This window comes from Brevundimonas sp. GW821-FHT09G01 (assembly GCF_059416065.1).
In genome coordinates, this window is sequence record NZ_JBWKOL010000004.1 from 112,705 (window position 1) to 168,097 (window position 55,393).

Genomic DNA, 55,393 nt, shown 5'->3' on the forward strand with positions numbered 1-55,393 from the left:
GGTTGCGGCGCGCTACGGCTCGGGGCCGCAGCATGTGGTGGGGCCGGAGCTCTATCCCTGGTGGATGTTCGGCGTGCGCGCCGGCCTGATCGCCATCGTGGCGATCACCGCGATCGGGGCGCTGGTGCGCATCCTGATCGGCGACGAGGAAGTCGGCCGGGCCATCGGCCAGGCGTTCCACAGCATCTTCAACGGCGCGATCATGCTGATAGGTTTCGCCACCCTCGGCGGCTTCATCATCGAGCGGCAGAAGGAGAAGCCCAGCTTCCTGCGCGAATGGCGGGTCAAGGACCTGGGCCTGTTCGAGTTCGGCGGCGGGCTGAACGCCGAGGCCGTCTCGCGCGGCCTGAGCGAGGGCGACTGGACGCTGAAGACGCCGCGCAAGGGTCGTCGTGCCTCCCCGATGGCGCGGGCCGTGGGCAGCGCGGTGGGCTGGAGCGTGGTCCTGCTGTGGTGGATCGGCTGGCTGCCGCTGACGCACACGACGCCCGAGACCCTGGGCGCGGTGGTGGGCGGCGTCGACTACGGCCGGATGCTGAGCCAGATCCATACGCTGCTGTACTGGCCGGTGATCGCCTTCGGGCTGGCGCGCGTCGTCTTCGACGTGATGCGGGTGGCGCGGCCTGACGGGGTGCGGTTCACGGCCCTGGGCGACATCGGCTTCGGCCTGGCGGAAGGCGCGCTGTTCGGCTGGCTGTGGCTGTACTCGCCCCTGTCGAAGGTGGTGTTCGTCCCGACCGTCGAGGCCTTCATGTCGCGGGTCACCAACACCATTCAGGAAGGCTGGTGGCCGCTGTCGACCGTCCTGATGCTGTGCATCGCCTTCGGCTTCGCCAGCGCGGTGGTGAAGGTGGCCCGCTCGGCCTTCCGTCTTGTCACCGGCTACGACGAGCGGCTGCCGAAGGTCTGAGCGGCGCCCGGATAGACTGGGGTGGAAAGTGATTAGTGGTTAGTGACTAGTGGTTCGATGTCGCGGGCGGGGGCTCACAATGACCCAGCACCGGCGTCGCAGCCGCCATCCACTAATCACTAGCCACTCACCACTGGCTGGGCTCCTTGGCGGCCGACTGTGCACCCGCCGCCCACACCCATGTCCGAAAACCGCGAGCGTTTGCGGAGCGGCGGGCCTATCTTCCCGGTCATGGAAAACGCGAGCGAGCTTGATCAGGAGGCCTGCTACCGCGCCGTGCTGACGCGCGACGCGCGGTTCGACGGGCGGTTCTTCGGCTGTGTGAAGACCACGGGCATCTACTGCCGCCCGGTCTGTCCGGCGCGGACCCCGAAACGCGAGAACATGATCTTCGTGGTCACGGCGGCGGCGGCCGAGGAGGCGGGTTTCCGCGCCTGCCTGCGCTGCCGGCCCGAGACGGCGCCGGACATGGGCGCCTGGCGCGGGACCTCCAATACGGTGAGCCGGGCGCTGGCGCTGATCGAGGCGGGCGCCCTGGACGAAGGCGACGTAGACGGACTGGCCGGCCGGCTGGGGGTCGGCGAGCGGCACCTGCGCCGCCTCTTCCGCCAGCATCTGGGCGCGGCGCCGGTCAGCGTGGCGCAGACCCGCCGGGTGCTGCTGGCCAAGGCGCTGATCCACCAGACGGACCTGTCGATGGCGCAGGTGGCGCTGGCCTCCGGCTTCGGCAGCGTGCGGCGCTTCAACGAGACCTTTCAGGCCCTGTATGAGCGGCCGCCCTCGGCGCTGCGGCGCCGCGGCGAGCGGGCGCACGAGGGCGGGGTGGTGCTGAGCCTGCCCTACCGCCCGCCCTATGACTGGGACGCGATGCTGGCGGCGCTGGCCGGGCGGGGCGACACGGTCGAGGGCCGCAGATGGTCGCGCGTCCTGACCCGTGAGATCGACGGCGCCGAGGGTTCGGTCTCGGTCGAGCCGGGCGCGGCGGGCCGGGTCTCGGTCTGTGTCGAGACGGCCGAGCTGAAGGCGATGCCGGGCGTGCTGGCGCGGGTGCGGCGGGTGTTCGACCTGTCGGCGGATCCGGACGCCATCGCCCGTGACCTGTCCGCTGACGCCCTGCTGCAGCCGCTGGTCGCGGCGCGGCCGGGGTTGCGGCTGCCCGGTCTGTGGATGGACGAGGGCGCCGATCCGCCGAATGACCGACTGGAAGACGAACGCCTGACCGCGCGCGCCGAACGATGGCGACCGTGGCGGGCCTATGGAGCGCTGCACCTGGCGGTGGCCGGGATCAGCGGCGCGGATGTGACGGAGAACGACGATGCGAAACGTGCAGCCTGAAACCCTGACGCTGGACCGGGTGGCGACGCCTGTCGGCGACGTTCTGCTGGTCACCGGGCCCGAGGGCGCGGTGCGGGCGTTGGACTTCGCCGGATACGAGGACCGGATGCACCGCCTGCTGGGACGGCACAGTCCCAACGCGGCCCTGGCCGAGGGCCGGGCGCCGGAGAGCGTGAGACGGGCGGTCGAGGCCTATTTCAGCGGGGATGTGCAGGCGCTGGACGCCCTGCCGGTGAAGACCGGCGGCACCGACTTCCAGAAGGCGGTCTGGGCGGCGTTGCGCTCCATCCCGGCGGGCGAAACGCGCAGCTACGGCCAGCTGGCGGCGGCGATCGGGTCTCCGAAGGCGGTGCGGGCGGCGGGGCTGGCCAACGGCCAGAATCCGATCGCCGTGATCGTGCCGTGCCACCGGGTGATCGGCGCGAACGGGACCCTGACCGGCTATGCGGGCGGGCTTGAGCGCAAGCGCTGGCTGCTGGCCCATGAGGGGGTCAGGACCGCTTGACGAGACCCTGAGTCTGCGTGTCACTGCGCGCGGGCTGTTTGGGGTTTTTAAGATGAAGACGGAACTTTGTTTGGGTCTGGCCATGATGGCCGGGCTGGGATTTGCGTCGGCCGCGGTCGCGCAGGACGATGACTGGGAATTCCAGGAAGATCCGGCGCGGCATTTGACGGCCGCGGTCGTACGTTTTGACGGTGGGGCGGCGGTCGTCGTCCAGTGTCGCGACAACGCACTGACGGCGGTGTTGGCCGGCATGCCTGCGGGGGCGGGCAATGTGGCGTTGCAGGCGACGCGCGCGGACGGCCGTTCGGACGTGCAGACCTGGGTCTCGGCCGGCGCGGCCGGCGCATTGCGCAGCACCGAGGCGCATCGAGACTCCCGCTTCCTGAGGGGCGGCGGCGCCTTCGCCATCCGCACCGCAGAAGGCGTGACGCCGGCGTTCAGCGGCTCGTTCGACCTGCCGGCGCAATCGGCCAATCTGGACAAGGTTCTGACCGCCTGCGGCTGGCCGCTGACGGATGATCGGGACGCGCTGGCACGGGCGACGGGCGAGGTCAGCCTCGTCAATCCGAACCGGGCGCCGCCGCGCCGGTCGCGGTCGGTGCAGAACTGGGAGCAGCCGCGACGGCCGGAGCCGGAAGCCGCCCCGGCCGGGCCGCCCCGCGTCTCGCCGGCCGAGCGGCAGATCAGCTGTATCGTGCGCAACCGACGTGCGGAGGATTGCCGCCTGGATCATCCGGCGGCGGCGTCCACGCCCGCCGAGGCCATGCTGAGCCGCGTCGAGGGCGAACGTCTGTACGGTGACGACGTCGAGGCGGCGGAAGGCAAGGTCTTCTTCATGTTCGACAGTCCGTTGGTGGTTGTCACCCGTGAGGTCCTCATCGGCCCTGGAGGCTAGTCCGCGCACGGTCATTTCCAGCAGGCCGGGGCTTGCAATCCCCGGCCATCGGCCTAGATTGTCCCTGCTTATGCTAAAAGTGAGCATAAGTCGGCGGCGGGCCGATGAGCCGGGCCGCCGTTCTTAGGAACTCTGATTTGCTCATTTGGAGCAAAAGGGTGGATGGGATGGCGGACGGCATGTTCGGGCTGTCGAAGGACCTGGAGCGCGAGACCGCGCCGGTGTGGGCCAAGATCAAGGATCATGTGACGCCGCTGGAATGGCCGGCGCAGGCGGCGCTGATCCACGAGATCAACCAGCTGAAGCGCGAGCGCGACGCGGTGATCCTGGCGCACAACTACATGACGCCCGAGATCTTCCACGGTGTCGGCGACTATGTCGGCGACAGCCTGGGGCTGGCCAAGGAGGCCGCCCGGTCGAAGGCGAAGGTGATCGTCCAGGCGGGCGTGCACTTCATGGCCGAGACCTCGAAGATCCTCAGCCCGGAAAAGACGGTGCTCATCCCCGACCTGCGCGCGGGCTGCAGTCTGGCCGCCTCGATCACGGGTGCGGACGTGCGCCTGATCAAGCAGCGTTACCCGGGCCTGCCGGTGGTCACCTATGTGAACACGACCGCGGACGTGAAGGCCGAGACCGATATCTGCTGCACCAGCGCCAACGCCGTGCAGGTGGTGGAGTGGGCGGCGAAGGAATGGGGCGTCGACCGCGTCATCCTGATCCCCGACGAATACCTGGCGCGCAACGTGGCGGCCCAGACCACGGTGGGGATCATCGCCTGGAAGGGCCGCTGCGAGGTGCATGAGCGCTTCACCGCCCAGGACATCTCCGACATGCGGGCCGCCTATCCGGGCGCCGAGATCCTGGCGCACCCGGAATGCCCGGAGGACGTTCTGGCCGCGTCGGACTTCGCCGGATCGACCGCGGCGATGGTCGACTATGTCGAGGCGCGCCGTCCGAAACAGGTGGTGCTGATCACCGAATGCAGCATGGCGTCGAACGTCGCGGGCGACGTGCCGGGCGTGCAATTCATCGGTCCGTGCAATCTGTGCCCGCACATGAAGCGGATTACGCTGGAAAACATTCGCGACTGCCTGTTGAAGATGCAGTTCGAGGTGACGGTGCCGGAAGAGATGATCGAGCGGGCGCGGCTGGCCGTGCAGCGTATGGTCGATCTGCCGCCGCCCGCCATCCCGGCGCGCTATGACCTGATCAAGGCGCGGCATCATGTGGCAGTGGAGTTGATCTGACGTGGTTCGAGTTTGGCGCATGCCGTTTGGCTATCTCATCCTGATCTGGCGCGATCGGAACCGGTGGATCGCCTTCAAGCCGGTCAGCGATCTGCGCCGCGTCTATGAAATCCTGGCGCGCCGCGGCGTGCCCAAGAACCTGTCGCGCGCCGCCCTGGCGAAGGCCAATCCCGCCGAGGCGCGCGCCTACAACCTGGACTGAGATCCATGCACTATGTTCCGCCCGTCCGCGTCGTCGCCGGCGTCGACCGGAAGACCCTGCGGCTTCTCGCCGTACTGGCCTTGTGGCTGAGGGCGGAAAAGGCCACGTCGCAGGGATGAGCGACATCGACACCCCCCGCCGTCCCGGTCCCTGGGACCCCCGCCCCGAAGACGGCCGGGCGCCCGTCACTCCGGCCGTCGATCCCGCGCGCGGGGCCGAGGCGCCGCTGGACAAGGGCCAGCATCCGGTCTGGGCCTTGATCTCGACCCTGCTGCTCGGCGGGCTGATCTACTACTGGTCCGGGAGTGTTGTGATCGTGGCGGCCGTGCTGTTCGGCCTGCTGGTCCACGAGTACGGGCATGTGCTGGCGATGAACCGCCTCGGCATGGGGCCCGCGCGCATCTACATCGTGCCCTTCCTCGGCGGGCTGGCCAAGGGTCAGCGGCTGCCGGTCAGCGAATGGCACGGGGTGCTGGTGTCGCTGGCGGGACCGGCGTTCGGCCTGCTGGCGGCCATCCCCTTCTATGGCCTGTATCTGTGGAGCGGGCAGGTGGTCTGGCTGCAGGGGGTGTTCGCCATCGCCTTCATCAACCTGATCAATCTGGCCCCCGCGCCGCCGCTGGATGGTTCCAAGGCGCTGGGTCCGGTGCTGGCCCGCATCCACCCCATGCTGGAGAAGGTCGCCCTGCTGGCCGTCGGCGCGGTGGCCGTCCTGTGGGGCGTGTCGAACGGCAGCTGGCTGTTTGCGGGCTTCCTGGCGCTGGCGCTGTTCAGCCACCTGCGTCGGGGCGCCTGGAGGCCTGAAGGGCGTCGCCTGAGCTGGGGCGAGGCCGCCAAATCCACCGGCCTGTTCGTGCTGACCACCGTCGCATGCGTCGGCGTGGGCGTGGCCGCCCTGGCGCCCGGCGTGGAGACGCTGACCGAAAGCCTGACCCACGGCGCCCGCGTATTCGAGTTCGGCCGTTGAACCGCATCCGTCATGACGGGCCGCTGATCATCGGCGGCGGGCTGGCGGGCCTGTCTGCCGCGCTGGAGGCCGGGCCGCGCCCGACGCTGGTGGTGACGCCGGCGCCTCTGCTGCAGGCCTGCTCCTCGGCCTGGGCCCAGGGCGGGGTCGCGGCGGCCCTGTCGGCGGAAGACCAGCCCGCGCTGCACGCCGCCGACACCGCCTCGGCGGGGGCGGGGCTGGTCGATCCGGAGGCGGTTCGCGCCCTGACGGATGATGGAAGACAGACGGTCGAATGGCTGGCCGCGCTGGGCGCGCCTTTCGACCGGGACGCCGACGGCGGTTTCGCGGTCAGCCTGGAGGCCGCGCACTCGAAGGCCCGGGTGGCCCGGGTCGGCGGCGACGGCGCGGGACGGGCCATCCTGTCGGCGCTGGTCGCCTCTGTGCGCGCCGCGCCGCATATCGAGGTGTGGGAGAACGGACGGCTGCGCGCCCTGGTGCAGGACGCCACGGGCCGCGTGCGCGGGGCCGTGATCGAGCGCGACGGGCGCCTCGTCGAGGTGCTGGCTCCGGCGGTGGTGCTGGCGACCGGCGGGGCCGGCGGCCTCTACGCCCGCACCACCACTCCGGCGGCCCTGCTGGGCGAAGGCATGGCGCTGGCCTGGCTGGCGGGCGCCGAGATTCTCGATCCCGAGTTCGTGCAGTTCCACCCGACCGCGATCGACGTGGGCGTGGATCCCATGCCCCTGGCCACCGAGGCCCTGCGCGGCGAGGGCGCCCGGCTGATCGACGCCCACGGCGACTTCCTGCTGGGCGATGCGCCCGACGCAGACCTGAAGGCCCGCGATATCGTCGCCCGCGCCGTGCATCAGGCTCGGGCCGAGGGGCGCGGCGCCTATCTGGACGCCCGCGCGGCGGTGGGGGCGCATTTCCCCAACGAGTTTCCGGCCGTCTTCGCCGCCTGCATGCATGCGGGGCTGGACCCGCGTGAGACGCCGATCCCGGTCGCGCCGGGCGCCCACTACCACATGGGCGGGATCGCCGCCGGACTGGACGGGCGCACCAGCCTGCCTGGCCTGTTCGCCGTGGGCGAATGCGCGGCGACGGGCGTGCACGGGGCCAACCGGCTGGCCTCCAACTCCCTGCTTGAGGCCGCCGCCTTCGGACGCCGCACGGGCCGGGCCGCCCGCGCGGAAGCGGGCGGAGAGGGAAGGGTCGTGAAAGCCGTCGTCGCGCCCGACCTGGCGCCTGAAGCCCTGACGGCTCTGCGTGTGGCCATGAGCGACAATGTCGGCGTGGTGCGCGACGCCGCCGGGCTGACGCGGGCCCTGGCCCTGATGGAGCGACTGGAGCAGGAGGCGCGCGGCGCCCTGCCGGTCATCGCCGCCCGCCTGATCGCCGGGGCCGCGCTGGAGCGGCGCGAGAGCCGCGGCGGCCACTACCGGTCCGACTATCCCGACACGGACGCCGATGCGCGCCATACCCGCCTGAGCCGCGCGCCTGTCGTGGCCCCCGCCGCCGTTCTGGCCGCCGAGTGAATCTCATGATCCCGACCCTGCCTGACCTGCTGATCGAGCCCGTGGTGCGACTGGCCCTGGCTGAGGATCTGGGCCGGGCGGGCGACGTGACGGCGAAGGCCTGCATTCCCGAAGACGCGCGGATGCGGGCGGTCTTCGCGGCGCGCAAGCCCGGGGTACTGGCCGGACTCGACTGCGTGCGGCTGGCCGTGCTGGCCATGGACCCCAAGGCGTCGGTCGAGCTGAAACTACGCGACGGCGAGGCCTTCGAGGCCGGCGCGGTGTTGGCCGAGGTCGAGGCCGACGCCCGCGCCTTTCTGTCGGCCGAGCGGACGGCGCTGAATCTGCTGGGGCGGCTGTGCGGCATCGCCACCCTGACGCACGCCTATGTCGAGGCCGTCTCCGGAACCAAGGCGCGCATCGCCGACACCCGCAAGACGACGCCGGGCCTGCGCGCGCTGGAGAAGCACGCCGTGCTGTGCGGCGGCGGGCTGAACCATCGCTTCGGACTGGATGACGCGATCCTGATCAAGGACAACCACGTGGCCGTCTGCGGCGGGGTCGGCGAGGCCGTGCGGCGGGCCAAGGCGGCGGCGGGCCATCTGATGAAGGTGGAGGTCGAGGTCGACGGGCTGGACCAGCTGGACGAAGCCTTGGCTGAACGCCCTGACGTGATCATGCTGGACAACTTCACACTGCCCATGCTGCGCGAGGCCGTGACGCGGACGGCCGGGCGGGTGACGCTGGAGGCCTCGGGCGGGGTCAATCTGGAGACCGTGCGCGCCATCGCCGAGACCGGCGTGGACGTGATTTCGGTTGGCGCCCTGACCCACTCCGCGCCGTCGCTGGATATTGGTCTGGACGCGGTTTGAGGCCGTCCGGCGAACCTCGCTACGGAACGACCCGGGCGCAGGACGGTTTTCTTCCCGATACGGAAGGAGACTTCAGATGACCCACGCCCCCAGAATTCCCAAGGAACAGCGGAGTTTCGCCGACCGGGGCGGAAAGCCGCTGGACGACGCCAAACAGGCCGACCGTCGCGACCTCGAGACCGGCGCCCAGTCGGGCCAGCCGGGCGATGCGGATGTGAATCTCGATGAGCAGGGCCGGTTCGGCAACCTGCGTCAGAACCTGACCACCCACTGGAAGGTGCAGGAGCGCTGAGGATCAGGCGGCGGGCGTGGCCGGGGCTTCAGGCGCCGGGGCGGCGGTGACCGCCGGAGCGGCCGGCGCAGGCGTTTCGGCCTGCGGCGCGGCGCGGCCTTCCTGGGCGATCAGCAGGTTGTAGGCGACGGCGCCCACGTCACGCGCCGGGCCGGTCGGATCAAGGCTGGCCTGGATCAGCTGCGGCGCGGCGTCGGCGGCGGTCGAGCGGCGGGCGGCGTAGGAGAAGGCGCCGCTGGCGCCCGAACGGCCGCCGAAGCGGTAGAACAGGTGGTCACCGACCTGCGTCACGCGGATCAGGGAATTGCGCCACTGCGGCGCGACGCCGGTGGTGTGGAAATGGGTGGCGTTGCCGACGCTGCCGAACACCGAGCCGGACAGGGCGGCGGAGGCGATGGCGCGGGCCTGGTCCCAGGCGCCCCGGTTGACGCGGCCGCGCATCGAGCCGTCGCAGGTGAAGCTGAACTGGCAGCCGGTCTGGCGGCCCGCGCCCTGGAAGACGACGCCGCAAACGGTCTTCGGGAAGGCGGGGTGGCGGACGCGGTTCAGAACCACCTGAGCCACGGCGCGCATGCCGTCGCGGCCTTCGCCGCGGGCTTCGTAATAGGCGGCCTGGGTTAGGCAATCGAGATCGCGCGAGGCTTCAAGGGCGCCGCCGAGGCGGAAGGGCTGGGCCGCGATGGGGGCCGAGAGATTGACCTGACGCAGGCCGTCGGCGCGCAGCGGGGCGTTCCCGCGCAGCTGTTCCAGACGGGCGGTCAGCAGTTCGGCCTGGCGGTCGCGCTGGGTCGGGCCGGCGACGGTATAGGGGTCGTGACGGCGCGCGATGGTCAGCGCGCTTTCGTCCAGGCCGCCGGCCGCTGCGGCGAGGGCTTCCTCGGTGAAGCCAGCGGAGGTCGCGCCGTCGATACGTTCAGCCTGGGCCTGCACAGTCGAAGCCTTGGCCGCCGCGCCGCCAAGATAGGCGCCGCCCACAGCCAATCCCACCAGAGCGCCGAACATCGCCGCCGCCGTACCGGGCCGGATGCGGGCCACGTGTTCAGCAGTCGGGTTCGCGCGCGTCTGAGACGGTTTCGACAAAGGCTCGGTCCTGTTCGGCAGGGCGCAGTGCCGCCCCCGGGTAGTCTCGCCGCCGGGCGATGCGAGGATCGCGGACCGGCTGCAGCAGTTTCGATGTTCGGCGAATGAGCGGAAATCGAAGGACGCGCCTTAAGCCAGCCGTTTGTGGCGCCAATGTGGTTGATTCGCAAGAATTGGGTGCGGCGCAACATCGCGTGATGTCCGCAGTGAAGTCTGCCGGTTAAAGGGGGTTAACTCAGAATACATGGGTCCAGTTAATGTGGCTTCTACTGTATTTGTCTTCGCTATCTCAACCTTTTGGCCCGGTCGCGTTGTCAGTCTTAGTCTTTCCTATGAGGTTGGTCTGTTATCGCGCGGTGGGTCGGGATGGCGTGCGACTTCCGGTTACAGCGTGGAACCCTCACGGCGACGCTGACGTTTGATGAACCGAACAGGAGAACCATCATGCGCCATATCGCCACCGTATTCGCCGTCGCCGCCCTCGCCGCGGGAGCCGCCGCCTGTGGGCACACCATTGAACAGAAGGCCGCCACGGGCGCGGTCGCCGGCGCCGTCGTGGCCGGTCCGGTCGGCGCTGCGGTCGGCGGCGCGGCGGGCGCTGCCGTGGGTCACGCAGAGCGCCCCAAGTGACACACTGAGCGGGGCGGATGTGTTCATCCGCCCTCGCAACCTTGCTTTTCGCGCCCATATGGGGTTAGCGGACCCGCCCGGGGCTGAGCCACGCTCGCTCCGGCGTACGCGCATCTGACAATCGATCAAGGATACGACGACTCCACGCATGAGAGATCTGAAACAAACCGGCTTCACCGATCGCCTGACCGCCCAGCAAGAGGCCAAGAAGGCCCTGCTCGCCAAGTTCAAGCCGAAGGCCGCCGCCCCCGACCCTGAATTCGAGAAGCTCGCCGCCAAGCGCGCCGCCGAAAAGGAAGCCCTGCGTCAGCAGCACGAGCTGGCCAAGGCCGAGCAACGCCGCGAGAAGGCCGAGAAGGACGCCGCGCGTCTGGCCGCGCAGATGGCGGCCCAGGAAGCTGTCGACGCCGAGAAGCGCGCCGCACGCAAGGAGCGCAAGCAGCTCACCAAGGAAGAGCAGAAGGCCGCGCGCGACGCCCGCTACGCCGCCCGCAAGGCGCGCTCGCGCTGATCTGTTGACGAACACCCGCGGTCGCCCATCAGGCGGTCGCGGGCGTCACTCCGCTCGGGCGGGAACCTGCCCCAGAATGTCGGCCAGTTGCGCGCCTGAATAGGGCTTGCGCAGGAACGGCCACGGCGCGTCCGACAGGGCCTCGTCCACATCCTCGCCGGCATAGCCCGAGGTCAGGACGATCCGCATGTCCGGCCACTTCTTCGCACACTCGCGCGCCAGCTCGATCCCGGTCATGCCGCCGGGCATGGCGATGTCGCTGAGCATCAGGTCGAAGCCTTCGACCTGCAGCATCTCCAGCGCGCGCGGGCCGGTGTCGGCGGTCGCCACGTCCATGCCCATGGCTGTCAGCAGATCCAGCGCGATGGCGGCCACGCCCGGATCGTCCTCGACCAGCAGGATGCGGCGGGCCGTGACCTGCGGATAGGGCGATATCCCGCGTTCGACGGTCTCCAGCTCGCTCAGCCGGTCCAGCGGCGGCAGGTAGAGACGGATTTCGGAGCCCCGGCCCGGCGTGGAGGCGATGCGCACGCCGCCGCCCGATTGCCGCGCGAAGCCGTAGACCTGGCTCAGGCCCAGGCCGGTGCCCTTGCCGATGGCCTTGGTGGTGAAGAAGGGCTCGAACACGCGGCTGATCACCTCCGGGTCGATGCCCGAGCCGTTGTCCGACACGGTCACGCAGACATAGTCGCCCGCCGGCAGCTCCGGCACCTCGCCCCCACGGACCTTGCAGCTCTGCGTCTGAACGGTGATGCGGCCGCCCTTGTCGCCCACGGCGTCGCGGGCGTTGACGACCAGATTGAGAAGGGCCGCCTCGAACTGGGACGGATCGACGTTCACCCGCGCCCCGCCGCGACGGAGTTTCAGCTTGAACTCGACGGCCTCGCCCACGGCGCGGCGCAGCAGGGGCTCGCTCTCGCGGATCAGGCCGTTGAGGTCCAGAGATTCGGGCCGCAGGGCCTGACGGCGCGAGAAGGCCAGGAGTTGGTGGGTCAGGCCTTCGCCGCGGCGGGCGGCGGCCAGGGCGGCCTCGCCGAGCTTCTTCTGGCGGGCCAGGTCGGTGGGCGAGCGCAGCATCATGTCCAGCGCGCCGATGACCACGGTCAGCAGGTTGTTGAAGTCGTGCGCCACCCCGCCGGTCAGGCGGCCGACGGCCTCCATGCGCTGGGCGTGCATCAGGTCCGCCTCCGCCTTGGCCTTCTCGGCCATGGCTTCGCTGACGCGCTCTTCCAGCAGTTCGTTGATGCGCTTGAGGTCTTCCTCGGCCTGCCGAGCCTCGGTGATGTCGATGTTGGCGCCGACGTAGCCCTGGAAATGGCCTGCGCCGTCGAAGCGGGGGATGCCCTCGCAGCGCAGCCAGCGGCGGCCCATCTGCGGGTGGACGATCTCCATGATCCCTTCATACCGGTCGCGCTGCGCCAGGGCGGTCAGGAAGCCGGAATGGAAGGCCTCCAGTCCGTTGGCCGACATGGTGGCGGCCCAGTTGGCCTGCAGGTCCTCGTCACGGCGGACGCCGAAGAAGGTGCGGTAGCGCCTGTTGGCGAACACGACGGCGCCGGTCTCGTCGGTCATCCACATCTGGGCCGGGGCGCTGTCGGCGACGGTGCGGAAGCGGGTCTCGGACTCCGTCAGTCGGGCCTGAGCCTCGCGGATGTCGGTGACGTCGAAGGCGACGCCCACGAAGCCGATGACCTCGCCGTCGGCGTCCAGCCGCGGGCGCGAGAAGGACTTCAGCCAGCGGTACTCGCCGTCATGGCGCAGGTAGCGGGCCTCCATCGAGAAGGGCTGGCCGGTGGCCTCGCCCGCGATGGAGTCCTGGATGATGCGTTCATGGTCGTCGACGTGGATCATGGCGCGCCAGTCGGCCAGCCGAGCTTCCTCGTAGGAGCCGCCGTTGTAGGCGACATAGGCCTGGTTCACGAACTCGCGCACCCGGTCGGCGCCCGTGACCCAGATCAGCACCGGGGCGGTGTCGGCGATGGCGCGGAAGCGTTCCTCGCTCTCGCGCACGGCGCCCTCGGCGCGGGCGCGTTCAATCTCCGTCCAGGTGCGGCGCCCGACCTCCTGCAGCAGGTTGGCCTCGGCGTCGGTCCATTCCCGGACCGTCGAGTTATGGACGTAGAGGAAGGCTCGCAGGCGCCCGCCGCGATGCAGAGGCGCGCGCATGAGGGCGCGGGTGCCCAGCCGCTCGAACGCCTGGAGCGCGCCGCGCGTCCGCTTGTCCTTGCGCACGTCGGCGATGCGGATCAGCCGACCCTCTGCCAGGTCGCTGATCAGGTCGGCGCCGAGTTCCCCGAGGCTGAATTGGCCCTGGGCGCTGACCGCCCCGGTGGTCCAGTCCCGGCTCATCGACACCAGACCCCGCTCCTGATCGACTTCGCCATAGCCGACGCGGTCGGCCCCGAGTTCGTCGCCCAGCGAGCGTTCGACTTCGGCCATGATGTCGTCGGGCGTGGTCAGGTCGCGCAGGCGGTCGGTCAGGGATAGCAGGAAGCTCTGGCGGCGTTCTTGGGCCTCAAGCGCCTGCATGGCGTTGCGGGTTTCGGTGATGTCGAACGACATGCCGACGTAGCCCAGGAAGGCGCCGGCGGCGTCGAAGCGTGGATTGACCGCGATCCGCATCCAGCGCCAGTCGTTGTCGAAGCGAAGGAAGCGCGCCTCGAAGCCGTAGGGATGATGGCCCGGCCGGGCGACCTCCATGACGGCGGTCATCTCGGCCACGTCGTCCGGATGGACGCTCTGGCGCCAGACCGAGCCCAGAATGTGCTCGGCGGGGCGGCCGTAGAACTCGACCAGCGCCTTGTTGACGAATTCGACTTCGGCGTGGGCGTTGGTCATCCACACCGGCGAGGGCGCGGTGTCCGCCATCAGGCGGAAGCGGCTCTCGCTTTCCCGCAGCGCGGCCTCGGCGGCCTTGGCGGCGGTGATGTCGACGACCACGGCGATGAAGCCCATCGGCTCGGCGGTGGGGGAGGTCAGGGCGCGCAGGCTGGTCAGGGCCCAGACAGTCGAGCCGTCCGGCCGCAGGTAGCGTTTCTCGATCGTGCCGTCGCCGCCCGCGCGGGCCGCGTCGAGCGCGCTCCTGGTCAGGGCGATGTCGTCGGGGTGGGTCACGTCGCCGGTGGTGATCCCGACGGCCTGGTCGGGCCTCAGGCCGAGAATCTCGGCGAAGCGGGCGTTGCTGCTGATAATCTTGCCGTTGAGTCCGACGCGGGCGATGCCGGCGGACGCCTGCTCGACCATGGCGCGCAGTTCGGACGTGGTTTCGTCGACCAGGCTGTCAGAGGCGCGCAGGCGGCTGACGGTGTCGTCCAGATCGCGCAGGGTGGAGCGCAGCGAGGCGCCCAGCACCGTGCCGAACAGACCCGCGAAGATGAAGCTGGCCACGCCGACCGCCAGACTGGTCGCATTGAACGCGATCAGGCCGCCGGCCAGCTGGGTCAGGGCGACCGCGCCGACGATGCTGACGATGATGGCGGCGTAGCCGGCGAACCGGCCGCCCCACAAGGCGGCGATCAGGACGGCCGGCAGAAGCACGGTCAGGCCGCTGGCGCCGCCGAACAGGGGTTGCAGCATCGCGCGGACAGCCAGTCCCGCGGCGCCGCACAGCAGGCCGGTCAGGATCGCCTGACCGGGGCGCCCCGGCTGGGCCAGCGCGAGTTGTCTGAAGAACCTGTCCGCCCCCAAGCCGTTTCATCCCTGCGCGGCTGTCGATCAGCGCGACAGACTGCAACGCTTTCTCGCCAAGGGCGTTCCCGAACGCCCTATATATCCCATTGTGTCATCAAGGACCCCTATGGTCGGACTTGGCCGCGACCGTCCGGGCGCCTAATTGTATCGCCGACCTTACAGCCTTTCTGAGCAGGATCTCCCCATGACCGTGACCATCGACACCGGCCTGAGCAAAACCGAACGCAATGACGTCGCGACGGAACTGACCAAGGTTCTGGCCGACAGCTTCGCGGTTTATCTCAAGACGCACGGCTATCACTGGAATGTCCGCGGGCCGGAGTTCTTCGGCTACCACAATCTGCTGGAACAGCAGTACCGCGACATCTGGGCCGCGCTGGACGACATCGCCGAGCGCATCCGCGCCCTGGGCGTGCTGGCCCCGCAGAGCTTCTCCGGCTTCGGCAACCTGACCTCGATCAAGGACGGCGATCCCGAGAAGGAAGCCGGCCCGATGCTCAAGGAACTTCTGGGCGACCACGACACCCTGATCGCCACGACCCGCAAGGCGTTCGAGGTGGCCGACGCCGCGGGCGACGAGGCCTCGGCCGACCTGCTGACCCAGCGTCTGGCGGCGCATGAGAAGTTCGCCTGGATGCTGCGCTCGACGCTGGGCGGCCGGTAAGGCTGGTCGAACGGCGCTTTTCCGCCCGAAAAGCGCCGCCCTTCGTGGGCATGAACCTTGCTCCGGTCCCGTGATCGGACGCTTTGGAGACGGACGCTGAACAGGACGACCCTGACCTCGGCAGTGAAGGCGGCGCGACGGCTGGGGCCGGCCGTGCCCGTTGTGCTGGCCGTTTTCGGTGTGGCCATGGCGGCGTCTTCGACCCCCCGTCCCGAAATCGACCGGCGTGTCGAAGCGGTGCGCCAGCTGACCGGCGGCGATCTGTCCGACAAGGGGCTGAGCGCCATCGCCGGGCGGATGACGCCGTCGCAGCTGGCCCTGGCCGAGCGGTTCGATCCCTCGCTGCGCCGCGCGGCCCTCTACGGCCTGACCCCGGGGTGGGAGAGCCTGACGCTGGCGGGCAAGCCGACGCTGGACTTCGGCGAGACCGGCCTGGACGCCATGCGCCTGAACGCCGCCACGCCGACGACGTCGGGGCTGTTGCGCGCCGCCCAGCCCTTCGTCTTCCGTCCCGCCTCGGCTGAAGATCGCCGCCGTGCCCAACGCTGCCTGACGCAGGCGATCTATTACGAGGCGGCGCTGGAACCGACCGAGGGCCAGGAGGGCGTCGCCCAGGTGATCCTGAACCGCGTGCGCGACCCCAACTACGCCAACACCGTCTGCGGCGTCGTCTTCGAGGGCGCCGAGCGGACCACCGGCTGCCAGTTCAGCTTCACCTGCGACGGCGCTCTGGGGCAGGCCCCGGTGGCCTGGGCCTGGGAGCGGGCGCGCAAGGTCGCGGACCGGGCGCTGGCCGGCTACGTCTCGACCAGGGTCGGCACGGCGACCCACTATCACGCCGACTACGTCCACCCCTGGTGGGCCCCGACGCTGAACAAGCTGACCCAGATCGGGGCGCACATCTTCTATCGCTGGAAGGGCGTCTACGGCGAACCGGCGGCCTTCCGTCAGGCCTATGCCGGGCGTGAGCCGCTGATCGATGAGGCGCGCTTCTCGAAGCCCCGCATCCAGATTCCCGACGCGACCACCGTGGCCGAGGCGGACGCCGCCCTGACCCTGGCCGCCGCCAATGGTCAAAGCGCCATGCGCACGGTCGAGATCAACGGCCAGACCCGTGTGGTGGGCGTCACCTCGCTGGGCGGTCGTCGCCAGGCCACGGCGCAGGACATCGCCGCCATCAACCAGCGGCTGGCCGCGTTCGAGACCCCAGCTCCCGCCGCGGCTGCGCCCACGCCCCCCGCGCCCGGCGTGACGCCCATGGATGTCGAGGAAGTCGGTCGTCCCTCGTCCTGATGATCTCGGTCGTCATTGCAACGCTGAGCCGCCAATCGCATTGATATGAGCCGTGCGCCGTGCGCGCGCCGTCAGAGGTTCGCTTGTCAGCTCCTTCCGATCCGTCGCCCACCTGGGCCGAAGCCGACCGTCTGGCGGCGCTTCGCGCCTTCGATGTTCTCGATACTGAGCGTGAACCGGCATTCGACGGGATCGTGACCCTGATCGCCCGGGTCTTCGATGCGCCGATCGCGGTGGTCAATCTGATCGACGAGGAGCGGCAGTGGTTTAAGGCCGAGGTGGGGCTGGGCGTCCGGGAAACGCCGCTGGCCACCTCCTTCTGCGCCCACGCCCTTCTCGAGCAGGACCGGATGATCGTTCCGGACGCTACTGCCGACGAGCGGTTCGCCTGCAACCCGCTGGTGACGGGCGAAAGCGGCCTGCGGTTCTACGCGGGCCAATTGCTGAAATCCGCCGAAGGACTGCCGATCGGCACCCTGTGCGTTCTCGACACCCGGGTCCGGCACGAGGGGCCGACGGCCCTGCAGCTTGAGGCGCTGGAGGTGCTCGCCGCCCAGGTCATGGCCCAGCTGGAACTGCGCCGGGCGCTACGCCAGCGGCAGCAATCCGAATCCCAGTTCCAGGCGGTCGCGGATTCCATGCCGCAGATGGTCTGGTCGACCCTGCCGGACGGCTTCCACGACTATTACAACGCCCGTTGGTACGAGTTCACCGGTGTGCCGGAGGGCTCGACCGACGGCGAGGGGTGGAACGACATCTTCCACCCCGACGATCAGGAGCGGGCCTGGGCCCGTTGGCGCCAGTCGCTGACGACGGGCGAACCCTATGAGATCGAGTACCGGCTGAGGCATCGCTCGGGCGTCTATCGTTGGACCCTGGGGCGGGCCATGCCGATCCGCGACGAGAGCGGCGAGATCGTGCGCTGGTTCGGCACCTGCACGGACATCGACGACCTGAAGCGGATGGAGCAGTCCAAGGAGCTGCTCAGCCAGGAGCTGAGCCATCGCATCAAGAACATCTTCGCCGTCGTTTCGGCCCTGATCGCCCTGTCGGCGCGGCGGTTCCCCGAGGCCAAGGCCTTCGCCACGGCGCTTCGGACGCGGATCAACGCGCTGGCCCGCGCCCATGAGTTCGTGCGGCCCCATACCGAGACCTCCCGGCCCACCGTGGGAACGATGACCCTGCACGCCTTCCTCGCCGACCTGTTCAAGGCCTACGCCGGATCGGACGAAGCCGCGCGGGTTCTGCTGAGCGGCGACGACGCCACCTTCGACGACCAGGCCGCGACTTCCGTGGCTCTGCTTTTCCATGAACTGGCGACAAACGCCGCCAAGTATGGCGCCCTGTCGGTCGAGGGCGGCCATGTCGAGCTTGAGACACGGAACGAGGGTGCGCGTTTCATCCTGACCTGGCGCGAGCACGGCGGGCCGCCGGTCGCGGGACCGCCAAAACATTCAGGCTTCGGCTCTTCGTTGGCCACCCTGTCCGTCGAGGGACAGCTGGGCGGGCGGCTGGACCGGGACTGGGCGGCGGACGGCCTGTGTGTGGTCGCGGATCTTCCCGCAACGGCACTGTCTCGTCGAAGGGCGGCTCTGGATGTCCGGTAACGGACATTGGCCTGAAACCTGCTGACGACCTGTGCGTTCCCCCTGTCCGCGTCCCAAAGATGTACGCGAACCTATTTGTGAAAGTCCGTGTTCCGCACTGCCTGATGACCGCCCGTATCCTTATCATTGAAGACGAAGCGCTCGTCGCCATGGAGCTCCGCTACGTGCTGGAGGACCTGGGCCATGAGGTGGTGGGCATGGCGTCGGACGCCCGGACCGCCCGCCACCTGGTGCGCGAGACCGAGGTCGATCTGGCGCTGGTGGACATCCATCTGTCGGACGGGCCGACGGGGGTCGAGCTGGGCCGCGAGCTGGGTCAGGACCTGGGGGTCTCGGTCCTGTTCATGACGGCCAACCCGGGCATGGTGCGCAACGGCGTGGCGGGAACCATCGGCGTGCTGTCGAAGCCGACGGACGAGCGCGCGGTGCAGACGGCTGTCGATTACGCCCTGCGTCGCCGCACCGGCCAGCCGATCGAATACGCCCCTCCTGGGCTGCAGCTGTTCGGCTGATCCGAGCGGGGCCTACCAGACCCCGATCTTCTCCGCTTCCTTGTGCGTGATCGGGTGGTGGGCCTTGGCGTGGTCTTCCTCGGCGAGGAAACGCACGGCCTCCAGCGCGGCCATACAGCCCATGCCCGCCGCGGTGACGGCTTGGCGGTAGACGTCGTCGGTCACGTCGCCGGCGGCCCAGACGCCCTCGATGGCGGTGGCGGCGGTGCCCGGCTTCACGACCAGATAACCGCCCTGCTTGGTCTCAAGCTGGCCGGCGAACAGTTCCGACGACGGGGCGTGACCGATGGCGATGAAGACGCCGTCAGCCGTGATGTCGCGGGTCTCGCCCGTTTCGACGTTCTTGATCCGCGCGCCGGTGACGTTGACGCCGCCGAAACTGTTGGTCTCGCCCAGAATCTCGTCGATGGCGTTATTCCAGACCACCTCGACCTTCGGGTGGGCGAACAGGCGGTCCTGCAGGATACGCTCGGCGCGGAACTCGTCGCGGCGGTGAACGACGGTGACCTTGGATGCGAAATTGGTCAGGAACAGCGCCTCTTCCACGGCGGTGTTGCCGCCGCCGACCACGATGACCTCCTTGTTGCGGTAGAAGAAGCCGTCGCAGGTGGCGCAGGCGGAGACGCCGAAGCCCTGATATTTCTGCTCGCTCTCCAGACCCAGCCACTTGGCCTGGGCGCCGGTGGAGATGATGACCGTCTCGGCCAGCATCTCGGTTCCGGAATCCAGCGTCAGGCGGAACGGGCGCTGCGACAGGTCGGCCTTGACCACGATGTCGTGGATGACCTCGGTCCCGACGTGCTCGGCCTGCTTCTGCATCTGCTCCATCAGCCAAGGGCCCTGGATGACGTCGGCGAAGCCGGGATAGTTCTCCACGTCGGTGGTGATGGTCAGCTGGCCGCCGGGCTGCAGGCCCGCGATCACGACGGGCTGCAGCATGGCGCGCGCCGCATAGATGGCGGCGGTCCAGCCGGCGGGGCCGGAACCGATGATGGCGACGCGGACGGTACGGAGAGTGCTCATGGCGCCTATTTAAGAGCTGATTCCGGATTCCGCGATGGCTAGGGTGGGCTCGGATCAAGGGAGTCGGGGATGAAGAAGAACAACGGCGCGGCCTTCCTGCCGCTCGGGATCGCCATGGGCGTCAGCATGGGGACGGCGATCGGGGTGGCGACCGACAATCTCGCGCTGGGCCTCAGCCTCGGCGTCGCCATCGGCGCGGGCCTGGGCGTCGCCCTGATGGGCGCCGTCAACGCGGCCAAGGACAAGAACAAGAAGGAGGGGTCGGATAGCAGCGGGACCGTCTATCCGGCCGACAGCCACCGTGACGGTCATGACAACAGTTCGGACGGCGGCTCCGACGGTGGCGGTTCCGATGGCGGCGGCGGTGGCGGCGGCGGGGACTAAAGCCCCAGCTTTTCCAGGATCATCCGCGCGGCCCGGTCGGTCTCGGCCAGCGGCTCATAGCTCCAGCCCGCCAGCGCGCCGTCGAACGGCCGCGCCGCGCCGCGCTCGCGCAGGTCGGCGTGCAGGCGGGCGAACTTGTCCGCCGGCTTGGTCGCCACCATCGGCAGGATGTGCACCGGTTTGCCGGTCGAGGCCGCCTCGGCGGCCATGTTGGCGCTGTCCTCGGTGACGAGGATGTGGTCGGCGGCCTGCAGGAAGGCGAAATAGGGATTGGCGCCGGTCCCGTCCCAGATCAGACCCGGCAGGTGGGACAGCCGCGCCGTCATCGCCGCCTTCGCCGCATCGGGCGTACGGCGCGAGAAGGTCAGCATCAGCGACCCGCCCGCCGCCGTGATCGCCGCGGCTATGCGGTCGGCCAGGTCGGCGGCATGGGCCTCGGGCAGGTCGTGGGCGCGGGACTTGCCGCCGATCAGCACCGCCACGCGCGGGCGGGTCAGGGGCTCCAGTCGGTCGGCGAAGGCCGCCGCGCTCTCCGCCAGCCGTGCGGCGGAGATGCGGTGCGGCGAGCCGGTGATCGACAGCACGTTCGACCCCTCGATTCCGTCATGCCGGGGCGCGACCACCAGATCATAGTCGCCGGTGCGCCAGCGCGGGTCCTGGGTCTGGACGACGAAGGTCTTCCCGCCCGAGCGGCGCTTGGCGATCAGCGACAGGGGCAGGGTCGCCCGGCCGGTGGCGATCCACACGTCCGGCCAGGCCTCGCCGGTCGCCGGGAAGGGATCGTCCAAGGCCGGGTCCAGCATCCACGGCGCTTTGAGGGCAGACGGCAGCTTGTCGAAGACCTTGCGCCACCGCACGCGTCGGACGGTGATTTCAGACGGCGAAAGGCGCTGGAGGGCTTCCGCCAACCCCAGCGCCTGATTTTCCATGCCGACCCGGCCGTCAGAGACGACCCGGATCGAAAGAGGCTTTTGCGAGCCTACTTCCACTCGACCTTGAGGATTTCATAGGCCTTCACGCCGCCGGGCGTGTTGACCTCGACCACGTCGCCGACCTCTTTCGAGATCATGGCGCGGGCGATCGGCGAGGCGATGGAGATCTTGCCCGCCTTCACGTCGGCTTCGTGTTCACCGACGATCTGATAGCGGCCCTCTTCCTCGGTGTCCTCGTCGACCACGGTGACCGTGGCGCCGAACTTCACCTGGCTGCCGGACAGCTTGGACACGTCGATCACCTGGGCGCGCGACAGTTTGTCCTCGATGTCGGCGATCGAGCCTTCAATCCAGCCCTGCCGTTCCTTGGCCGCGTGATACTCGGCGTTTTCGGACAGGTCACCGTGTTCGCGAGCCTCCGAAATGGCCGCGATGACGCTCGGCCTTTCGACCGACTTCAATTGCTTAAGCTGATCGTCGAGGACACGGTAGCCCTCGGCCGTCATCGGCACTTTTTCCATATGTCGTGAGTTTCTTGCTTCGCCCGACTGACAGACTACTCGGCACAGAGGTCGCTGGGCGCACGCGACCGGCCCAAGAGGGTAGGGCGCCAAGCCCAAAGGTTCAAGGGCGCGTCGCGCTCGCTGTTTTGCGGACCTGCCGGATCAGGCTCCAGGCCAGCCAGGCCACGGCCGCGAGGCCGACGACCATGAACAGGCCGGAGAGCAAAAGGACGCCCGCGGCGATGAAGGCCAGGACGAAGGCGAGGGCCGCGACGAGGGCGGCGATGATCTGGACGGTCTTCAGGCGCATGAATCGTTAACGCGGCCCGCGCCCCGGGGTTTCGCCCGCCGAGCGATCACCCACGCCTGTGTCATTTCTGTCAGGAGATCAGGCGTAGGCGTAGGGACCGCCGCGTTCCAGGGCGCGTTGATAGGCGGGGCGCGCGTGGATGCGCTCGAGGAAGGCCTTCGCCCTGGCCATCTTCGGTCCGAACGGCGCGCGAGAGCCGGCGGCCTCCAGCGGGAAGCTCATCATGATGTCGGCGGCGCTGAAGCGGTCGCCCGCGAACCATTCGCCCTTGCCCAGTTCCGCTTCCCAGTAGGCCATGTGGTTGGCGATCTGCGGGTCGATCAGGCTGGCCCCGACCTTCTTCGAAATGCCCTGGGCGATGGGGCGGATCAGCAGGGGCGAACGCTGCGGGACGACGCTGAAGATCAGCTTCAGCAGCAGGGGCGTCATGGCCGAACCCTCGGCATAGTGCAGCCAGTAGGTGTAGCGCCGGGCCTCGGGCGTGCCGGCGGGCGGCTTCAGGCCCGGGTCGGGGAAGGTCTCCAGCAGGTATTCGACGATGGCGCCCGTCTCGGCGACGATGATGTCGTCGTGCTGGATCACCGGCGACTTGCCCAATGGATGGATGGCGCGCAGCTCGGGCGGGGCAAGCCGCTGGGCGTTCCGCTCATAGCGTTTGACCTCATACTCGACGCCCAGCTCTTCCAGCAGCCACAGCACGCGCTGCGAGCGGGAGTCGTTCAGATGGTGGACGATGATCATGGCCGGGCTCCGTCAGAGGATCACTGTTGTGCGGTGTTGACGCCGCGTCCGTCCAGAGGCGAACGCACAAGATGGATGGCGTCCGGCGTAAACCCCGCCTAGCTTCACCGCATGGCCGTTTCCCGACTTCGTTCCGCCCTGAAATCCCTCAGCCTCTGGGTGATGATCGCCCTGTTGGCCGGCCTGTTCGCGGGCGCCGCGGCGCAGGCCTGGGGCCTGCCGGGCGGAGAGGGGACGGCGACGCTGATCGCCTCCATCGGGTCCCTGTGGCTCAACGCCCTGAAGATGACCATCATTCCGCTGGTCTTCAGCCTGCTGGTGACCGGCATCGCCTCCATCGCGGATGCGGCTTCGACCGGGCGGCTGGCGCTGAAGGCGCTGCTGGTGTTCGGCCTGCTGCTGCTCGGCGCGGTGACCTACGCCTTCCTCGCGTCCGAGGGGCTGCACATGCTGTGGCCCATCAGCCCGGAGGGCGCGCGCACCCTGTTGTCCAGCGCGCCGGACGCCTCGGTGGTCATCAGCAGCGCCCACGGCGGCGGCCTGCCCGCCTTCCTGGCCAGCCTGGCGCCGCCCAACGCCGTGCGCGCCGCCGCCGAGGACGCCATCCTGGGCATCGTGGTCTTCGCCATCGCCTTCGGGTTCGCCACCACCCGGCTGGAGGCCCGCCTGCGCGCGCCGCTGGTGACCTTCTTCGAGGCCCTGTCCGAGACGATGATCGTCATCGTCCACTGGGTGCTGCTGGCCGCGCCGATCGGCGTGTTCGCCCTGTCCATGGGCGTGGGTCTGAACGCCGGTCTCGGCGCGCTGGGCGTCTTGGGCCACTACGTCACCCTGGTGGTGCTGGCCCAGGTCGGGCTGATTATCCTGATCTATGTCGTGGCCGTTCCGTTCGGGCGCATCGGCCTGAGCCGGTTCGCGCGCGGTGTGGCCCCGGCCCAGGTCGTGGCCTTCTCGACCCAGTCCTCGCTGGCCAGCCTGCCGGCCATGGTCGAGCAGGCGCGCACCGCCCTGGGCGTGTCCACGGCGACGGCGGGTCTGGTCCTGCCGCTGGCGGTGGCGGTGTTCCGCATCACCAGCCCGGTCGCCAACCTGGCCGTGGTCATCTACGTCGCCCACCTGCACGGCATTCATCTGGGGCCGGCTTTGTGGATCGCGGGCGGGCTGACGGCGCTGGCGGTGTCGGTGGGTACGGTGGGCTTGCCCGGTCAGGTCAGCTTCTTCGTCTCCATCGCCCCGATCTGTCTGGCGATGGGCGTGCCGGTGCAGGTGCTGCCGCTGCTGCTGGCGGTCGAGGTCATCCCCGACATCTTCCGCACCATCGGCAACGTCACCGCCGACCTGGCCGCCGCGCGGATCGTCGAGGGCCGCGATGCGGATCTGGACCCGGAGCCGGGCGCCGGGATCTAGGCGCGGGCGCGGCGCTGATGGCGCCTGCTTCGGCGAGCCACTCAGCCCGACATCCACCAGACCCCCGCACCGACCGCCAGCAGGTGAACCAGCACCGCCGCCGCCAGGAGCGTCCGGAACGGCTCCTTGCGCGTCTTGTGGCGCAGTATCTGGCACGCCAGCCACGCCCCGATACCGCCCCACACAGCCGCCCATAACAGGCTCTGTTCGGGGACGCGGCGCCGGTGTTCGCGCGCGGCCGCCTTGTCATGCGCGAACAGGAGGAAGGCGGCGCCCTCCAGCCCGGCCAACCCGATCAGCAAGGCCGGGACCACATAGTCGGACGAGGCGGCGACGTTCAAGGCGACTCCGGTCCCCCGCGCCGCGACAGGGACGACAGCCCGAGGCCGATCAGCACGGCCAGAGCGTCGCCGAGCGCGCGGGAGCGACCGGGCCGGGGGCGTTTCCGCCGCGTTGTCTGGGGATCAACACGAGCGTTTCCTCGTTGGGGTTGCAGATCGGAGAATATTTTCAACAATACTACCTATTGTTGTTGCGTATACGTATTTGTACCTGCTTCGTGATGAGCCTTGGTTACTGCACACGCACCTTGCGTGCACAGAAGTGGGGAAACATTGATCTTCGATTAATCAATAACGGTGACATTCTGAGGTGCGTGATGGGGATCGCGTCGGGCCGCCCTATCCGCGCCTGGCGATACCCCAAGGGGAGACGCCCGATGAAGATGACCATCAAGACCCGCCTTCTGGCATGCCTCGGCGCCCTCGCCATCGGCATGACGGCGATAGGCCTCAGCGGCTGGATCTCGGCCTCGATGGTGGATGGCCGGATGCGCTCGATCATCGGTGATCGGATCGTCCCGATGCAGCAGTTGAAGGCGGCCAGCGACATGTACGCCGTCAACATCGTCGATACGGCGCACAAGGCGCGCGCGGGCGCGATCACCCCGTCCAAGGCTCTGGAGGACATCACCGCCGCCAAGGCGACCATCGCCCAGAACTGGAACGCCTACAGCGCCACGGAGATGACGCCGGAGGAGGAGACCCTGATCGCCAGCGTGACCGAGGGCCTGCCCGCCGCGAACGCCGCGGTCGCCCGGCTCGAGACCATTCTGCGATCGGGAGACGCCCCCGCGCTCGCGCAGTTCGTCGAGACCGAACTCTATCCTGCCATCGATCCCGTCAGCGCCAGCATCGGGGCCTTGGTCGATCTGCAGGTCCGAGTCGCCCGCGAGGACGGCGCGGCCGCGGCGCGGGTGTTCCAGATTTCGCTGATGATCATGGGCCTCGTCGCCCTGTTCGCGGCGGGCGTGCTGGCGGTGACCACACGCGTGATCCTGAGCCGGGTCTCGGCTCCGCTCCAGGCCATGACCGCCGCCATGCGTCGCCTCGCCGACGGCGATCACGGCATCACTGTGCCGGCGGTCGGCCAGCGCGACGAACTGGGCGAGATGGCCAACGCCGTCGTGGTCTTCCGCGACGCCGCCGTCGCCAAAATCCAGGCTGACGCCGAGGTCGTCGAGGCCAAGGCCCGGGCCGACCGCGACCAGAAGGCCGCCAGCGAGGCGGCGATCGCCCAGCAGCAGGCGCTGGTGGTGCAGTCGTTCGGCGTCGCGCTGGAGAAACTGGCCCAGGGCGATCTGACCTACAGCGTCACGGACGACCTGCCGGTCGAGTATGAAAAGCTTCGGTCGGACTTCAACGCCGCCATGGGTGCGCTGAAGGACACTATGGCCGTTGTCGTCACCAACGTCTCGGCCATCCGCTCGGGCTCGGGCGAGATCAGCCACGCGGCCGACGACCTGTCGCGCCGCACCGAGCAGCAGGCCGCCAGCCTCGAGGAAACCGCCGCCGCGCTGGATCAGATCACCGCCACCGTCAACAAGACCGCCTCGGGCGCCCGTCAGGCTTCCAGCGTGGTCCAGGGCGCGCGCGGTGACGCCGAGACCTCGGGCATCGTGGTTCGCGACGCCGTCGAGGCCATGAGCGCCATCGAACGATCGGCCCAGCAGATCAGCCAGATCATCGGCGTCATCGACGAGATCGCCTTCCAGACCAACCTGCTGGCCCTGAACGCCGGGGTCGAGGCGGCCCGCGCCGGCGACGCCGGCCGCGGCTTCGCGGTCGTCGCCTCCGAAGTCCGGGCCCTGGCCCAGCGCTCGGCCGAAGCGGCCAAGGAGATCAAGACCCTGATCTCGGCCTCGACCAGCCAGGTCGACACCGGGGTGAAACTGGTCGGCCAGACCGGCGAGGCCCTGCAGCGCATCGTCGGCCGCGTCGCCGAGATCGACGGCCTGGTGTCCGAAATCGCGGCCTCGGCCAACGAACAGGCCACCGGCCTTCAGCAGGTCAACACCGCCGTCAACCAGATGGATCAGGTCACCCAGCAGAACGCCGCCATGGTCGAGCAGTCGACCGCCGCCAGCCACTCGCTGACGCAGGAGGCCGAGGGCCTGGCCTCGTCCGTCGCCCGCTTCCGCATTGGCGACGCGGCCCCGGCCACGGCCCGCGCCCCGGCGCCGGGTCCGGCGGCCCGTCCTGTTCCGGCCCTGAAAATCATCGGCCGCGGCGGCGCCGCCCGCCGGTCCGAACCGGTCGCCGCCGCCGACGGCTGGGAGGAGTTCTAGGGCACGGACTCAATCCCGCTCGTCCCGGCTTTCGCCCCCGCCATCCTGACAGGAGAGGCTGGGAGTCAGGCGTAGTCCTGGATCGGGCGGACATCCAGTTCGCCCGCCTTGATCGCCCCGATCGCCTGGGCGGCGGCCAGGGCCCCCGCGGCGGTGGTGTAGTAGGGGATCTTCATCATCAGCGCGGTGCGGCGCAGGCTGAAGCTGTCCTGCAGCGACTGCTTGCCCGAGGTGGTGTTGAAGACCAGCTGGACCTCGCCGTTCTTCATCGCATCAACGATGTGCGGACGGCCTTCCAGCACCTTCTTGACCAGCCCGACCTCAAGGCCTTCGCCGACGAGGTAGGCGTGGGTGCCCTCGGTGGCGATCAGGGTGAAGCCTTCGGCGAGCAGGGTCTTGGCGGCGTCGAGGATGAAGGGCTTGTCCTCGTCCTTGACCGAGATGAAGGCGCAGCCCGCGGCCGGCAGGGTGGTGCCGCCGCCCAGCTGGGACTTGGCGAAGGCGCGGGCGAAGGCGGGGGCCATGTCGGCCTCGCCGTCGCGCTTCCAGTCCAGGCCCATGACCTCGCCGGTCGAGCGCATTTCCGGGCCCAGGATGATGTCGACCCCGGCGAAGCGGGCGAACGGGAAGACCGCTTCCTTGACCGCGATATGATCGTACGGCTTGTCGGCCAGGCCGAAGGACTTCAGCGGCACGCCGGCCATGACCTTGGCGGCGATGGCGGCGATCGGCTGGCCGATGGTCTTGGCCACGAAGGGCGCCGTGCGGCTGGCGCGCGGGTTCACTTCCAGCACGAAGATGCGCGGGGTTTCGCTGTGCGGCTCCTCGATGGCGAACTGGACGTTCATCAGGCCGCGCACCTTCAGCGCCCGGGCCATGGCCTCGGTCTGCCGCTTGAGCTCGGCGACGATGGCCGGCGACAGCGAATAGGGCGGCATCGAACAGGCGCTGTCGCCCGAGTGGACGCCGGCTTCCTCGATATGCTCCAGCACGCCCGCCACGAAGACGGTCTCGTCATCGCACAGGGCGTCCACGTCCACCTCGGTGGCGCGGTTCAGATAGTGGTCGATCAGCACCGGATCGTCGCCCGAGACGCGCATGGCCTCATGGACGTAGCGGTCCAGCTGCTCGCGGTCGTGGACGATCATCATGCCGCGTCCGCCCAGCACGTAGGAGGGGCGCAGGACGACCGGATAACCAACCTCTTCCGCCTTCTGCGCGGCTTCCTCGGCGCTGCGGGCCAGGCCGTTGGGCGGCTGCTTCAGGCCGATGTCGTTGAGCATCTTCTGGAAGCGCTCGCGGTCCTCGGCCAGGTCGATGGAATCCACCGTGGTGCCCAGGATCGGCACGCCGTCCTCCTGCAGCGCATGGGCCAGCTTCAACGGGGTCTGGCCGCCGAACTGGACGACGACGCCGATCAGTTCGCCCTTCGAGCGCTCGACGTCGATCAGCTCCAGAACGTCCTCTTCGGTCAGAGGCTCGAAATAGAGGCGGTCGGAGGTGTCGTAGTCGGTCGAGACGGTCTCGGGGTTGCAGTTGACCATGATCGACTCGACGCCGATGTCGTCGAAGGCGAAGGCCGCGTGGCAGCAGCAGTAGTCGAACTCGATCCCCTGGCCGATCCGGTTGGGACCGCCGCCCAGGATGATGGCCTTCTGCTTGTCCGACGGCGCGGCTTCGCACTCGGGGACCTGGCCCAGGGCGCCCGTCTCATAGGTCGAATACATATAGGCCGTGGCCGAGGCGAACTCGGCGGCGCAGGTGTCGATGCGCTTGAAGACCGGGCGCACGTCCAGCGCGCGGCGGGCCTTGCGGACGGCCTTCTCGGTCGAACCGGTCAGCTGGCCCAGACGGGCGTCGGAGAAGCCCTTGGCCTTCAGCCTGCGGAAGTCGGTCGCGGTGGTCGGCAGGCCCTGCACGACGACATGACCCTCGGTGCGGACGATGTCGGCGATCTGGCGCAGGAACCAGGGCTCGTAGGAACAGGCGGCGTTGACCTCTTCCACGGTCAGGCCGTGGCGGAAGGCCTGGGCGATGACCCGGATGCGGTCGGGCGTCGGCTGGCCCAGCGCCCGGATGACGGCGGCGCGCGCCGAAGCGTCGTCCTCGACATCCGCCACGCCTTCGATCTCGATCTCGTTGAAGCCGGTCAGGCCGGTCTCGAGGCCGCGCAGGGCCTTCTGCATCGATTCCTGGAAGGTCCGGCCGATGGCCATGACCTCGCCCACCGACTTCATCGAAGTGCCCAGCAGGGGCTCGGAGCCCGGGTATTTCTCGAAGGCGAACCGCGGGATCTTGGTGACGACATAGTCGATGCTCGGCTCGAACGAGGCGGGCGTGACCTTGGTGATGTCGTTCTGCAGTTCGTCCAGCGTGTAGCCGACGGCCAGGCGTGCGGCGACCTTGGCGATCGGGAAGCCGGTGGCCTTGGAGGCCAGGGCGGAAGACCGCGACACGCGCGGGTTCATCTCGATGACGACCATGCGGCCGTCGGCCGGATTGATGGCCCACTGCACGTTCGATCCGCCGGTCTCGACGCCGATCTCGCGCAGGACGTTGATCGAGCCCGTGCGCATGCGCTGGTACTCTTTGTCGGTCAGGGTCAGGGCGGGCGCCACGGTGATCGAGTCGCCCGTGTGCACGCCCATCGGGTCGATGTTCTCGATCGAGCAGATGATGATGCAGTTGTCCGCCGTGTCGCGGACGACCTCCATCTCGTACTCCTTCCAGCCCAGCACCGACTCCTCGATCAGCACCTCGGTGGTGGGCGACAGGTCGAGGCCGCGCAGGACGATCTCCTCGAACTCCTCGCGGTTAAAGGCGATGCCGCCGCCGGTGCCGGCCAGGGTGAAGGACGGGCGGATGACGGCGGGCAGGCCGACGAACTCCAGCCCCTCCAGCGCCTCTTCCATCGAGTGGGCGGCCTTGGAGCGGGGGCTTTCGAGGCCCAGCTTGTCCATGGCGTCGCGGAACTTCTGACGGTCCTCGGCCTTGTCGATGACCTCGGCCTTGGCCCCGATCATTTCGACGCCGTATTTCGCCAGCGCGCCGGACTCTTCCAGCGCCAGCGCCGTGTTCAGCGCGGTCTGGCCGCCCATGGTCGGCAGCAGGGCGTCGGGCCGTTCCTTGGCGATGATCTTCTCGACGATCTCGGGCGTGATCGGCTCGATATAGGTGGCGTCGGCGACCTCCGGGTCGGTCATGATCGTGGCGGGGTTGGAGTTGACCAGGATCACCCGGTACCCCTCAGCCTTCAGCGCCTTGCAGGCCTGCACGCCGGAATAGTCGAACTCGCACGCCTGACCGATCACGATCGGGCCCGCGCCGATGATCAGGATGGACTGGATGTCTGTGCGTTTGGGCATGGCCTGAGGCTCTTCTTCTTTGGATCGTCAGTTCGTCACGACCGCGCACTCCCAGCCGTCGTAGTCGAGCTGGAAGGCCGCGGCCCAGGATTGCATCATGGAGGAAACGGGCGCGAACGACGTCTCGTCCACCGGGATCGTCGTTTCCAGAACGGTCATGTCGTCCTGCCCCCGGGTCACGAAGCCGGCGCGCCGCGCCACCTCGTTCAGGTCGTCGTGGTCGCCCTCGCCGTAGAAGTAGAACAGCGTGTGCCGGGGCGTGACGCCGTTGTCGCCCTGGGCCGCCAGGGCCGCGCGCACGGCGGCGTCGCGTTCGTCATGGCTGGCGTCGGAGGCGGACACGGGCGGGGGAGGCTCCTTGCGCGCGCGAACCCGACGCGGCTTGCGCCGGCGCGGTTTCGTTCGGGTTGTCGGTTAAGCGGCCCGTCTAGAGAAGGGGGGCGTCGGCGGCAAGGCGAAAAGACACCCCGGCGCCGACCGGTCCTCAAGCTATCCGGGGGCGTTCCCACGGGGTGTGTCGCTGATGTGACAAATCATTGCCGGAATTCCCTCCCAAGACGAACACACTCGAGGCGAAGGGAACAAGTTCCCGCCGCTTTGGGTTGCCCAACGGACGTTCGCGGGGGGAGTTTCTGCGCGCGTCCAAATCTTTGCGTCACCAGTCTGGCCCTAGTCGGCCGCATTTCATCGGGGTTCTGAAATCATGTCATTCCGTAATCGCCTCCGCGATTCCTCCGCGCTGACAGGCGGCCTTCTCGCCGCCGCGCTGCTTGCTACGCCCGCCTTCGCCCAGGATGCGGGCGGTCAACAGCCCGCTCCGCAGGATGAAGCGACTGAAATCGGGGAGGTGGTCGTCACGGGATCGCGCATTCCGCGTCCGAACCTTGAACAACCCACGCCGGTCGCCACGGTTTCCCAGGAAGCGATCCAGACGTCGGGTACCCAGGATCTGGGCCAGATCCTGGCGGAACTTCCGGCGCTGAGCGCGAACTCCACCGTTCGCGCGAACTCCGACAGCTTCGGCGACTCGGGCGGCCTGAACTTCCCGAACCTGCGGGACCTGGGCGCCGCGCGGACCCTGACCCTGGTGGACGGCAAGCGTCACGTCGGCGGCGACGCGGGCAACGCCGCGGTCGATCTGAACTCGATTCCGGCCGCGCTGGTCGAGCGTGTCGAAGTGATCACCGGCGGCGCATCGGCCATCTACGGCTCGGACGCCGTGTCCGGCGTGGTCAACATCCTCCTGAAGAACGACTTCGACGGCGGCGAGATGACCGCCCAGGTCGGGGGCGTTCCCGACGGCGGCGGCCGCACCTGGTCCCTGAACGGCGTGTACGGCCGCAACTTCCTGGACAATCGCGCCAACGCGACCGTCAGCCTGTTCTACGATCACTCTGACCGGGTCATGGCCAGCGAGGTCGATGCGCTGCGCGACTACGGCTCGATCATCAACCCGCTGAACACCGGGCCGAACGACGGCATCCCCGACCGGATCCTGGTGCCGAACGTGCTCACCGATTACCTCGACGAGAACGGCGTCATCATCGACGCCAATACGTTCGAGATCATCACCGCGCTGCGCAACAACGGGTCGCCCGTTCCGCAACAGCCGCGCATCGGTGAAAACAGCTTCGCCTTCGGCCAGTTCGGCGACTGCGAGACCTGCACCTCGCTGGAGGACTATGTCACGCTGGTGCCCCGGACCAATCGGTACGGGACCGACGTCCGGCTTCGCTATGACTTCTCTCCCAATGTGACGGGCTATCTGGACGCCAAGTTCGTCCGGTCCGAGATCCAGGACTCCGTCCAGCCGTCCTTCACGTTCGGCGACTACCTGATCCAGCCCGACAATGCGTTCATCACCCCGGAGCTGGCCGCCGTCATCGCCGGCCGCGACATCACCTTCGGCCGCTTCAACGCGGACATGGGCTCGCGGGTGAACAATATCTCGCGTGAGACCTATCGTGTCGTGACCGGCCTGCGCGGCACGTTCGAGACCGGTTTCGCCGACTTCGACTGGGACCTGTCGTACAACTACGGTGAGACCCAGAACCGGTTCGACGCCACGGGCGGCATGATCCCCGGTAACTACGCCGCGGCGATCGACGCGATCCGTCTGCCGACCGGCGAGGTCGTCTGCCGCAACATGACGCCTGGTCCCGACCAGACCTCGGAACCCTGCGTGGCGTTCAACCCGTTCGGCCGCCAGAACTCCCAGGCCGCCATCGACTACGTGACCTACGAGGCGACTCGGAACCACACCATCACCCAAGAGGTGGTGACCGGCCTGTTCAACTTCGACACCTCGAAATTCTTCAACCTGCAGGGCGGCCCGATCGCCTTCGCCGGCGGCTTCGAGTATCGCAAGGAGACGAGCGAGAACATCAACGACCCCTTCATCAAGTCGGGGTTGGCCGACAGCGCCGCGCAGCCTGACGCCTATGGCGAGTTCGACGTCACTGAGGTGTTCGGCGAGTTCAACCTCCCGCTGCTGGCGGATCTGCCGTTCGCCTATCGCCTGTCGATCGACGGCGCCTACCGCTACGCGGACTACTCGACGGTCGGTGGAGCGGAAGCCTGGAAAGTCGGCGCGGTCTATGCGCCGGCTCGCGATGTGATGTTCCGCGGAACCTATTCGCGCGCCGTTCGGGCCCCGAACATCACCGAGGCCTTCCTGCCGACGACGGCGGGCTTCTTCTCGGTGAGCGATCCCTGCGACGTCAACAACATCAACGCCGATCCGGATCGGGCGGCCAACTGTGCGGCCGACGGTCTCCCGGGCGGCTTCAACTCCAACACCAACGCGTCGATCGACGGCACGTCCAGCGGCAACCCGAACCTCGATCCGGAAGAAGCCGAAAGCTTCACCTACGGCGTCGTCCTGCAGCCGCGCTGGATCCAGGGTCTGACCTTCACGGCCGACTACTATGACATCAAGATCGACAAGGCGATCGCGTCGATCGGGGCCCAGGACATCATCAACAACTGCTACGACGCCACGGGCGGCCTGGACGCGAACTTCTGCTCGCTGTTCACCCGCGGCGCCGACAACAACATCGACTTCGTTGAGACGACCTTCATCAACGCGGCGATGCTGACCACCAAGGGCTGGGATTTCGAGCTGACCTATCAGCGCGACCTGGACGCCCTGGCGATGGATCACCCGCGGTTGTTCGGCGGACTGCGCGGCCGGCTCTCCGGCAGCCTGAGCGCCAACTATCTGAAGGAGCTGGACTTCTTCGCGTTTGCTGATCGTCCTGACGAAATCGACGTCGAGAAGGGCGAAATCGGCAACCCCGAATGGTCCTACAAGTCCCGCCTGACCTGGGACGGCGGCGGCCTGGCCGTGACCTGGGAAACCCGGTTCGAGGACGAGGTGGCCCGCTTCGACGTCACGCCGAAGCCGGGCGTGAACTCCGCCGAGGCGATCTACCCGAACTATGTGCCGAGCCAAGTCTATCACGACATCATCGTGCGCTACCGCATCGACGGCGGCTTCGGTGGAGCCGACAACGTCGAGCTGTTCGTCGGGGTGAACAACATCACCGACGAGCAGATGCCCTACGGCCTGACCGGCAACGGCACGGCCTCGACCTACGAGCTGTTCGGCCGCTCGGTCTTCGGCGGCGTCCGCGCCCGCTTCTAAGGTCTAGCGCGGAACGGAACGAAGGGGCGGCGTCGATGACGCCGCCCCTTTTTCGCGCCTGCTCGACTGTGGGCGTCAGGCCCGGGCGGCGATCCAGTCCGGAAGGGCGCTGATCGACTCCAGCGCGCCGTACCGGGCATGGCCCTCTGGCGCTTCGGCCAGCTCGTGCGCCCAGGTGATAGCGTAGGGGATATGGACCGCGAAGGCGCCGGCCTCGAGCGCGGGCAGGACGTCGGACTTCATGGAGTTGCCGGCCATGACCGCCTCCTCCGCGCCGGTCCCGTGACGAGCGAAGACGCGCTGATAGGTTCCGCTATCCTTCTCCGACACGATCTCGACTGCGGCGAACAGGTCGCCCAGGCCGGAGGCCGCGACCTTGCGCTCCTGATCCATCAGGTCGCCCTTGGTGATCAGGACGAGGCGGTATTTTTCCGACAGGGCGGCCAGGGCCTCATCGACGCCGGGCAGGGTCTCGACCGGGTGAGCCAGCATCTCGCGGCCCGCCGCCAGGATCTCGCGCACCACGACCGGAGGCGCTTCTCCGCCGGTCAGTTCCATGGCCGTTTCGATCATCGACAGGGTAAACCCCTTAACCCCGTATCCGTAGAGGCGCAGGTTGCGCCGCTCGACCTCGGCCAGGCGGCCCTCGATCAGGTCGCGGTCGCCGTGATCGGCCAGAAGGGCGACGAACCGGTCGTGGGTGAGCCGGAAGATCGTCTCGTTGTGCCAAAGGGTGTCGTCGGCATCGAGGCCGATAGTGGTGATGCTCATGTCGCGTTCCCTGAACCGGATTCGCGCGCCCGTCGAGCGGGGCGCTGGGCGGTTAATGGTCAATGCGGTCTTGACCACATTCGTCAGGGATATGTTCGCAAACCCGGTTCAGCCTCAACCCCGAGGCAGATCCCGGGGGGCCGCGCAAACGGAGCCGGTCATGGGAAATGAAGCGGGGCGGATCGGTCCGCCCGAGACCACGGCATGGGGTGATGAGGACCTCCCGCCGCAGACGACGCCGGAGCGGCGCGCCTACGCGCCGCCCGAGGACGATCGGCCGGACGCGATCCAGCCCATCGGGCGGCGGTCGTACGCCGCGCCGTACGAGAGCCTGACCTTCACCATGGTCACGCGGGCGCGTCGCGAGCTGACCGTGACCCTGGCCGCCCAGCCGGTGTTCGACCTGGTCCGTTCACTGCCGGTCAGCCGACGCATTCGCCGCACCATCCGCCATCGGGGCGGGGAACGGGCGCTGACGGGACTGAACCGCCGCACCCTGGAGGCGACCGACCTGCAGAGGATCGACCTGCAGACCCTGCGTCACGGACTGGACATGCTGCGCCTCGGCCAGAACGACAGCGGCGTGCTGCCGGTGTTCTGGCGGACCGTGGCGACCAGCCGCGGCCGCTTCTCGCTGCTGTGCTCCGAGATGCAGCACGAGAACACGCCGGGGACCCTGCTGGTCGAGGTGATGGGCGGGCTGGAAAGCGCGCCCGTCGAGGCGATCCAGTCGGCCATCGGCCATTTCGAGACCGACGCCCAGGGGGTGATCCTGCACGTGGCCCCCGACATCGCGGCGGTGCGGCGGCTGGCCGGGACCCCCGGCCGCTGCCTGTCGATCGACTTCGCCGGGGTCAGTCACGAGACCGCGCGGGACTGGCGGGATGCGGCCGCCCTGATCGGGGTCGGCCGTCAGGTCTGCGGCCAGGTCATGCTGCTGAACCTGAGGCCCGACCGCGGCCTGGCCGCGCAGACCGCCGGCGCGACCCACGCGGTCTTCGCCGGCATGGACGCCGTCACCGTCTGATCCCCTAGAGCCTGATCGGCTGATACGGAATCGCTTCGCGATCCGGGCGATGCCGTGAATCAGGCTCCAGAATTATGCTGGAGCGAAATCTGAGCTGAGATGGACTGCGTCCAGCTCAACCGATTTCGCTCTAGCCGCCGTTCAGGGCGTCGCGCAGGAAGCGCAGGACGCGGGGCCAGCCGTCGGCCCGTGCAGCGACCAGGCCGGGCAGGGTGCCGCCCAGGGCGAGCGCGCGCTCCAGCCCCGGCGCATCGGCGGCGACCGGGGCGCCGAAGACGGCGTGGCCGGCGTCCGGATAGGTCAGGTTGACGACCGGGTGGCGGAAGCCGTGGGCCTGCAGCCGTTGCTCCACGCGCCGGGCCATCTCCGCCGAGGGCCACAGGCCGTCGGCCTGGCCGGAGATCATCAGCACCGGGCCGTTGATCGCCTCGACCGGGATTTCCGCCTCGGCGGAGGCCGTCGCCAGGCTGTCGTTGTACAGGTTGAACACCCCGGTGAAGCCGTTGGACATGTTGTAGGGAAGGTAGGCGAGCGGCTGGCCGCCGGCGGTCCAGGACGAGCCGACGGCGGCGCCGGTCTGATCGATGCCGGCCCAGACGACGTGGGAGGGCACGCCGGCGACGACGGCGCGGATCTCCGGATTGCGGCTGGCGGTCAGCAGGGCCAGTTCACCGCCCTTGGACACGCCCATGATCGCGATCGGGCCGTGGATTTCCGGTCGGGCCTTGAGCCAGGCGAGGGCGCGGTCGACCGGCTCGATGGGAATCTCGTTCAGGACCGGCTTCTGGCCCGGCTCGCCGAAATAGGAGACGGCGATGGCGGCGAAGCCCGCGTCGGAAAGGCGGCGGGCCAGGCCACGTCCGCCGCGCAGCCCGCCCTCCGAACCGCCCAGAACGATGACGGCGCCCGCGGAGGCCTCCGTTCCGGGCGCGGGAGCGAAGTATTCGGCGACGAGGCCCTCTTCGCGAATGATCACATCGGCGGCCCGGGCGGCGGGCGCCGCGACGGTGGGGGCGGGCGTCTGTGCGGTCGCCGGAGCGGTCAGGACGAAGGCGCCCAGCAGCAGGGCGGCGACGGCGGCGGGAAGGCTGGCGGACAGGGCGAAGGACATCGGGATCTCCATTTATCAAGTACTTTATGATGCAAAGTAAATGGAGGGTCAATGAGACTCGCAAACCCTCGTCGTCCGACACCTGTTGACGCCGCGGCCTGAGCGGATGCACCTCTGCGGCATGAGCCACGTCGAACACTCCATCCCGCTGCCCGAGGACCCGCTCTCGGACCGGCACAAGCTGGGCTGGGGGCTGGCCGCGCTGGTGGTGGCTGGGAACATGATCGGCTCGGGTCTGTACCTGCTGCCCGTCAGCCTGGCCTCGACCGGCAGCTCCAGCCTGATCGGCTGGCTGGTGGCGGCCGTGGGCGCGGCGACGCTGGCGCTGGTGTTCGGGGCCCTGGGCCGGGTCGCGCCGAAGGCCGACGGCCTGTCGGGCTTCGCCGAGCTGGGGCTGGGCCGGTTCGCGGGCTTTCAGGTCTCGCTGGCCTTCTGGATGGCCTGCCTGATCGGCAATGTCGCGGTGGCCGTGGCCGCCACGGGCTATCTGGGTTTCTTCTGGCCGATGCTGAAGAACCCGGTCGCGGCGACATTGTGCAATCTGGGCCTGATCTGGATCGCGACCCTGGCCTACATCATCGGCGCCCGCACGGCCTCGTGGCTGGCGGCCGTGGCGCTGGTGGTGGGTCTGATTCCCATCGGCATCGCCGTCGCGGCGGGCGTCGCCGCCTTCGATCCCGCGGTTTTCGCGGCCTCATGGAGCCCGTCCGGCGAGCCGTTGCTGAAGACCGTGCCCGCCTCGCTGGCCATCATCTTCTGGGCCTATCTGGGCGTGGAAAGCGCCGCGGCCCTGTCCCACCGGGTGCGTCATCCAGCCGTCGACGTGCGGCGCGCTTCGGTCGCCGGCGCCCTTCTGGCCACGCTGGTCTATGTCAGCGCAACGGTCGCCGTGTTCGGCGTGATTCCCGTGGCCCAGCTGGCCCATTCGACCAGTCCCTACGCCGACCTGGCCGGGCGGGTGTTCGGCGCTTCGATCGCCGGAATCGTCGCGGTCTGCGCGATCACCAAGACCCTGGGCACCATCGGCGGCTGGACGATGATGGGCGGCGAGACGGCGCGCGCCGCGGCGCAGCAGGGCTATCTGCCCTCGGGCTTCGGCTCGCCGACCAGGACGCCGATCGTCACCCCTCTGCTGGGCGCGGCCTTCATGAGCGTGATCGCCATCCTGTCGGGCCAGCCGACGCTGGGTAAGCAGTTCGGCATGCTGGTGGGCGTCACCTCAGTCCTGAGCCTGACCATCTACGCCGTCTGCGCGCTGTCGCTGTTCCGGTTGGCGAAGACGCCCGGCGCGCGTTCCATCGCCGTTCTGGGCATGGTGTTCGCCGTCGCCGCCGTGGCCGCCGCGGCCCCTGGATACATCCTGCCGACGGCGGGTTTTGTCGCCCTGATGACCGCCGCATGGTTCGTGTTTCTGAGAAAGTCCGGATCGCGCGTTGACCCTGAGGGTCAGGGGGCCTAACCACCCCGCCGTTTGTTCGCCGGATTACGGCCTTACGGAGCGCGCCATGACCCAGACCCTTCTTCCCGGAGTCACAGGCGTTCTGGCGCTGGCTGACGGCACGATCTTCCAAGGCGTCGGCTGCGGCGCGACCGGCTCGGCGCTGGGCGAGGTGGTCTTCAACACCGCCATGACCGGCTATCAGGAAATCCTGACCGACCCGTCCTACATGAGCCAGATCCTGGCCTTCACCTTCCCCCACGTCGGCAACGTCGGGGTGAACGTCGAGGACATCGAGCAGATCGGCGGCGGCTCGGACACCTCGGCCAAGGGCGCGATCTTCCGCGACGTCCCGACGGATCCGGCCAACTACCGCGCCGAAAGCGATTTCGACGGCTGGATGAAGCGCCGCGGCGTCGTCGGCCTGGCCGGCGTCGACACCCGCGCCCTGACCGCCCGCATCCGCGACACCGGCGCGCCGCATGCCGTGATCGCCCACGATCCGGACGGAAACTTCGATCTCGACGCCCTGGTCGCCGAGGCCAAGGCCTGGACCGGCTTGGTCGGCCTGGACCTGGCCAAGCCCGCCTCGACCCTGCAGGCGTTCGAATGGGACGAGGGGCTGTGGGAATGGCCGGAAGGCCATCCGCGGGTCGACGCCGCCGACAAGACGGTGGTGGTCATCGACTACGGCGTGAAGCGCAACATCCTGCGGGCGCTGGCCTCGACCGGCGCGAAGATCACCGTGGTCCCGGCCACGACGACGGCGGAAGAGGTCCTGGCCCGCAATCCGGACGGCGTCGTTCTGTCGAACGGTCCGGGCGATCCGGCCGCGACGGGCGTGTACGCGGTGCCGGAGATCAAGAAGCTGGTCGACAGCGGCAAGCCGGTGTTCGGCATCTGCCTGGGCCACCAGATGCTGGCGCTGGCGCTGGGCGCCAAGACGGTGAAGATGGATCAAGGCCACCACGGCGCAAACCATCCGGTGAAGGATCTGACGACCGGCAAGGTCGAGATCGTGTCGATGAACCACGGCTTCACCGTCGACCGCGACAGCCTGCCGGAGGCGGTCGAAGAGACCCACGTCAGCCTGTTCGACGGCACCAACTGCGGCATCGCCCTGAAGAACCGTCCGGTGTTCAGCGTCCAGCACCACCCGGAAGCCTCGCCGGGACCGACCGACAGCCTCTATCTGTTCCAGCGCTTCGCGGATTCGATGAAAGCGTAGGAGGGGATCTCCCTCCCCTCCTGGGGAGGGTGGACCGCGCAGCGGGACGGGTGGGGAACCGAGCGCTCTGATACGAACCCCACCCTGTCGCCGCTGATGCGACGACATCCCTCCCCACGAGGGCGAGGGAGAGTTTCGTCACTCCAGTCCGAACCGAACGGCGACGCTGACCAGGGCGTCCTCGCCGTCGTGCGAGCGAAGCAGCACCGAGACGTAGCGGACTTGTCCCAGCGGGCGGCCCGAGGCGGCGGCGATGGTCTCGGCCTGGGCGCGGGCGCGGACGATGGCGTCGGCGGTGGCGGCGTTCCACACGGCCTCACCCGGATCGCGGGCCGTATCCAGCCCCATCAGCGACAGGAAGGGCTGCATCTGGCCCAGGTTCATGCCGTTTAGGCTGTCGTCCAGATCGGTCACCCCGGCGTCCACCAGCGCGTCGACGAAGGCGGGCAGGCGGGTTTCGTTGGGGCGGACGATCTTGACCTGGACCGAGGCGGTGACGGTGCGGGCAGGGGGCGCCTCTTCAGCCGCGTCGCCCGCGGCGTCCACAGCGACAGCCGCTTCGGCGGCGGCCTCGGCCACGGCGGCGGCGTCCATGGCCCCGGCGTAGGCGGAGGCCTCGGTCCAATCGGTCCCCTCGGAGATGGAATAGGTCGTGGTCCCGACCTCGATGGCGACGTCGAAATTGTTGGCGGCCGAGCGGACCCGGTCCAGCTGGGCGTTGCGGTCGGCGACGGCTTCGGCGGCGGTCTTGCCCTCGCCCTTGATGGTCAGGGTCATCGGCAGGGCGCCGGCGTCCGGCAGGGGCGCGCGACCCTGGGCGGTGACGAAGACGCCCGGCCCGCCGGCCATAGACTCCGCCATGCTCTGGCCGAACTGGTCGACGGCGGCGGCGACAGGCCCCGCGATGTCCTGGGCGGCGACAGGCGTGGCGATCAGGACGGCGGCGACGGCGGCGATGACGGTCTTCATGGCTGGTTCCCCCTCAGCGTTGCCGGAGAGAACACCGGCGCGGCGACGGCGCCTAGCCCTGGCAGCGAGGCGAGACGCGACGCCGCAGGTCAGGGCAGGGGGAGGAAGCCGGCGGCTTCCCGCAGGGCGCAGGCCTTGCGTACGGCGACCGGTGCGGCGTGCAGCCAGTAGTCGGCGTCCTCGGGACGGTTGTTCCGGCGTCTCTCGAGCCCGCGCATCCGCCGGAGCGCGGCGTTCTGCAGCAATCGGGCATGCAGGGCGCGCGGCGAGGCGGAGGGGATGGCGGGGGAACCGGGGACGGCGACGGCGTCGGGGCCTTCGGGCTCCACCGCCGGGCGGGCGATGGCTATGAACATGGGCGGCTTTCAATCCGGGCGGCCCCGCAGCGTCCGCTGCGAAACCGTCAGGTCCCGTCCCGTTTCTGGGACGGTTGCGTGGTTAATCCACAAGGCCTGTGGATTGTTCCAGAAAATTGTGCTTTGAATCAGCCTCTTAGCGTCGCCATTTTGCCTTCTTGGTTAACGAAAGGTAAATCGCCCCGTTTGGCTGAGTCGCGCGCTATAAGGTGACCGTGCGCTTTGACGAACGCTTCATCGAGGAACTGAAGGCCCGCCTTCGCCCGTCCGACATCATCGGACGGTCGGTGAAGCTCAAGCGTCAGGGGCGCGAGTATGTGGGCCTCAGCCCCTTCTCAAAGGAGAAGTCGCCGTCCTTCTTCGTCAATGACGACAAGGGCTTCTTCCACGATTTCAGCTCGGGCAAGCATGGCGACGTCATCAGCTTCCTGCAGGAGACCGAGCGGCTCAGCTTCGTCGAGGCCGTACAGCGGCTGGCGGCGGAAGCCGGGATGCAGCTGCCCGCCGAGGACCCGCAGGCCGCCGAGCGCGAGCAGAAGCGGCAGGGCCTGAACGACTGGATGGACCTGGCCCAGAAATGGTTCGCGGCCAATCTGCGCCGTTCGACCGGCAAGGCGGCGCGCGAATATCTGGAGAAGCGCGGCCTGCCCGAGGACCAGTGGGAGCGCTTCGGCCTCGGCTATGCGCCGAACGACCGTGAGGGGCTGAAGCAGGCCCTGGTCCAGCGCGGCGCCAAGCCGGGCGATCTGGTCGAGGCCGGGATGCTGATCTCGCCGGAAGGGGGGGGCACGCCCTATGACCGGTTCCGCGACCGGCTGATGTTCCCCATCCTCGACGCCCGCGGGCGGATCGTTAGCTTCGGCGGTCGGGCGATGAATCCCGACGACCGGGCCAAATATCTGAACGGTCCCGAGAGCCCGCTCTTCCACAAGGGCGCGACCCTGTACGGCCTGCCCGAGGCGCGCCGCATCCTGGGCGCGGAGTCCCGGGGCGAGCAGGGCATCGTCGTGGTCGAGGGCTATATGGACGTGATCGCCTGCCAGCGGGCGGGCATCCCGGCCGTGGCGCCGATGGGCACGGCCCTGACCGAAGAACAGATGGAGCGGTTGTGGCGCGTGTCGGCCGAGCCGGTGCTGTGCTTCGACGGCGACGCGGCGGGACGGCGGGCGGCCTATCGCGCCATCGACCGGGCCCTGCCGCAGCTGAAGCCCGGCCGCTCGTTCCGCTTCGCCCTGCTGGAAGGCGGCCAGGATCCGGACGACATCCTGCGCGACCGCGGCGCCCCGGCGCTGCGGCAGGCGCTGGCGACGACCAAGCCCTTCGCCGAGGTGCTGTTCCAGAAAGAGGCCGAGGCCGAGCCGCTGGACTCGCCTGAGCGCCGCGCGGGCTTCAAGGGCCGGCTGCGCCAGCAGGCGTCGGCCATCCAGGACAAGGATCTGGCCGAACAGTACCGCCGGGACATGTTCGAGCGGTTCGACGCCGCCTTCCCCTCGCGCCGCCCGCCGCAGGGCCAGCAGGGCGGGCAGGGTTACGGGCAGGGGGGCTATGGAAAGGGCCGTTTCGGCGGCCCGCCGCCCAAGCTGGGCCAGACGGTGGAGGGCGCTCAGGCCATGCAGTCGCTGAGCCGCGCCATCGAGCCGGTGGCCGCCGCCCTGGCCCACGGCGCCATCGACGACCCCGAACGGATGGACGACCACCTGGAGGCGATCGCCTCCCACGGTTTCGGCGATCCGTCGCTGGATGGACTGGCGCAGGAGATGGTCCGGTTGCGCTTCTCGGGTCAGGACCTTGACTCTGCGGCGCTCCGTCGCCATCTGGCGCAATCGGGTCATGACGTCTTAATGCGTGAGGTCGAGAAGGCGGCGGCAAAGTCCGGCGCGCCTTTCCTGGCTGCAGACAAGCCCCTCGGCGAGACGAGGATCCGATGGTCGCAGGCGTTTGACGCGTTAACCCGTGTCGCCGCCTTGGAAGACGCCCTGTCTTCGGCGCGTAGCGTGCCGGGGCAGGACGAGGCGTTTCGCCGGCTGAAGGCCGAGCGGGATGCGCTGCGTCGTGCGATCAAGACTGGAGAAATTTGGGAAGACAGCGCGAGTTCGTAACCAAACGACCTCGCTACACGTTGTATTGGCGGCGGGCCTGATCAGCCCTCCCCGCGGAGAAGAGACTGAATGAGCGCCCAGACCGAGACGCAGGAAGCCGAAGTTCAGAGCGACGGCCCGCTGCTCGACCTTACCGACGCCGGCGTCAAGAAATTCATCAAGCAAGCCAAGGCCAAGGGCTATGTGACGATGGAGGAGCTGAACAAGGTCCTCCCGTCCGAAGAGGTGACCCCCGACGCGATCGAGGACACCCTGGCCATGCTCAGCGAGATGGGCGTGAACGTCGTCGAGGCTGAGGAAGACGCAGAGCAGAAGGAAGGCGAGGGCGGCGAAGTCGCCGAGCGCGCCGAGACGAACGTCGCCGAGACGCCGGCCAAGGCCGCCTATGACCGCACCGACGACCCCGTGCGCATGTATCTGCGCGAGATGGGTTCGGTCGAACTGCTGAGCCGCGAGGGCGAAATCGCCATCGCCAAGCGGATCGAGGCCGGCCGCGACGCCATGATCTCGGGTCTGTGCGAAAGCGCCCTGACGTTCGAGGCCATCATGGTGTGGCGCGACGAACTGGCGAACAACCGCATCCTGCTGCGCGAGGTCATCGACCTGGACGCCACCTACGGCGTGCTGAATCCCTCGTCCCTGCCGCACAACCAGCCGCCGGCTGGCGAGGCCGTTGAGGAAGAGGTCGAGGAAAAGGCCGAAGGGGAAGAGAAACCCGAGTCTGACGACGACGACGAGGATTTCGACGACGGCGGCGGCATGTCGATCTCGGCGCTGGAAGCCGAGCTGCGCGACGGCGTCATGGAAGTGCTGGACGCCATCGCGTCGGACTTCGGCGGCTTCCGCAAGCTGCAGGACAAGCTGGTCGAGGCCCGTCTGAAGGGCGAGATCCTGACAGCCAAGGACCAGAAGGCCTACGACACCCTGACGGCGACCATCTCGGGCCGCCTGAAGACGATGAAGCTGAACAACAACCGCATCGAGGCGCTGGTTGAGCAGCTGTACGCGATCAACAAGCGGCTGATGGGGCTGGAAGGTCGCCTGCTGCGCCTGGCCGACAGCTACGGCATCTCGCGTCCCGAGTTCCTGAAGGCCTACTTCACCAAGGAACTGGATCCGAACTGGGCCGAGAACGTCAAGGAAATGGGCGTCCGCTGGACCAAGTTCAGCGACAATGAATCCGGCCAGATCGCCCAGATCCGCGCCGACGTCGCCGCCGTGGCGACCGAGGCCGGCCTGCCGATCGACGACTACCGCCGCATCGTCCAGACGGTCCAGAAGGGCGAGCGCGAAGCCCGTCAGGCCAAGAAGGAAATGGTCGAGGCCAACCTGCGCCTCGTGATCTCCATCGCCAAGAAGTACACCAACCGCGGCCTGCAGTTCCTGGACCTGATCCAGGAGGGCAACATCGGTCTGATGAAGGCCGTCGACAAGTTCGAGTACCGCCGCGGCTACAAGTTCTCGACCTACGCCACCTGGTGGATCCGTCAGGCGATCACCCGCTCGATCGCCGACCAGGCGCGGACCATCCGTATCCCGGTGCATATGATCGAGACGATCAACAAGATCGTCCGCACATCGCGCCAGATGCTGCACGAGATCGGCCGCGAGCCGACCCCGGAAGAACTGGCCGAAAAGCTGGCCATGCCGCTGGAGAAGGTCCGCAAGGTCCTGAAGATCGCCAAGGAGCCGATCTCGCTGGAGACCCCCATCGGCGACGAGGAAGACTCGCACCTGGGCGACTTCATCGAGGACAAGAACGCCGTCCTGCCGATCGACGCCGCCATCCAGTCGAACCTGCGCGAAACCACGACCCGTGTCCTGGCCTCGCTGACCCCGCGTGAGGAACGCGTCCTGCGGATGCGCTTCGGCATCGGTATGAACACCGACCACACTCTGGAAGAGGTCGGCCAGCAGTTCAGCGTGACCCGCGAGCGGATCCGCCAGATCGAGGCCAAGGCGCTGCGCAAGCTGAAGCACCCGAGCCGGTCGCGGAAGCTGCGGTCCTTCCTGGACAGCTGAGATTGACGAAGGGGCGGTTCGAAAGAGCCGCCCCTTTTTCTGGCCCCGCATGAGCCGCAAGCACGTCAATCTGGGCCGCGCGCCCGCCAAGGCCGACCTGCCGACCAAGGCCTGCGCCGCCTGCGGCCTGCCGTTCAGCTGGCGCAGGAAGTGGGCGCGGGACTGGGATCAGGTGAAGTTCTGCTCGGACCGCTGCCGGGATCAGGGTCGCGGGTTGGTGATCCCCAGCGGCGGCAAATCACCCTAGACTCCGGCGCCATGCGCTCCCTTCCGCTCGCCCTGACCGCCCTCGTCCTGCTGGCGAGCTGCAGCCCGATGATGCCCGAGCCCCGACGCACGCCGACGCCCTATCCGGCCGCGCCGTCCCGCACCGAGGCGCCGCTGGTGGGGGCCCTGATTGATCAGCCGATCGGCGGCGGCACCCGCTCGGCCGTGATCCGCGAAAGCGCCGACCTGAGCCAGTGCGTGGCCCAGCTGACGGCGGCGCGGGTGACCTTCCGGCCCGTGCCGGACAAGGGCGATCCCCAGGCCTGCGGACTGGTCGCGGGCGGGGTTCTCGGCCCCGACCTGGGCACGGTGGCGCGGATGCAGCCGGGGGACATCGAGATGACCTGCCGCACCGCCTTGGCGCTCAGCGTCTGGCGGCGGCAGTCGCTCGAGCCGGCGGCGCGCGAAATCCTGGGCTCGGACGTGGTCCAGATCGACCACATGGGCGCCTACGCCTGTCGCAACGTGAACAACGGTGGCGTCAGCACCCGGATCAGCGCCCATTCGCAGGCGGCGGCGCTGGATTTCGCGGGGGTGCGGTTGCGCGACGGGCGGCGGATCAGCGTCAAGGACCGCTGGTTCGGCGGCGACGAGGCCGAGCAGCGCTTCCTGCGCCGCATCCGCGACGACGCCTGCCGCATCTTCGGCACCACGCTCAGCCCCGACTACAACGCCGTGCACGCCGACCACCTCCACCTGGAGGCGACCGACACCCGGTTCTGCCGGTAGACGAACGGTAGCGTCCTCACGACACGAGGGGACGCTACCGCAGGGCGTCTCAGTTCTCCGCGATGACGTCGAAGCCGGCGAAGATCATGCGCTTGCCGTCAAACGGCGGCTCGTCCCCGCCCATCATGCGCTCGTCCTGCATGAGCTTTTCCCAGCCCGCGTCGCGGGTCGCCTTGTCGGGCCAGGTGATCCAGCCGACGGCGACGGTTTCGCCGTCCTGCAGGGCGACGGCGCGTTTGAAGTCCGTGACCTTGCCGTCGGGCACGTCCTCGCCCCAGGTCTCGGTGACCGACAGGGCGCCCTGTTCGCGGAAGAGGGGCGACATCACTGTGGAGTGCTTGAGGTAGGCGTCCTTCTTGGCGGTCGGCACGGGGATGACGGTGATGTCGAGGAAGGGCATGTCTCTCTCCTGGGGTTTTGAGCGCGGCGGGCGGCGCTTCGTTCTTGCGCCGGCGTCTTGCGGCTTGAGAAACCTGACTCGGAATGTTATTAAACGCAAGCATGAAGTTAGAAAAGATAACTAAGCAGACGCTGCGGCGTTACGAGGACGCCTGCGGGACCGCGCACGCGCTGGATCTGGTCGGCGAGCGCTGGGCGCTGCTGGTGATGCGCGAGCTGATGCTGGGCCCCAAGCGGTTCGGAGACCTGAAGGCCGGCTTGCCGGGGCTGAGCGCGAATGTGCTGACGCAGCGGCTGGAGGGGCTGGAGGCCGCCGGGCTGCTCGTGAAGCGCCGTCTGCCGCCGCCCGCCTCGGTGCAGGTCTACGAGTTGACCGACTGGGGCCGGGAGGCCGAGCCGATCGTCGGTGCGCTGGGCAAATGGGCGGCGCGGTCGCCGATGCATGACCCGACCCTGCCACTGAGCTCCGTCTCCATGATGCTGTCGCTGAAGACGATGTTCGACGCCGACAAGGCGGGCGACGTCTGCCTGTCGATCGGTTTCCGCTTCGGCCCGGAAGAGTTCGTCGTGACGGTTGCGGATGGCGTGCTGACCGCGGAACGGGGCGTGGCGGGGACGGCGCAGGTCGTGCTGACCGCGCGGCCGTCGGACGTGGCGGCGATGGTCTACGGCTTTCGGGCGCTGGACGACCTGCGGGCTTCGGGCGAGGTGGTCGTGGAGGGGGATCCGGCGGTGTTCGAGCGATTTACGGACTTCTTCGAACTGCCGCCCAAGGCCGGCGCCTGACCTTCAGACCGCTGTTCGGCAAGTGGACTTGGACGCCTCGTCGCGCCATGCTCGGCGCCTCGCGGAGTCGTCGCCATGGTCAGTCTGGCTCATCTGAAACGCCGTCTGGGACAGTACGCCGCCTTGTGGGTGGGGGGCTTCCTGCTGGCGGGGGCGGGTGTCTGGCTGGCGGCGGTGTTCGTGGACCTGATCGACGCGGCCGACCTGGTGCTGCCGGCGGCGATGGTCGGGGTGGTGCTGGGCCTCGGAGGGGGCGTGATCGCCAGCCTGCTGTCGCGCGAGACCCTGGGGACCAAGCTGGCGGTGCTGGTCCTGGCGGCTGTGCTGGCCCTGCCGCTGTTGTGGGCGCCGGTGTCGGCTGCGGTGGCCATCGCCTTCTTCGCCGACCGGTCTATCGAGTATTCGCAGGCCTACGCCGCCTTCCAGATCGGGGTGGCGCGGCTGCTGTTCCCGATCAGCGAGGCCATCGGCGACGGCGACCTGTTCGGCTGGGTGTGGACGGCGTTCCAGTGGATTTCGAGCGTGGTCGGCTTCTTCTCGGCCCTGGCCAACATCTGGCCGATGATCCGGCGGCTGTTCGGGCCGGAGCCCGCCGAGGTCTAGGCCAGAATGTCCAGCAGCCCGCCGTACATCTCATCGGCGGTCTTCAGTACAGCGACATTGGCCTTCAGCGCGATTTCGGCCTCGATGCGTTCGACGCTTTCGCCAGCCAGATCGTCCAAAGGCGCGCGGGCGGTGCGTTCCGCGCTGGCGGCGAAGCGGGCCGTGGCGTCGGCGACGCCCGAGGCGGCGATGGCGAAGGCCTGCATGGTGATGCTCCTGTCGAGGCCGCCATCATGAGGGGCAAGGCCTTACCCGGCGGCTGACAGGGATGGTGAACGGGCGGCGCTTGACCCCACGGCGTTCCGGGCGGAACCTTCGCCCCCATGACCAGCCAGCCCGCCCCCGGCGAACGCTACCAGTCGTTCAGCCAGTTCTATCCCCACTACATCCACGAGCACTCCAACCGGACGTGCCGGCGAATCCACATCGTGGGCAGCGCCCTGGTGCTGGGGATACTGGTGTTTTCGGTGGCGACGCTGAACCCATGGTGGCTGCTGCTGATGCCGGTGGTCGGCTACGGCTTCGCCTGGGTGGGCCATTTCTTCTTCGAGAAGAACCGGCCGGCGACCTTCACATATCCGCTGTGGAGCCTGATGGGCGACTGGCGGATGTTCTTCGAGACGGTCTCCGGCAAGCGGAAGTTCTAAAAGAGGAACGCCCCGGCGCGCTCAGGGCCGCCGCCGCCAGCCTGCGTCATAGGCCTGGCGGACGGACGGGGACATGGCCCACATCAGCTGCACCCGCATGGTGGCCGGACAGTATCGCGCATTCGCACGCCGGTGGTGGGGCGTGACCACCTCGGCGTGGTCGCGGCAATAGTCGGCGGCGGCGCGGGCGACGCGACCGACCAGTTCGTCCTGATCCGCCGGTCGGCGCAGGTTCAGGTCACCGTAGACGAAGCGGGCCTGCGGGGCGGGCGCGTCGTCGTGGGCCAGGGCGGCGGTGACGGGGCAGGCGGCGAGCAGCAGCCCGCAAACGATGGCGAGGGGTCGCATCGGGTATCTCCGGTTTGGGGGGAAGATCCTGCCGTCAGGCAAGGGGGTGGCGTGACGCCGTGGAAGCGGCGCGGGCGAAGGGGATCAGGGAGCGGGGATCAGGTCAGTCGGACATCACGTCGGCGGCCTGCCGTTCAAGATCGTCGGCCTGCTGGCGGAGGGCGGAGGCGTCGTTCCGAAGGTTGACGGCGTGATCGGCCGCCTCCTGCGGCTGTGACCGATCCTGCTCGATCCGTGCGGCTTCCGCGTCCATCCGGGCGGCCTGGTCGCGTGTTCGTCCGGCCCCCTCGCGCAGGCCGGCGGCGAGTCCCTCGCGGGCCTGCGGCGGAGCGGCGGGCATCACGAGCGGGACGGGAAGAGGCAGGGCGGCGCCGGCCTCTACACCCACGGGGATATTGGCGTTCACCGGCAGGTCCATTCCCATCTGCGCCGGCAGGGCGAGCAGGCCCTGCAGCTCGGCGGCCATCTCACGCTCCTCCTCCTCCGACATGGGTTTCAGGGTGGCGGGATCGCGGGCGGCCAGATCGCGGGCCTGGGCGCGCAAACTCGCGGCTTCCGCCCTCAGCGCGTTGGCCTCCTCGAGCATTTCGGCGCGTTCCTCCGGCTCGGGGACCAGATGAACCCGCCGGCTGATCTGGTCCGCGCCGGCCTCCAGGGTGCGAGCGCCGGCCTCGAACATCTCCAGCCCGCGATCACGCTGGCGGATCAGGACGGCGAGGGCGTCCGGGGTCAGGGGCGTCGTCGGGCTCGCGTCGGAAGGAGCCGTGAGGCCCTGGGGCAGCAGGGCGACGACGGCCGCGGCGGTGGTGGGAGCGGCGGAAGCGGCGGCGCCAGACGTCGGAGCGGTGGCGGGACGCAGGGGCGCGGGCAGGGCTTCGGGCGTCCACTCCAGCGCCGCCAACGGACCGGCCATGCCGATAAAGGCGACAGCGGCCACGGCGGTCGACCACGGGCGGCCCTTGCCGCGAGACGCATCCAGGATGGCGGCGACCCGGCGCGCCAGGTCGCTGGCGGTCGGTCCCGCCATGCCCAGCGCGGCGTGCGGGCGGGCGCTCCGGGCCATGGCGACCAGGGCGCCCGCGTAATCGGTCCGGCCGATGCGGCGCACGGCCCAGGCGTCGGCGGCGTGCTCGGACTGGCGCGCCAGTTCCTTCTGAAGGAGCCAGACGAAGGGGTTGAACCACTGCATGGCGACGAGGGCGTGCGACAGCATCAGGAACAGCCAGTCGTAATGGCGGATATGGCCCATCTCGTGCGTCAGCACGGCGTCGGCGCGCTCAGGTCGCGACAGCGTTTCTTCATCGATCAGGATGACGCCGCGCGGCCAGCTCCAGCTCAGCGGCGAAGCGATGCGCGACGAGACTTTCAGGCGCGGCCGCCGGCCGCCGGCGACGGCGCGGTCCAGCGCCGCGCGCCAGGCCGGATCGCTTACCGGATCGGCGCGGCGGGTCCACAGGGTCAGCGCGGCCACCCCGCCCAGCAGGCGCAGCAGCAGGACGCCGACGCCTGCCGCCCAGACGGCGCCGAGCATGGCGAGCGGGGTGACGCGGTGCGGAGGCGCGGCGCGTGCCGGCGCGACCGCAGCGGCGGGGCGGGGCGGAGCGGCGGTGGCGATGGAAGGGAGAGGGGCGGGCGATGGGGCGACGGCGGGAGCGGCGGCCGGTGCGGGCTCGAGGCGAGCGAGGGCGGGGGCCTGGATCCGCAGGGCCGGAACGACGGTCGTCAGCAGGGGCAGGGCCAGGACGATCACCACGCCGAGCCGCAGCAGGGCCACGCGCTCGGCCGCCGGACGGGATCGCAGCAGGGCTGCGGCGGCGAGGACGGCGGCGGCGACCACCCCGGACTTCCACGCCAGGTCGAACAGGACGGCGGCGCTCACAGCCCCCGCTCCCGCGCCTGATCTATGGCCTTCTGAAGGGCGTCGAGTTCTTCGTCCTTCAGGCTTTCCGCCATCCCGAGCAGGGCGGTGGCGGCGCTGGCGGCGGAGCCGTCGAAGAAGGTGCGGACCAGCCGTTGCAGCGCGCCCTCGGCGACCGAGGACGCCGCCGGCGCGGGCGCATAGACATAGGCCTGGTTGACCTTGCGGTGGACGATCAGCCCCTTGGCGACCAGCCGACCCAGCAGGGTGCGGACGGCGGAGTCGCTGGGCGGATCGCTGAGGCCCGCGCGGACGGCGCTGGCCGTGGCGGACTCCAGCCCGCACAGCACCTCGAACACCTCGCGCTCACGGCGGGGCAGGGACTCGATCACGGCGACCTCCTGTACTCTGCTACATATGTAGCATGTTACAGGTGTAGCAGGGAGTCACATTAAATCGGTGTCAGGTCGGCCCGGCGTGGCTAGTTGGACGCGCCGGTGGTGCGGGCCGAGGCGGCCATCAGTGGAGCACGGCTGGGGGCGGCGTCCCACGAAGGCGGGCAGCCGTCGAAACGGCCGGCGTCGGCGATGGTCAGGGTGCGCATGTTCAGGCGCATGGCCTGCTGCATCGAACCGCGGCCGTGGCCGGTATACAGGTCGATCTTCTGGCCCTTGATCGCGCCGCCGGTGTCGGAGGCGTACCAGTAGCCGTCGTGGATGGTGCCGTCGGCCAGGCGCAGGCCGACCGTTTCGCGGATGAACAGCACGCTGCGGCGCGGAATGTAGCGGGGATCGACCGCCACGGTGCGCATGGCGACCGGACGGCAGCCGAGGCTGTCGTTGCCCGTCGCGCCGCCGCCACCCGCGTGATAGAGGCGCGCCGAGGCGCTCCAGCGGGCGTCGCCGTCCATCAGGGCCTGTTGTTCGGAGGTCAGCTCGACCACGGCGCCGTCGTTGGAACCTTCATCGGTCGCGGAGGTTTCCTCAGCGCCCCACGATTGCGACGACGCCGCTTCGTAGGAGACCGGATCTTCCGTGACGTCCGCCTGGGCGGGGAAGGCCATCGCCCAAAGCAGGGCGAACGCGGCGGCAGTGCCGAGCATGAACAGACTCGCGGAATCACCGGCCCCGACTTGTCCGGCGACGGGCTTTTCGTTTCCAATTGTGTCAAAAGACAGACATTCGTGCCCGGGTGCGACCTCCTGTCCGGATCGCCAGTGGATAAGTGGGGCTTCTGGATGGTTAAGCGCAACCGGGCTTGGCTGATGATGACAAGTCTGTAAGCTGTATTCGCAGGTTACAAACTCTTTGCTGGTGAACGATGCTTACTGTCTATGGCGATATTCGTTCCGGCAACTGTTTGAAGGTCAAGTGGTTGCTCGACTGGTTGCGGCGTGATTATCGCTGGGTCGAAACTGATGTCACAACCGGTGTGACCCGATCTCCACAGTTTTTGGCCCTGAACCCGGCGGGACAGACGCCGACGATTGTATTGGAGGACGGTCGGGCGCTGGCGCAGTCGAACGCCATACTTGTCCACATGGGCGAGGGGACGGCGCTGATCCCCGGCGATCCCTACGACCGGGCCAGGATGTTCGAATGGCTGTTCTGGGAACAGTACAGCCACGAGCCCTATATCGCCGTCGTCCGGTTCCAGCGCGCCCTCGCGGGCAAGAGCGCGGACCAGATCGAGCCGCGCCTGGTCGAGCGCGGCCATGCGGCCCTTGCCCGGATGGAGGCGGGGCTGGCCGGGCGCGACTGGCTGGCGGGCGAGGCGGCTTCGCTCGCCGACCTGGCGCTGGTCGCCTACACGCGGGTGGCGCACGAGGGCGATTTCGATCTGTCGGCCTATCCGGCGGTCAGGGCGTGGGTCGGACGGACCGAGGCGGCGTTCGGGATCGCCTGACCCCTACTGCCGCGGTTGGGGCCGGCCGCCTTCGACCCAGTCGGGCTTGAAGTCGCTGGAGGCGAGCCAGCGCATGGGCTCGACCAGGGACTGGATCGCCCGGGTCATGAAGGGGATGTCCAGGTTGGCGATGGTGTCGTCGGCCGTGTGGTAGCTCGGGATGGTGGCCCAGCCGGACACGGTGTGGGCGACCACGCCCTGCAGGGCCAGCTGGTAGTTGTCCGAGCGTTCGAAGAAATGCTGGTCCGGATAAATGTCCGGCGCGATCAGGGCGCCGCGCTCCTTCAGGGCCGGGCCGAAATTTGAGCGCTCGAAGCCGGTGATCATCATGACGCCGGCGGGCATGTTGGGGTCCTGCTGGCCGATCATCTCGATCTCGAGATTGGCGACGATGTCCGAGATCGGCACCGGCGGGTTGCGGGCGAACCACAGCGAGCCGAGCAGGCCCATCTCCTCGGCGCCGTAGCAGACGAACAGGATGCTACGCTTCGGCTGCTCGCCGCCGGCCAGGGTGCGGGCCAGTTCCAGCACGGCGGCGACCCCGGAGGCGTCGTCGTTGGCGCCGTGCATGATGACGCCGTCGCGGACGCCGAGGTGGTCCAGGTGGGCCGAGATCATGATCACGCCCGCCGACGGGTCCGACCCCTGCAGCCAGCCGATGGCGTTGGTGGTGATGCGTTCGGCGCCTTCGGGAGCGATGACTTCCCAGCGCGCGCGGCGGCTGGGCGGGACGGGCTCGCGGCGGACGACGCCGGCGGTCTGCAGATAGCTGCCCATGCCCGGCGCGGGCTTGAGGCCGTATTCGGCGAAGCGGGCCGCCACATAGGCGGCGGCGACGGCCTCGTCCGGCGTCGCGCTGCCGCGGCCGCGCAGGGCGTCGCCCGCGAGGAAGGCCTCGTGCGCCTCGACCCGGGCCTGATCGACGACCAGGGGCGCGGGCGCCGCAGCCGGCGCCGCGGCGGTCTGGGCTTGGGCGACGGTGGCGAGGGCCATCAGGCCGGCGGCCAGCAACAGGGAACGTTTGAACACGACGGACCTCACAACAGGGATGACCAGCGTTAGGGCGGGCGCGAGGCTGCGGTCAAGCTGGCGCCGCAAGAAGCCGCTGGACGCCGCCGCGAGGGCGATCTAACGCGGTCACATCCATAATCCGGACCTTGCCCCATGAAGCGTTTCGCCCTCGCCGCCGCCGCCGTCTGCGTGCTGGCCGCCGTCGCCGTTCCCGCCGCCGTGCAGGCGTGGGGCAACACCGGCCACCGGCTGATCGGGATCGCCGCGGTGCGCGCCCTGCCGGACGACATGCCCGCCTTCCTGCGCACGCCGGGCGCGGCGGCCGACATCGGCGAACTGGCGCGCGAGCCGGACCGCTGGAAGGGCGGCGGCCAGCCGCACGACCGCGAGCGGGACACGGCCCACTTCGTGGACATGGACGACAACGGCTTCATCATGAGCGCCGCGGGCCCGTCGATCGATGCCCTGCCGCGCCTGAAGTCGGAATACGACGCCGCCCTCACGACCGCCGGCCTGGACGTCAATGACGCGGGCTACCTGCCGTATGCCATCTGGGACGGCTATCAGAACCTGGTGCGCGACTTTGCCTACTGGCGCGTGCTGAACGCCCAGGAGGCGCGCGAGACCGATCCGGCGAGGAAGGAGTGGTACCGCGTCGATCGCGAGCGTCGCGAGGCCCTGATCCTGCGCGACATGGGCGTGCTGGGCCACTACATCGGCGACGGCTCCCAGCCCCACCACACCACCATCCACTACAACGGCTGGGACCGGAACACGCCCAACCCCGAAGGCTTCACCACCTCGCGCCAGACGCACAGCCTGTTCGAGGGCGCCTTCACCGCCAAGGTCGCCCGTCTGGACGCCATCGAGGCCGCGATGACCGCGCCCCAGCTTGACGGCTTCGACCTGCGCGCGCGGGTGCCCGTCTATCTGCGGGCGACGCTGGGCCAGGTGACGCCCTTCTACCGCCTGGAGAAGGCCGGGGGCTTCGGCGACGGCGACGCGCGGGGAGCCGAGTTCACCATCGCCCGACTGGCCGCCGGCGCCTCGGAGCTGCGCGACTTCTACATCCTCGCCTGGCGCGACTCGGCCGATGACTCGATTGGCTGGCCGGCGGTGAAGGTGGCCGAGGTCGAGGCCGGGACGGCCGACCCGTGGCTGGCCATGGTCGGCGAGGACTGAGGGTTTCGCCCGACGGCCTGCGGGGGTAGGGACGGCCCATGCCCGACCTGACCCCGCCCGTCGTCATCCTCGACAAGTCCCAGTTGGCCGACAACATCGGTGCCGTGGCCCGGGTGATGGCCAATTTCGGCCTGAGCGAACTGCGCCTCGTCAGCCCGCGCGACGGCTGGCCGCAGGAGCGGGCCTGGGCCACGGCCTCGGGCGCCGACTGGGTGCTGGACGAGGTCAAGGTGTTCGACAGCGTGGCTGAGGCGGTCGCGGATCTGAACACCGTCTTCTCGACCACGGCCCGCCCGCGCGAGACGCGGATGCCGGTGCGCACGCCGCGCGAGTCGGCGCGCATCCTGTACGACGACACCGCCTCGGGCCTGAAGACGGGCCTGCTGTTCGGTGGCGAGCGGGCGGGGCTGGAGACGACCGATATCGCCCTGACCGCCGGCATCACCACCATCCCGATCGATCCGAAGCACCATTCGCTGAACCTGGCGCAGGCGGTGGCGATCAACGCCTATGAGTGGCGCACCCTGATCCTGGACGCTCCGCCGCCGCGCTTCCGCGAGATCGATCCGCCCGCCTCGAACGAACTGCTGATCGGCATGTACGAGCATTTCGAGGCGGAGCTGGAGGCCGGGGGCTTCTTCTTCCCGCCCGAGAAGAAGCGGTCGATGAGCCAGAACCTGCGCGTCATGCTGGGCCGCTCGGCCTTCAGCGAGCAGGAGGTCGCCACCTTCCGAGGCGCCATCCACGCCTTGGCCAAGGGGCGCGGCCGGGTGCTGGCCAAGATGGCCGAGGCGCGGGCGGCGGCGGACCGGAAGGCCGCCGAGGAGTGAAGGCGCTGTGGATCTATCCGCTGGCGGCGCTGGCGGAGATCGCGGGCTGTTTCGCCTTCTGGGCCTGGTTGAAGCTGGACCGTTCGCCGCTGTGGCTGATCCCCGGCGTGGCCTTTCTGATCGCCTTCGCCTGGCTGCTGACCCTCGTGCCGGCGGCGGCGG

The 55,393-nt window shown here is 69.0% G+C and carries 55 protein-coding genes (2 of these 55 running past the window's edge); 34 read left to right on the forward strand and 21 right to left on the reverse strand.

What is annotated here, in order from left to right; genetic code table 11:
- The 10 genes from AC07NB_RS09720 to AC07NB_RS09765 all read left to right on the forward strand — a co-directional run.
- Positions 1-910 carry the 3' portion of an HAAS signaling domain-containing protein gene (locus AC07NB_RS09720; protein WP_494570711.1) on the forward strand. Its footprint begins 188 nt before the window's first position, so only the last 910 of its 1,098 coding nucleotides appear in the window; its start codon lies off the left edge, out of view; the stop codon is at positions 908-910.
- Positions 911-1,141: 231 nt separating this feature from the next.
- Positions 1,142-2,245 (forward strand): bifunctional transcriptional activator/DNA repair enzyme AdaA, encoded by a 1,104-nt coding sequence (locus AC07NB_RS09725; RefSeq protein WP_494570712.1) that lies wholly within the window; start codon positions 1,142-1,144, stop codon positions 2,243-2,245.
- Entirely contained in the window at positions 2,226-2,750 is a 525-nt protein-coding gene (locus tag AC07NB_RS09730) for a methylated-DNA--[protein]-cysteine S-methyltransferase (RefSeq protein WP_494570713.1), read from the forward strand. Before AC07NB_RS09725 ends, AC07NB_RS09730 begins: the two co-directional genes overlap by 20 nt.
- Positions 2,751-2,832: 82 nt before the next feature.
- Positions 2,833-3,645: a hypothetical protein gene (locus AC07NB_RS09735; protein ID WP_494570714.1), complete on the forward strand. Its 813-nt coding sequence runs from the start codon at positions 2,833-2,835 to the stop codon at positions 3,643-3,645.
- 167 nt (positions 3,646-3,812) lie between these two features.
- Entirely contained in the window at positions 3,813-4,892 is a 1,080-nt protein-coding gene (nadA, locus tag AC07NB_RS09740) for a quinolinate synthase NadA (RefSeq protein ID WP_291832220.1), read from the forward strand.
- Between the two features lie 19 nt (positions 4,893-4,911).
- Positions 4,912-5,094 carry a hypothetical protein gene (locus AC07NB_RS09745; protein ID WP_492312379.1) on the forward strand — a complete coding sequence of 61 codons (183 nt, stop codon included), beginning with the start codon at positions 4,912-4,914 and terminating at the stop codon, positions 5,092-5,094.
- 115 nt (positions 5,095-5,209) lie between these two features.
- Entirely contained in the window at positions 5,210-6,061 is an 852-nt protein-coding gene (locus AC07NB_RS09750; protein WP_494570715.1) for a metalloprotease, read from the forward strand.
- Positions 6,058-7,578: an L-aspartate oxidase gene (locus AC07NB_RS09755; RefSeq protein ID WP_494570716.1), complete on the forward strand. Its 1,521-nt coding sequence runs from the start codon at positions 6,058-6,060 to the stop codon at positions 7,576-7,578. Before AC07NB_RS09750 ends, AC07NB_RS09755 begins: the two co-directional genes overlap by 4 nt.
- Positions 7,579-7,583: 5 nt before the next feature.
- Positions 7,584-8,429: a carboxylating nicotinate-nucleotide diphosphorylase gene (nadC, locus tag AC07NB_RS09760; protein WP_494570717.1), complete on the forward strand. Its 846-nt coding sequence runs from the start codon at positions 7,584-7,586 to the stop codon at positions 8,427-8,429.
- A gap of 76 nt (positions 8,430-8,505) precedes the next feature.
- Positions 8,506-8,721 (forward strand): hypothetical protein, encoded by a 216-nt coding sequence (locus tag AC07NB_RS09765; protein ID WP_291832199.1) that lies wholly within the window; start codon positions 8,506-8,508, stop codon positions 8,719-8,721.
- Positions 8,722-8,724: 3 nt separating this feature from the next.
- Here the strand turns inward: AC07NB_RS09765 and AC07NB_RS09770 are convergent, their stop codons facing one another.
- The gene (locus AC07NB_RS09770; RefSeq protein WP_291832200.1) at positions 8,725-9,756 is read right to left on the reverse strand and encodes a cell wall hydrolase; all 1,032 of its coding nucleotides are present in this window, start codon (positions 9,754-9,756) and stop codon (positions 8,725-8,727) included.
- Between the two features lie 489 nt (positions 9,757-10,245).
- Here AC07NB_RS09770 and AC07NB_RS09775 point away from each other — a divergent pair, with 489 nt between their 5' ends.
- On the forward strand, positions 10,246-10,431 hold the full coding sequence (locus tag AC07NB_RS09775; protein ID WP_494570718.1) for a hypothetical protein: 186 nt from the start codon (positions 10,246-10,248) through the stop codon (positions 10,429-10,431).
- 148 nt (positions 10,432-10,579) lie between these two features.
- Positions 10,580-10,942 (forward strand): DUF6481 family protein, encoded by a 363-nt coding sequence (locus AC07NB_RS09780; protein ID WP_291832202.1) that lies wholly within the window; start codon positions 10,580-10,582, stop codon positions 10,940-10,942.
- Between the two features lie 45 nt (positions 10,943-10,987).
- Here the strand turns inward: AC07NB_RS09780 and AC07NB_RS09785 are convergent, their stop codons facing one another.
- Positions 10,988-14,629: a PAS domain S-box protein gene (locus tag AC07NB_RS09785; protein WP_494570719.1), complete on the reverse strand. Its 3,642-nt coding sequence runs from the start codon at positions 14,627-14,629 to the stop codon at positions 10,988-10,990.
- A 187-nt stretch (positions 14,630-14,816) separates the two neighbouring features.
- Between AC07NB_RS09785 and AC07NB_RS09790 the strand changes: the two genes are divergently transcribed.
- The 4 genes from AC07NB_RS09790 (at position 14,817) to AC07NB_RS09805 (ending at position 18,708) form a co-directional block, all read left to right on the forward strand.
- Positions 14,817-15,296 (forward strand): Dps family protein, encoded by a 480-nt coding sequence (locus tag AC07NB_RS09790; RefSeq protein ID WP_291832204.1) that lies wholly within the window; start codon positions 14,817-14,819, stop codon positions 15,294-15,296.
- Between the two features lie 153 nt (positions 15,297-15,449).
- Entirely contained in the window at positions 15,450-16,589 is a 1,140-nt protein-coding gene (locus AC07NB_RS09795) for a cell wall hydrolase (protein WP_494570720.1), read from the forward strand.
- Between the two features lie 83 nt (positions 16,590-16,672).
- Positions 16,673-18,196, forward strand: a complete 1,524-nt coding sequence (locus AC07NB_RS09800) for a sensor histidine kinase (RefSeq protein ID WP_494570721.1) — start codon at positions 16,673-16,675, stop codon at positions 18,194-18,196.
- Positions 18,197-18,255: 59 nt separating this feature from the next.
- Positions 18,256-18,708, forward strand: coding sequence for a response regulator (locus AC07NB_RS09805; RefSeq protein WP_494570722.1), 453 nt, complete (start codon positions 18,256-18,258; stop codon positions 18,706-18,708).
- A gap of 12 nt (positions 18,709-18,720) precedes the next feature.
- Here the strand turns inward: AC07NB_RS09805 and trxB are convergent, their stop codons facing one another.
- Positions 18,721-19,731 (reverse strand): thioredoxin-disulfide reductase, encoded by a 1,011-nt coding sequence (trxB, locus tag AC07NB_RS09810; protein ID WP_291832208.1) that lies wholly within the window; start codon positions 19,729-19,731, stop codon positions 18,721-18,723.
- 69 nt (positions 19,732-19,800) lie between these two features.
- On the opposite strand from trxB, the gene AC07NB_RS09815 reads away from it, so the two are divergent.
- Positions 19,801-20,115 (forward strand): glycine zipper domain-containing protein, encoded by a 315-nt coding sequence (locus tag AC07NB_RS09815; protein WP_494570723.1) that lies wholly within the window; start codon positions 19,801-19,803, stop codon positions 20,113-20,115.
- Here AC07NB_RS09815 and AC07NB_RS09820 read toward each other — a convergent pair.
- From AC07NB_RS09820 to AC07NB_RS09835, 4 genes are all read right to left on the reverse strand, one after another.
- A complete protein-coding gene (locus AC07NB_RS09820) occupies positions 20,112-21,044 on the reverse strand; it encodes a mitochondrial fission ELM1 family protein (protein ID WP_494570724.1) in 933 nt (310 codons plus the stop codon). The two genes, AC07NB_RS09815 and AC07NB_RS09820, sit on opposite strands and share 4 nt — an antisense overlap.
- A gap of 50 nt (positions 21,045-21,094) precedes the next feature.
- Positions 21,095-21,568 (reverse strand): transcription elongation factor GreA, encoded by a 474-nt coding sequence (greA, locus tag AC07NB_RS09825; protein WP_291832211.1) that lies wholly within the window; start codon positions 21,566-21,568, stop codon positions 21,095-21,097.
- A gap of 103 nt (positions 21,569-21,671) precedes the next feature.
- Complete coding sequence (locus AC07NB_RS09830) at positions 21,672-21,860, reverse strand: hypothetical protein (protein WP_291832212.1); 189 nt, start codon at positions 21,858-21,860, stop codon at positions 21,672-21,674.
- 78 nt (positions 21,861-21,938) lie between these two features.
- Entirely contained in the window at positions 21,939-22,601 is a 663-nt protein-coding gene (locus AC07NB_RS09835; RefSeq protein WP_291832213.1) for a glutathione S-transferase family protein, read from the reverse strand.
- 111 nt (positions 22,602-22,712) lie between these two features.
- Here AC07NB_RS09835 and AC07NB_RS09840 point away from each other — a divergent pair, with 111 nt between their 5' ends.
- Positions 22,713-24,008 carry a dicarboxylate/amino acid:cation symporter gene (locus AC07NB_RS09840; RefSeq protein ID WP_291832214.1) on the forward strand — a complete coding sequence of 432 codons (1,296 nt, stop codon included), beginning with the start codon at positions 22,713-22,715 and terminating at the stop codon, positions 24,006-24,008.
- Between the two features lie 41 nt (positions 24,009-24,049).
- Here AC07NB_RS09840 and AC07NB_RS09845 read toward each other — a convergent pair whose 3' ends face one another.
- Positions 24,050-24,349: a DUF1294 domain-containing protein gene (locus tag AC07NB_RS09845; protein WP_494570725.1), complete on the reverse strand. Its 300-nt coding sequence runs from the start codon at positions 24,347-24,349 to the stop codon at positions 24,050-24,052.
- A gap of 377 nt (positions 24,350-24,726) precedes the next feature.
- Here AC07NB_RS09845 and AC07NB_RS09850 point away from each other — a divergent pair, with 377 nt between their 5' ends.
- Positions 24,727-26,634 carry a methyl-accepting chemotaxis protein gene (locus AC07NB_RS09850; RefSeq protein WP_492312390.1) on the forward strand — a complete coding sequence of 636 codons (1,908 nt, stop codon included), beginning with the start codon at positions 24,727-24,729 and terminating at the stop codon, positions 26,632-26,634.
- Between the two features lie 65 nt (positions 26,635-26,699).
- Here AC07NB_RS09850 and carB read toward each other — a convergent pair whose 3' ends face one another.
- Positions 26,700-29,999 (reverse strand): carbamoyl-phosphate synthase large subunit, encoded by a 3,300-nt coding sequence (gene carB / locus AC07NB_RS09855; RefSeq protein WP_494570726.1) that lies wholly within the window; start codon positions 29,997-29,999, stop codon positions 26,700-26,702.
- A 27-nt stretch (positions 30,000-30,026) separates the two neighbouring features.
- Positions 30,027-30,341: a hypothetical protein gene (locus AC07NB_RS09860; RefSeq protein WP_291838124.1), complete on the reverse strand. Its 315-nt coding sequence runs from the start codon at positions 30,339-30,341 to the stop codon at positions 30,027-30,029.
- 361 nt (positions 30,342-30,702) lie between these two features.
- On the opposite strand from AC07NB_RS09860, the gene AC07NB_RS09865 reads away from it, so the two are divergent.
- Positions 30,703-33,645 carry a TonB-dependent receptor domain-containing protein gene (locus tag AC07NB_RS09865; RefSeq protein WP_291838121.1) on the forward strand — a complete coding sequence of 981 codons (2,943 nt, stop codon included), beginning with the start codon at positions 30,703-30,705 and terminating at the stop codon, positions 33,643-33,645.
- A gap of 75 nt (positions 33,646-33,720) precedes the next feature.
- Here the strand turns inward: AC07NB_RS09865 and AC07NB_RS09870 are convergent, their stop codons facing one another.
- Entirely contained in the window at positions 33,721-34,416 is a 696-nt protein-coding gene (locus AC07NB_RS09870) for an HAD family hydrolase (RefSeq protein WP_492312392.1), read from the reverse strand.
- Between the two features lie 160 nt (positions 34,417-34,576).
- On the opposite strand from AC07NB_RS09870, the gene AC07NB_RS09875 reads away from it, so the two are divergent.
- Positions 34,577-35,443 (forward strand): hypothetical protein, encoded by an 867-nt coding sequence (locus tag AC07NB_RS09875; protein ID WP_291838115.1) that lies wholly within the window; start codon positions 34,577-34,579, stop codon positions 35,441-35,443.
- Between the two features lie 130 nt (positions 35,444-35,573).
- Here the strand turns inward: AC07NB_RS09875 and AC07NB_RS09880 are convergent, their stop codons facing one another.
- Positions 35,574-36,554: an acyl-CoA thioester hydrolase/BAAT C-terminal domain-containing protein gene (locus AC07NB_RS09880; protein ID WP_494570727.1), complete on the reverse strand. Its 981-nt coding sequence runs from the start codon at positions 36,552-36,554 to the stop codon at positions 35,574-35,576.
- Between the two features lie 121 nt (positions 36,555-36,675).
- Between AC07NB_RS09880 and AC07NB_RS09885 the strand changes: the two genes are divergently transcribed.
- Both AC07NB_RS09885 and carA read left to right on the forward strand, forming a co-directional pair.
- Positions 36,676-38,013 (forward strand): amino acid permease, encoded by a 1,338-nt coding sequence (locus AC07NB_RS09885; protein ID WP_492312394.1) that lies wholly within the window; start codon positions 36,676-36,678, stop codon positions 38,011-38,013.
- 46 nt (positions 38,014-38,059) lie between these two features.
- Entirely contained in the window at positions 38,060-39,220 is a 1,161-nt protein-coding gene (gene carA / locus AC07NB_RS09890) for a glutamine-hydrolyzing carbamoyl-phosphate synthase small subunit (protein WP_494570728.1), read from the forward strand.
- A gap of 138 nt (positions 39,221-39,358) precedes the next feature.
- Here carA and AC07NB_RS09895 read toward each other — a convergent pair whose 3' ends face one another.
- Positions 39,359-40,189, reverse strand: a complete 831-nt coding sequence (locus AC07NB_RS09895) for an SIMPL domain-containing protein (protein WP_494570729.1) — start codon at positions 40,187-40,189, stop codon at positions 39,359-39,361.
- A gap of 89 nt (positions 40,190-40,278) precedes the next feature.
- The gene (locus AC07NB_RS09900) at positions 40,279-40,545 is read right to left on the reverse strand and encodes a hypothetical protein (RefSeq protein WP_291836629.1); all 267 of its coding nucleotides are present in this window, start codon (positions 40,543-40,545) and stop codon (positions 40,279-40,281) included.
- A 215-nt stretch (positions 40,546-40,760) separates the two neighbouring features.
- Between AC07NB_RS09900 and dnaG the strand changes: the two genes are divergently transcribed.
- The 4 genes from dnaG (at position 40,761) to AC07NB_RS09920 (ending at position 45,662) form a co-directional block, all read left to right on the forward strand.
- The gene (gene dnaG / locus AC07NB_RS09905) at positions 40,761-42,644 is read left to right on the forward strand and encodes a DNA primase (RefSeq protein ID WP_494570730.1); all 1,884 of its coding nucleotides are present in this window, start codon (positions 40,761-40,763) and stop codon (positions 42,642-42,644) included.
- Between the two features lie 69 nt (positions 42,645-42,713).
- A complete protein-coding gene (gene rpoD / locus AC07NB_RS09910) occupies positions 42,714-44,666 on the forward strand; it encodes an RNA polymerase sigma factor RpoD (RefSeq protein ID WP_291836624.1) in 1,953 nt (650 codons plus the stop codon).
- Positions 44,667-44,715: 49 nt separating this feature from the next.
- Positions 44,716-44,913 carry a DUF2256 domain-containing protein gene (locus AC07NB_RS09915; RefSeq protein WP_492312399.1) on the forward strand — a complete coding sequence of 66 codons (198 nt, stop codon included), beginning with the start codon at positions 44,716-44,718 and terminating at the stop codon, positions 44,911-44,913.
- Between the two features lie 11 nt (positions 44,914-44,924).
- The gene (locus tag AC07NB_RS09920; protein WP_494570731.1) at positions 44,925-45,662 is read left to right on the forward strand and encodes an extensin-like domain-containing protein; all 738 of its coding nucleotides are present in this window, start codon (positions 44,925-44,927) and stop codon (positions 45,660-45,662) included.
- Positions 45,663-45,711: 49 nt separating this feature from the next.
- Here AC07NB_RS09920 and AC07NB_RS09925 read toward each other — a convergent pair whose 3' ends face one another.
- Positions 45,712-46,062 (reverse strand): DUF1428 domain-containing protein, encoded by a 351-nt coding sequence (locus AC07NB_RS09925; protein WP_291836619.1) that lies wholly within the window; start codon positions 46,060-46,062, stop codon positions 45,712-45,714.
- 101 nt (positions 46,063-46,163) lie between these two features.
- Between AC07NB_RS09925 and AC07NB_RS09930 the strand changes: the two genes are divergently transcribed.
- On the forward strand, positions 46,164-46,847 hold the full coding sequence (locus tag AC07NB_RS09930) for a winged helix-turn-helix transcriptional regulator (protein WP_494570732.1): 684 nt from the start codon (positions 46,164-46,166) through the stop codon (positions 46,845-46,847).
- Between the two features lie 75 nt (positions 46,848-46,922).
- Entirely contained in the window at positions 46,923-47,450 is a 528-nt protein-coding gene (locus AC07NB_RS09935; RefSeq protein ID WP_494570733.1) for a hypothetical protein, read from the forward strand.
- On the opposite strand, the gene AC07NB_RS09940 is transcribed toward AC07NB_RS09935, so the two are convergent.
- On the reverse strand, positions 47,447-47,656 hold the full coding sequence (locus tag AC07NB_RS09940) for a flagellar hook protein FlgE (RefSeq protein WP_291836610.1): 210 nt from the start codon (positions 47,654-47,656) through the stop codon (positions 47,447-47,449). The two genes, AC07NB_RS09935 and AC07NB_RS09940, sit on opposite strands and share 4 nt — an antisense overlap.
- A 117-nt stretch (positions 47,657-47,773) precedes the next feature.
- Between AC07NB_RS09940 and AC07NB_RS09945 the strand changes: the two genes are divergently transcribed.
- Positions 47,774-48,097 carry an Mpo1-like protein gene (locus AC07NB_RS09945; protein WP_492312403.1) on the forward strand — a complete coding sequence of 108 codons (324 nt, stop codon included), beginning with the start codon at positions 47,774-47,776 and terminating at the stop codon, positions 48,095-48,097.
- Positions 48,098-48,118: 21 nt separating this feature from the next.
- Here AC07NB_RS09945 and AC07NB_RS09950 read toward each other — a convergent pair whose 3' ends face one another.
- The 4 genes from AC07NB_RS09950 to AC07NB_RS09965 all read right to left on the reverse strand — a co-directional run bounded on the left by AC07NB_RS09950 (position 48,119) and on the right by AC07NB_RS09965 (position 51,405).
- A complete protein-coding gene (locus tag AC07NB_RS09950; RefSeq protein WP_494570734.1) occupies positions 48,119-48,445 on the reverse strand; it encodes a UrcA family protein in 327 nt (108 codons plus the stop codon).
- 103 nt (positions 48,446-48,548) lie between these two features.
- Positions 48,549-50,324 (reverse strand): M56 family metallopeptidase, encoded by a 1,776-nt coding sequence (locus AC07NB_RS09955; protein ID WP_494570735.1) that lies wholly within the window; start codon positions 50,322-50,324, stop codon positions 48,549-48,551.
- Positions 50,321-50,695, reverse strand: a complete 375-nt coding sequence (locus AC07NB_RS09960; protein WP_494570736.1) for a BlaI/MecI/CopY family transcriptional regulator — start codon at positions 50,693-50,695, stop codon at positions 50,321-50,323. The genes AC07NB_RS09955 and AC07NB_RS09960 overlap by 4 nt, the downstream gene beginning before the upstream one ends.
- Before the next feature lie 89 nt (positions 50,696-50,784).
- Positions 50,785-51,405: a 3D domain-containing protein gene (locus AC07NB_RS09965; protein WP_494570737.1), complete on the reverse strand. Its 621-nt coding sequence runs from the start codon at positions 51,403-51,405 to the stop codon at positions 50,785-50,787.
- A 218-nt stretch (positions 51,406-51,623) separates the two neighbouring features.
- Here AC07NB_RS09965 and AC07NB_RS09970 point away from each other — a divergent pair, with 218 nt between their 5' ends.
- Complete coding sequence (locus AC07NB_RS09970) at positions 51,624-52,208, forward strand: glutathione S-transferase family protein (protein WP_494570738.1); 585 nt, start codon at positions 51,624-51,626, stop codon at positions 52,206-52,208.
- Positions 52,209-52,211: 3 nt separating this feature from the next.
- On the opposite strand, the gene AC07NB_RS09975 is transcribed toward AC07NB_RS09970, so the two are convergent.
- Positions 52,212-53,237, reverse strand: a complete 1,026-nt coding sequence (locus AC07NB_RS09975; protein WP_494570739.1) for a M28 family metallopeptidase — start codon at positions 53,235-53,237, stop codon at positions 52,212-52,214.
- Between the two features lie 135 nt (positions 53,238-53,372).
- On the opposite strand from AC07NB_RS09975, the gene AC07NB_RS09980 reads away from it, so the two are divergent.
- The 3 genes in view from AC07NB_RS09980 to AC07NB_RS09990 are tightly spaced (at most 38 nt apart) and all read left to right on the forward strand, a layout consistent with a single transcriptional unit that may run on beyond the window.
- Entirely contained in the window at positions 53,373-54,401 is a 1,029-nt protein-coding gene (locus AC07NB_RS09980) for a phospholipase C/P1 nuclease family protein (RefSeq protein WP_494570740.1), read from the forward strand.
- A gap of 38 nt (positions 54,402-54,439) precedes the next feature.
- Positions 54,440-55,231, forward strand: a complete 792-nt coding sequence (locus AC07NB_RS09985) for an RNA methyltransferase (protein WP_492312411.1) — start codon at positions 54,440-54,442, stop codon at positions 55,229-55,231.
- A protein-coding gene (locus tag AC07NB_RS09990) for a YnfA family protein (RefSeq protein ID WP_494570741.1) crosses the window boundary here: on the forward strand, positions 55,228-55,393 show its 5' portion. 158 nt of this gene lie beyond the right edge of the window; the window shows 166 of its 324 coding nt (coding positions 1-166); the start codon lies at positions 55,228-55,230; the stop codon falls past the right edge of the window. The genes AC07NB_RS09985 and AC07NB_RS09990 overlap by 4 nt, the downstream gene beginning before the upstream one ends.

Bases quoted from the DNA above. Each gene is read 5' to 3' on its own strand.
- AC07NB_RS09930 (WP_494570732.1), top strand. From the start codon at position 46,164: ATGAAGTTAGAAAAGATAACTAAGCAGACGCTGCGGCGTTACGAGGAC.
- greA (WP_291832211.1), bottom strand. From the start codon at position 21,568: ATGGAAAAAGTGCCGATGACGGCCGAGGGCTACCGTGTCCTCGACGAT.
- AC07NB_RS09945 (WP_492312403.1), top strand. From the start codon at position 47,774: ATGACCAGCCAGCCCGCCCCCGGCGAACGCTACCAGTCGTTCAGCCAG.
- AC07NB_RS09915 (WP_492312399.1), top strand. From the start codon at position 44,716: ATGAGCCGCAAGCACGTCAATCTGGGCCGCGCGCCCGCCAAGGCCGAC.
- AC07NB_RS09965 (WP_494570737.1), bottom strand. From the start codon at position 51,405: ATGCTCGGCACTGCCGCCGCGTTCGCCCTGCTTTGGGCGATGGCCTTC.
- carA (WP_494570728.1), top strand. From the start codon at position 38,060: ATGACCCAGACCCTTCTTCCCGGAGTCACAGGCGTTCTGGCGCTGGCT.
- nadC (WP_494570717.1), top strand. From the start codon at position 7,584: ATGATCCCGACCCTGCCTGACCTGCTGATCGAGCCCGTGGTGCGACTG.
- AC07NB_RS09895 (WP_494570729.1), bottom strand. From the start codon at position 40,189: ATGAAGACCGTCATCGCCGCCGTCGCCGCCGTCCTGATCGCCACGCCT.
- AC07NB_RS09880 (WP_494570727.1), bottom strand. From the start codon at position 36,554: ATGTCCTTCGCCCTGTCCGCCAGCCTTCCCGCCGCCGTCGCCGCCCTG.
- trxB (WP_291832208.1), bottom strand. From the start codon at position 19,731: ATGAGCACTCTCCGTACCGTCCGCGTCGCCATCATCGGTTCCGGCCCC.
- AC07NB_RS09900 (WP_291836629.1), bottom strand. From the start codon at position 40,545: ATGTTCATAGCCATCGCCCGCCCGGCGGTGGAGCCCGAAGGCCCCGAC.
- AC07NB_RS09850 (WP_492312390.1), top strand. From the start codon at position 24,727: ATGAAGATGACCATCAAGACCCGCCTTCTGGCATGCCTCGGCGCCCTC.
- AC07NB_RS09885 (WP_492312394.1), top strand. From the start codon at position 36,676: ATGAGCCACGTCGAACACTCCATCCCGCTGCCCGAGGACCCGCTCTCG.
- AC07NB_RS09950 (WP_494570734.1), bottom strand. From the start codon at position 48,445: ATGCGACCCCTCGCCATCGTTTGCGGGCTGCTGCTCGCCGCCTGCCCC.
- AC07NB_RS09970 (WP_494570738.1), top strand. From the start codon at position 51,624: ATGCTTACTGTCTATGGCGATATTCGTTCCGGCAACTGTTTGAAGGTC.
- AC07NB_RS09790 (WP_291832204.1), top strand. From the start codon at position 14,817: ATGACCGTGACCATCGACACCGGCCTGAGCAAAACCGAACGCAATGAC.
- AC07NB_RS09745 (WP_492312379.1), top strand. From the start codon at position 4,912: ATGCCGTTTGGCTATCTCATCCTGATCTGGCGCGATCGGAACCGGTGG.
- rpoD (WP_291836624.1), top strand. From the start codon at position 42,714: ATGAGCGCCCAGACCGAGACGCAGGAAGCCGAAGTTCAGAGCGACGGC.
- AC07NB_RS09805 (WP_494570722.1), top strand. From the start codon at position 18,256: ATGTACGCGAACCTATTTGTGAAAGTCCGTGTTCCGCACTGCCTGATG.
- AC07NB_RS09725 (WP_494570712.1), top strand. From the start codon at position 1,142: ATGGAAAACGCGAGCGAGCTTGATCAGGAGGCCTGCTACCGCGCCGTG.
- AC07NB_RS09820 (WP_494570724.1), bottom strand. From the start codon at position 21,044: ATGGAAAATCAGGCGCTGGGGTTGGCGGAAGCCCTCCAGCGCCTTTCG.
- AC07NB_RS09865 (WP_291838121.1), top strand. From the start codon at position 30,703: ATGTCATTCCGTAATCGCCTCCGCGATTCCTCCGCGCTGACAGGCGGC.
- AC07NB_RS09870 (WP_492312392.1), bottom strand. From the start codon at position 34,416: ATGAGCATCACCACTATCGGCCTCGATGCCGACGACACCCTTTGGCAC.
- AC07NB_RS09815 (WP_494570723.1), top strand. From the start codon at position 19,801: ATGAAGAAGAACAACGGCGCGGCCTTCCTGCCGCTCGGGATCGCCATG.
- AC07NB_RS09840 (WP_291832214.1), top strand. From the start codon at position 22,713: ATGGCCGTTTCCCGACTTCGTTCCGCCCTGAAATCCCTCAGCCTCTGG.
- AC07NB_RS09775 (WP_494570718.1), top strand. From the start codon at position 10,246: ATGCGCCATATCGCCACCGTATTCGCCGTCGCCGCCCTCGCCGCGGGA.
- AC07NB_RS09735 (WP_494570714.1), top strand. From the start codon at position 2,833: ATGATGGCCGGGCTGGGATTTGCGTCGGCCGCGGTCGCGCAGGACGAT.
- AC07NB_RS09765 (WP_291832199.1), top strand. From the start codon at position 8,506: ATGACCCACGCCCCCAGAATTCCCAAGGAACAGCGGAGTTTCGCCGAC.
- AC07NB_RS09935 (WP_494570733.1), top strand. From the start codon at position 46,923: ATGGTCAGTCTGGCTCATCTGAAACGCCGTCTGGGACAGTACGCCGCC.
- AC07NB_RS09830 (WP_291832212.1), bottom strand. From the start codon at position 21,860: ATGCGCCTGAAGACCGTCCAGATCATCGCCGCCCTCGTCGCGGCCCTC.
- AC07NB_RS09875 (WP_291838115.1), top strand. From the start codon at position 34,577: ATGGGAAATGAAGCGGGGCGGATCGGTCCGCCCGAGACCACGGCATGG.
- AC07NB_RS09940 (WP_291836610.1), bottom strand. From the start codon at position 47,656: ATGCAGGCCTTCGCCATCGCCGCCTCGGGCGTCGCCGACGCCACGGCC.
- AC07NB_RS09730 (WP_494570713.1), top strand. From the start codon at position 2,226: ATGCGAAACGTGCAGCCTGAAACCCTGACGCTGGACCGGGTGGCGACG.
- AC07NB_RS09980 (WP_494570740.1), top strand. From the start codon at position 53,373: ATGAAGCGTTTCGCCCTCGCCGCCGCCGCCGTCTGCGTGCTGGCCGCC.
- AC07NB_RS09750 (WP_494570715.1), top strand. From the start codon at position 5,210: ATGAGCGACATCGACACCCCCCGCCGTCCCGGTCCCTGGGACCCCCGC.
- AC07NB_RS09835 (WP_291832213.1), bottom strand. From the start codon at position 22,601: ATGATCATCGTCCACCATCTGAACGACTCCCGCTCGCAGCGCGTGCTG.
- AC07NB_RS09920 (WP_494570731.1), top strand. From the start codon at position 44,925: ATGCGCTCCCTTCCGCTCGCCCTGACCGCCCTCGTCCTGCTGGCGAGC.
- AC07NB_RS09985 (WP_492312411.1), top strand. From the start codon at position 54,440: ATGCCCGACCTGACCCCGCCCGTCGTCATCCTCGACAAGTCCCAGTTG.
- AC07NB_RS09925 (WP_291836619.1), bottom strand. From the start codon at position 46,062: ATGCCCTTCCTCGACATCACCGTCATCCCCGTGCCGACCGCCAAGAAG.
- carB (WP_494570726.1), bottom strand. From the start codon at position 29,999: ATGCCCAAACGCACAGACATCCAGTCCATCCTGATCATCGGCGCGGGC.
- nadA (WP_291832220.1), top strand. From the start codon at position 3,813: ATGGCGGACGGCATGTTCGGGCTGTCGAAGGACCTGGAGCGCGAGACC.
- AC07NB_RS09780 (WP_291832202.1), top strand. From the start codon at position 10,580: ATGAGAGATCTGAAACAAACCGGCTTCACCGATCGCCTGACCGCCCAG.